At 40.6% G+C, this 57,671-nt stretch carries 52 protein-coding genes (1 of these 52 running past the window's edge); 19 read left to right on the top strand and 33 right to left on the bottom strand.

Annotated features, from left to right (window positions below):
• The 3 genes from G3R48_RS15690 to G3R48_RS15680 form a co-directional block, all read left to right on the top strand.
• Window positions 1-2,122, top strand: partial view of an efflux RND transporter permease subunit gene (locus tag G3R48_RS15690; protein ID WP_153666163.1) — the 3' portion only. Its footprint begins 1,025 nt before the window's first position; only the last 2,122 of its 3,147 coding nucleotides appear in the window; its start codon lies beyond the left edge, outside the window; its stop codon occupies window positions 2,120-2,122.
• A gap of 200 nt (window positions 2,123-2,322) precedes the next feature.
• Window positions 2,323-2,934: a TatD family nuclease-associated radical SAM protein gene (locus tag G3R48_RS15685; protein WP_153666162.1), complete on the top strand. Its 612-nt coding sequence runs from the start codon at window positions 2,323-2,325 to the stop codon at window positions 2,932-2,934.
• A gap of 127 nt (window positions 2,935-3,061) precedes the next feature.
• Complete coding sequence (locus G3R48_RS15680) at window positions 3,062-5,311, top strand: PAS domain-containing protein (RefSeq protein ID WP_153666161.1); 2,250 nt, start codon at window positions 3,062-3,064, stop codon at window positions 5,309-5,311.
• Between the two features lie 20 nt (window positions 5,312-5,331).
• On the opposite strand, the gene G3R48_RS15675 is transcribed toward G3R48_RS15680, so the two are convergent.
• The 8 genes from G3R48_RS15675 to tkt all read right to left on the bottom strand — a co-directional run bounded on the left by G3R48_RS15675 (window position 5,332) and on the right by tkt (window position 15,292).
• A complete protein-coding gene (locus G3R48_RS15675; protein ID WP_212593389.1) occupies window positions 5,332-6,720 on the bottom strand; it encodes a hypothetical protein in 1,389 nt (462 codons plus the stop codon).
• 80 nt (window positions 6,721-6,800) lie between these two features.
• Window positions 6,801-7,352: a hypothetical protein gene (locus G3R48_RS15670; RefSeq protein ID WP_153666160.1), complete on the bottom strand. Its 552-nt coding sequence runs from the start codon at window positions 7,350-7,352 to the stop codon at window positions 6,801-6,803.
• Window positions 7,345-8,082, bottom strand: a complete 738-nt coding sequence (locus G3R48_RS15665) for a hypothetical protein (protein ID WP_153666159.1) — start codon at window positions 8,080-8,082, stop codon at window positions 7,345-7,347. Before G3R48_RS15665 ends, G3R48_RS15670 begins: the two co-directional genes overlap by 8 nt.
• A gap of 478 nt (window positions 8,083-8,560) precedes the next feature.
• Complete coding sequence (locus tag G3R48_RS15660; RefSeq protein WP_153666158.1) at window positions 8,561-9,301, bottom strand: DUF481 domain-containing protein; 741 nt, start codon at window positions 9,299-9,301, stop codon at window positions 8,561-8,563.
• A gap of 232 nt (window positions 9,302-9,533) precedes the next feature.
• The gene (gene fba, locus G3R48_RS15655) at window positions 9,534-10,598 is read right to left on the bottom strand and encodes a class II fructose-bisphosphate aldolase (protein ID WP_153666157.1); all 1,065 of its coding nucleotides are present in this window, start codon (window positions 10,596-10,598) and stop codon (window positions 9,534-9,536) included.
• 200 nt (window positions 10,599-10,798) lie between these two features.
• Window positions 10,799-11,974 (bottom strand): phosphoglycerate kinase, encoded by a 1,176-nt coding sequence (locus G3R48_RS15650; RefSeq protein WP_153666156.1) that lies wholly within the window; start codon window positions 11,972-11,974, stop codon window positions 10,799-10,801.
• 88 nt (window positions 11,975-12,062) lie between these two features.
• Window positions 12,063-13,085 (bottom strand): erythrose-4-phosphate dehydrogenase, encoded by a 1,023-nt coding sequence (gene epd, locus G3R48_RS15645; RefSeq protein WP_153666155.1) that lies wholly within the window; start codon window positions 13,083-13,085, stop codon window positions 12,063-12,065.
• Between the two features lie 212 nt (window positions 13,086-13,297).
• Complete coding sequence (gene tkt / locus G3R48_RS15640) at window positions 13,298-15,292, bottom strand: transketolase (protein WP_153666154.1); 1,995 nt, start codon at window positions 15,290-15,292, stop codon at window positions 13,298-13,300.
• 603 nt (window positions 15,293-15,895) lie between these two features.
• On the opposite strand from tkt, the gene metK reads away from it, so the two are divergent.
• On the top strand, window positions 15,896-17,047 hold the full coding sequence (gene metK / locus G3R48_RS15635) for a methionine adenosyltransferase (RefSeq protein ID WP_153666153.1): 1,152 nt from the start codon (window positions 15,896-15,898) through the stop codon (window positions 17,045-17,047).
• A gap of 76 nt (window positions 17,048-17,123) precedes the next feature.
• Window positions 17,124-17,666 (top strand): GNAT family N-acetyltransferase, encoded by a 543-nt coding sequence (locus G3R48_RS15630; protein ID WP_153666152.1) that lies wholly within the window; start codon window positions 17,124-17,126, stop codon window positions 17,664-17,666.
• An 80-nt stretch (window positions 17,667-17,746) separates the two neighbouring features.
• Here G3R48_RS15630 and G3R48_RS15625 read toward each other — a convergent pair whose 3' ends face one another.
• The 3 genes from G3R48_RS15625 to G3R48_RS15615 are packed head-to-tail and all read right to left on the bottom strand — an operon-like array spanning window position 17,747 to window position 18,840.
• Window positions 17,747-18,079 (bottom strand): hypothetical protein, encoded by a 333-nt coding sequence (locus tag G3R48_RS15625; protein WP_153666151.1) that lies wholly within the window; start codon window positions 18,077-18,079, stop codon window positions 17,747-17,749.
• Between the two features lie 8 nt (window positions 18,080-18,087).
• Window positions 18,088-18,630, bottom strand: a complete 543-nt coding sequence (locus G3R48_RS15620) for a GNAT family N-acetyltransferase (protein ID WP_153666150.1) — start codon at window positions 18,628-18,630, stop codon at window positions 18,088-18,090.
• A 12-nt stretch (window positions 18,631-18,642) separates the two neighbouring features.
• A complete protein-coding gene (locus tag G3R48_RS15615) occupies window positions 18,643-18,840 on the bottom strand; it encodes a hypothetical protein (protein ID WP_153666149.1) in 198 nt (65 codons plus the stop codon).
• 121 nt (window positions 18,841-18,961) lie between these two features.
• Between G3R48_RS15615 and G3R48_RS15610 the strand changes: the two genes are divergently transcribed.
• On the top strand, window positions 18,962-19,372 hold the full coding sequence (locus tag G3R48_RS15610; RefSeq protein WP_153666148.1) for an META domain-containing protein: 411 nt from the start codon (window positions 18,962-18,964) through the stop codon (window positions 19,370-19,372).
• A gap of 229 nt (window positions 19,373-19,601) precedes the next feature.
• On the opposite strand, the gene G3R48_RS15605 is transcribed toward G3R48_RS15610, so the two are convergent.
• The gene (locus G3R48_RS15605) at window positions 19,602-20,882 is read right to left on the bottom strand and encodes a dicarboxylate/amino acid:cation symporter (RefSeq protein ID WP_153666147.1); all 1,281 of its coding nucleotides are present in this window, start codon (window positions 20,880-20,882) and stop codon (window positions 19,602-19,604) included.
• 285 nt (window positions 20,883-21,167) lie between these two features.
• On the opposite strand from G3R48_RS15605, the gene argR reads away from it, so the two are divergent.
• Window positions 21,168-21,638, top strand: a complete 471-nt coding sequence (argR, locus tag G3R48_RS15600; RefSeq protein ID WP_153666146.1) for a transcriptional regulator ArgR — start codon at window positions 21,168-21,170, stop codon at window positions 21,636-21,638.
• Window positions 21,639-21,836: 198 nt separating this feature from the next.
• Here the strand turns inward: argR and G3R48_RS15595 are convergent, their stop codons facing one another.
• From G3R48_RS15595 to G3R48_RS15570, 6 genes are all read right to left on the bottom strand, one after another.
• The gene (locus G3R48_RS15595) at window positions 21,837-22,775 is read right to left on the bottom strand and encodes a Dyp-type peroxidase (protein ID WP_153666145.1); all 939 of its coding nucleotides are present in this window, start codon (window positions 22,773-22,775) and stop codon (window positions 21,837-21,839) included.
• A gap of 139 nt (window positions 22,776-22,914) precedes the next feature.
• Window positions 22,915-23,949, bottom strand: coding sequence for an ABC transporter ATP-binding protein (locus G3R48_RS15590; RefSeq protein WP_153666144.1), 1,035 nt, complete (start codon window positions 23,947-23,949; stop codon window positions 22,915-22,917).
• Window positions 23,949-25,580 carry an ABC transporter permease gene (locus tag G3R48_RS15585; protein WP_153666143.1) on the bottom strand — a complete coding sequence of 544 codons (1,632 nt, stop codon included), beginning with the start codon at window positions 25,578-25,580 and terminating at the stop codon, window positions 23,949-23,951. The genes G3R48_RS15590 and G3R48_RS15585 overlap by 1 nt, the downstream gene beginning before the upstream one ends.
• A 91-nt stretch (window positions 25,581-25,671) precedes the next feature.
• Window positions 25,672-26,679 (bottom strand): Fe(3+) ABC transporter substrate-binding protein, encoded by a 1,008-nt coding sequence (locus G3R48_RS15580; protein ID WP_153666142.1) that lies wholly within the window; start codon window positions 26,677-26,679, stop codon window positions 25,672-25,674.
• 212 nt (window positions 26,680-26,891) lie between these two features.
• The gene (locus G3R48_RS15575; protein WP_153666141.1) at window positions 26,892-27,641 is read right to left on the bottom strand and encodes a ferredoxin--NADP reductase; all 750 of its coding nucleotides are present in this window, start codon (window positions 27,639-27,641) and stop codon (window positions 26,892-26,894) included.
• A gap of 197 nt (window positions 27,642-27,838) precedes the next feature.
• Window positions 27,839-28,474, bottom strand: a complete 636-nt coding sequence (locus G3R48_RS15570; protein WP_153666140.1) for a DUF5610 domain-containing protein — start codon at window positions 28,472-28,474, stop codon at window positions 27,839-27,841.
• Between the two features lie 386 nt (window positions 28,475-28,860).
• Here G3R48_RS15570 and G3R48_RS15565 point away from each other — a divergent pair, with 386 nt between their 5' ends.
• Window positions 28,861-29,025, top strand: coding sequence for a hypothetical protein (locus G3R48_RS15565; RefSeq protein ID WP_194823920.1), 165 nt, complete (start codon window positions 28,861-28,863; stop codon window positions 29,023-29,025).
• Between the two features lie 20 nt (window positions 29,026-29,045).
• Here the strand turns inward: G3R48_RS15565 and G3R48_RS15560 are convergent, their stop codons facing one another.
• Both G3R48_RS15560 and G3R48_RS15555 read right to left on the bottom strand, forming a co-directional pair.
• Window positions 29,046-29,297, bottom strand: a complete 252-nt coding sequence (locus tag G3R48_RS15560; protein WP_153666139.1) for a hypothetical protein — start codon at window positions 29,295-29,297, stop codon at window positions 29,046-29,048.
• Between the two features lie 184 nt (window positions 29,298-29,481).
• Entirely contained in the window at window positions 29,482-31,254 is a 1,773-nt protein-coding gene (locus G3R48_RS15555; RefSeq protein WP_153666138.1) for an ABCB family ABC transporter ATP-binding protein/permease, read from the bottom strand.
• A gap of 370 nt (window positions 31,255-31,624) precedes the next feature.
• On the opposite strand from G3R48_RS15555, the gene G3R48_RS15550 reads away from it, so the two are divergent.
• Window positions 31,625-31,798: a hypothetical protein gene (locus tag G3R48_RS15550; RefSeq protein ID WP_153666137.1), complete on the top strand. Its 174-nt coding sequence runs from the start codon at window positions 31,625-31,627 to the stop codon at window positions 31,796-31,798.
• 32 nt (window positions 31,799-31,830) lie between these two features.
• On the opposite strand, the gene aroG is transcribed toward G3R48_RS15550, so the two are convergent.
• The 6 genes from aroG to nrfA form a co-directional block, all read right to left on the bottom strand.
• A complete protein-coding gene (gene aroG, locus G3R48_RS15545) occupies window positions 31,831-32,889 on the bottom strand; it encodes a 3-deoxy-7-phosphoheptulonate synthase AroG (RefSeq protein ID WP_153666136.1) in 1,059 nt (352 codons plus the stop codon).
• Between the two features lie 392 nt (window positions 32,890-33,281).
• Window positions 33,282-34,439 (bottom strand): tetratricopeptide repeat protein, encoded by a 1,158-nt coding sequence (locus G3R48_RS15540; RefSeq protein ID WP_153666182.1) that lies wholly within the window; start codon window positions 34,437-34,439, stop codon window positions 33,282-33,284.
• Between the two features lie 186 nt (window positions 34,440-34,625).
• Window positions 34,626-34,952 carry a hypothetical protein gene (locus G3R48_RS15535; RefSeq protein WP_228497515.1) on the bottom strand — a complete coding sequence of 109 codons (327 nt, stop codon included), beginning with the start codon at window positions 34,950-34,952 and terminating at the stop codon, window positions 34,626-34,628.
• Window positions 34,953-35,187: 235 nt separating this feature from the next.
• Complete coding sequence (locus G3R48_RS15530; protein WP_153666135.1) at window positions 35,188-36,435, bottom strand: ammonium transporter; 1,248 nt, start codon at window positions 36,433-36,435, stop codon at window positions 35,188-35,190.
• Window positions 36,436-36,444: 9 nt separating this feature from the next.
• Complete coding sequence (locus tag G3R48_RS15525) at window positions 36,445-36,783, bottom strand: P-II family nitrogen regulator (RefSeq protein ID WP_153666134.1); 339 nt, start codon at window positions 36,781-36,783, stop codon at window positions 36,445-36,447.
• 447 nt (window positions 36,784-37,230) lie between these two features.
• Window positions 37,231-38,637: an ammonia-forming nitrite reductase cytochrome c552 subunit gene (nrfA, locus tag G3R48_RS15520; RefSeq protein ID WP_153666133.1), complete on the bottom strand. Its 1,407-nt coding sequence runs from the start codon at window positions 38,635-38,637 to the stop codon at window positions 37,231-37,233.
• A 264-nt stretch (window positions 38,638-38,901) separates the two neighbouring features.
• Here nrfA and narQ point away from each other — a divergent pair, with 264 nt between their 5' ends.
• Both narQ and G3R48_RS15510 read left to right on the top strand, forming a co-directional pair.
• Window positions 38,902-40,635, top strand: a complete 1,734-nt coding sequence (gene narQ / locus G3R48_RS15515; RefSeq protein ID WP_228497514.1) for a nitrate/nitrite two-component system sensor histidine kinase NarQ — start codon at window positions 38,902-38,904, stop codon at window positions 40,633-40,635.
• On the top strand, window positions 40,628-41,257 hold the full coding sequence (locus tag G3R48_RS15510) for a response regulator (RefSeq protein ID WP_153666132.1): 630 nt from the start codon (window positions 40,628-40,630) through the stop codon (window positions 41,255-41,257). The genes narQ and G3R48_RS15510 overlap by 8 nt, the downstream gene beginning before the upstream one ends.
• Before the next feature lie 255 nt (window positions 41,258-41,512).
• On the opposite strand, the gene G3R48_RS15505 is transcribed toward G3R48_RS15510, so the two are convergent.
• A complete protein-coding gene (locus tag G3R48_RS15505; RefSeq protein ID WP_153666131.1) occupies window positions 41,513-41,884 on the bottom strand; it encodes a YacL family protein in 372 nt (123 codons plus the stop codon).
• Between the two features lie 158 nt (window positions 41,885-42,042).
• A complete protein-coding gene (fkpA, locus tag G3R48_RS15500; protein ID WP_153666130.1) occupies window positions 42,043-42,807 on the bottom strand; it encodes an FKBP-type peptidyl-prolyl cis-trans isomerase in 765 nt (254 codons plus the stop codon).
• Window positions 42,808-43,024: 217 nt separating this feature from the next.
• Here fkpA and G3R48_RS15495 point away from each other — a divergent pair, with 217 nt between their 5' ends.
• The 6 genes from G3R48_RS15495 to pepN all read left to right on the top strand — a co-directional run bounded on the left by G3R48_RS15495 (window position 43,025) and on the right by pepN (window position 49,908).
• The gene (locus G3R48_RS15495; RefSeq protein WP_153666129.1) at window positions 43,025-43,984 is read left to right on the top strand and encodes a WD40 repeat domain-containing protein; all 960 of its coding nucleotides are present in this window, start codon (window positions 43,025-43,027) and stop codon (window positions 43,982-43,984) included.
• Window positions 43,985-44,065: 81 nt separating this feature from the next.
• Window positions 44,066-44,278, top strand: coding sequence for a SlyX family protein (locus G3R48_RS15490; RefSeq protein ID WP_153666179.1), 213 nt, complete (start codon window positions 44,066-44,068; stop codon window positions 44,276-44,278).
• A 227-nt stretch (window positions 44,279-44,505) separates the two neighbouring features.
• A complete protein-coding gene (def, locus tag G3R48_RS15485) occupies window positions 44,506-45,024 on the top strand; it encodes a peptide deformylase (RefSeq protein WP_153666128.1) in 519 nt (172 codons plus the stop codon).
• A complete protein-coding gene (locus G3R48_RS15480; protein WP_153666127.1) occupies window positions 45,021-46,379 on the top strand; it encodes a COG3014 family protein in 1,359 nt (452 codons plus the stop codon). The genes def and G3R48_RS15480 overlap by 4 nt, the downstream gene beginning before the upstream one ends.
• Before the next feature lie 39 nt (window positions 46,380-46,418).
• Window positions 46,419-47,012, top strand: a complete 594-nt coding sequence (lpoB, locus tag G3R48_RS15475) for a penicillin-binding protein activator LpoB (RefSeq protein WP_194823919.1) — start codon at window positions 46,419-46,421, stop codon at window positions 47,010-47,012.
• 79 nt (window positions 47,013-47,091) lie between these two features.
• Complete coding sequence (pepN, locus tag G3R48_RS15470) at window positions 47,092-49,908, top strand: aminopeptidase N (protein WP_323741281.1); 2,817 nt, start codon at window positions 47,092-47,094, stop codon at window positions 49,906-49,908.
• Window positions 49,909-50,284: 376 nt separating this feature from the next.
• Here the strand turns inward: pepN and G3R48_RS15465 are convergent, their stop codons facing one another.
• Window positions 50,285-51,313, bottom strand: a complete 1,029-nt coding sequence (locus G3R48_RS15465) for a radical SAM protein (RefSeq protein ID WP_153666125.1) — start codon at window positions 51,311-51,313, stop codon at window positions 50,285-50,287.
• Window positions 51,314-51,419: 106 nt separating this feature from the next.
• On the opposite strand from G3R48_RS15465, the gene G3R48_RS15460 reads away from it, so the two are divergent.
• Window positions 51,420-52,355 carry a LysR family transcriptional regulator gene (locus G3R48_RS15460; protein ID WP_153666124.1) on the top strand — a complete coding sequence of 312 codons (936 nt, stop codon included), beginning with the start codon at window positions 51,420-51,422 and terminating at the stop codon, window positions 52,353-52,355.
• Window positions 52,356-52,360: 5 nt separating this feature from the next.
• Here G3R48_RS15460 and G3R48_RS15455 read toward each other — a convergent pair whose 3' ends face one another.
• Window positions 52,361-53,503, bottom strand: coding sequence for an endonuclease/exonuclease/phosphatase family protein (locus tag G3R48_RS15455; RefSeq protein ID WP_153666123.1), 1,143 nt, complete (start codon window positions 53,501-53,503; stop codon window positions 52,361-52,363).
• A gap of 228 nt (window positions 53,504-53,731) precedes the next feature.
• Between G3R48_RS15455 and G3R48_RS15450 the strand changes: the two genes are divergently transcribed.
• Entirely contained in the window at window positions 53,732-55,102 is a 1,371-nt protein-coding gene (locus G3R48_RS15450; protein WP_153666122.1) for a DUF4397 domain-containing protein, read from the top strand.
• Between the two features lie 620 nt (window positions 55,103-55,722).
• Here the strand turns inward: G3R48_RS15450 and G3R48_RS15445 are convergent.
• From G3R48_RS15445 to G3R48_RS15435, 3 genes are all read right to left on the bottom strand, one after another.
• Window positions 55,723-56,130: a hypothetical protein gene (locus G3R48_RS15445; RefSeq protein ID WP_153666121.1), complete on the bottom strand. Its 408-nt coding sequence runs from the start codon at window positions 56,128-56,130 to the stop codon at window positions 55,723-55,725.
• A gap of 117 nt (window positions 56,131-56,247) precedes the next feature.
• Complete coding sequence (locus tag G3R48_RS15440) at window positions 56,248-56,553, bottom strand: hypothetical protein (RefSeq protein ID WP_153666120.1); 306 nt, start codon at window positions 56,551-56,553, stop codon at window positions 56,248-56,250.
• 85 nt (window positions 56,554-56,638) lie between these two features.
• Complete coding sequence (locus tag G3R48_RS15435; RefSeq protein WP_153666119.1) at window positions 56,639-57,577, bottom strand: DUF4238 domain-containing protein; 939 nt, start codon at window positions 57,575-57,577, stop codon at window positions 56,639-56,641.
• Between the last annotated feature and the right edge of the window lie 94 nt (window positions 57,578-57,671).

Raw genomic sequence — 57,671 nt, 5'->3', positions numbered from 1 at the left:
ATTGTTAGTGTTTATTATTTTGGCGTTATTTCTTGATCTCAAATTAGCGTTTTGGGTGATGATGGGGCTGCCAGTGTGTTTCCTAGGTTCATTGTTATTAATGCCAACAGAACCGATTGGTATGTCGATTAACATGCTGACCTTATTCGCGTTTATTTTGGTCCTCGGGATAGTGGTCGATGACGCCATTGTCATGGGAGAAAGTGCCTACACCGAAGTTGAGAAAAATGGTCATTCGCTTGAAAATGTGGTCATTGGCGTGAAGCGTGTTGCTATGCCCGCCACCTTTGGTGTACTAACCACTATTGCCGCCTTTATCCCAATGTTAATGGTGTCTGGGCCAATGGGCATTATTTGGCAATCGATTGGGATGGTCGTGATTTTATGTTTAGCCTTTTCATTGGTAGAGTCAAAACTGATTTTACCTGCGCATTTAGCACATATGAATATCACCAAGCGCACTCAGCCTTCAAATAACCCTTTTTCACGTTTTAAGCTGGCATTAAATAAGCAATTACAGTTCTTTATCCACCATAAATATCGCCACTTTCTAGAGTTTGCAATCAAAAACCGTTACACCACCGTCGCCACCTTTATTGGCGTGCTTATTCTTGCACTGTCATTAGTGGCCAGTGGTAAAGTCCGCTGGGTCTTCTTCCCAGACATTCCATCTGATTTTATCCAAGTTCAACTTGAAATGGATGAAGGTACGTCAGAGCAAAACACCCTTAAAGCACTGCAAAGTATTGAAGACGCACTGTATGCCATGAATGATAAATTGGCTCAAGAATATGGCACAGATGTGGTGAAACACAGTTTTATTTCACTCAATTCTCGCAGCTCTGCATTTGTGTTTACCGAGCTATCAAAAGGTGAAGACCGAGAAGTCGATGGCGTATCCATTGCTGAGCAATGGCGTAAGCAGTTACCCGAAATGGTCGGCGTTAAACAGCTTAATATTAGTGCCAGTACCAACAACGCTGGGGGCGACTTATCTTTTAGATTAACCTCAAGCAATCTTGAACAATTGGCTGCGGCCGCTGCCGATTTAAAAGCCAAACTCGCCACATATGAAGGTGTTTATGACATCTCAGATAATTTCTCATCGGGTAGCCAAGAGATTCGGTTAAACATTCGTCCAGAGGCACAAGCACAAGGTTTAAGTTTGTCAGATCTCGCTCGCCAAGTACGTTATGGTTTTTATGGCTTTGAAGCGCAGCGAATATTGCGTAATAAAGAAGAAGTGAAAGTCATGGTGCGTTACCCTCTTGAGCAGCGCCGCACTATCGGGCATTTAGAAAACATGATGATCCGCACTTCAAATGGTATTTCAGTGCCATTTTCAACCGTGGCAGAAATTGAACTCGGTGACTCTTACTCTTCAATTACGCGCGTTGACGGTCGCCGTGCCATCACGATTAACGCCAACGTGAATAAGAATAATGTTGAACCGTCAAAAATTGTTGAACAAGTGCAAAGTCAATATCTACCGGAACTGACTAAACAATATCCTGACGTAGAAGCATCGCTCGATGGTGGCAGTTTAGATGAGCAAAATGCCATGGTGGGGTTATTACAAGGCTTCTTTTTTGCCATGTTTACTATTTATGCCCTAATGGCCATTCCATTAAAATCATACAGCCAGCCGATGATTATTATGTCGGTGATTCCATTTGGTATGATTGGCGCATTGTTTGGTCACTTTGTTTTAGGCTTGTCGATGAGCGTATTGAGTTTATGTGGCATTGTCGCCCTTGCAGGTGTGGTCGTGAATGACTCGCTGATTCTGGTTGATTTTGTTAACCGAGCAAGACGAGAAGGTCAAGCAATCAAACAAGCTGCCATAGATGCAGGTTGCTTCCGTTTTAGAGCAATTATTTTAACCTCATTAACCACTTTCGTCGGTTTAGCCCCCATTATTATGGAAAAAAGCTTACAAGCTAAAATTGTCATTCCAATGGCAACGTCACTGGCATTTGGGATTTTATTCTCTACCGTCGTGACCTTGATTTTAGTGCCGGTGTTATACCTTATCCTTGATGATATTAAACGTGCACTGCAACGTTTTTATCAATGGTGGTGGCCGTTCAATAAAGAAGACGTGGTGAATGTAAATAACTAGCTTAACTGACTCACCACATTTCCCACTATAGGGTTTTCAAGTTATTCAGCGACTTGAAAACCCTTTTTGTTAGCCTTTTCAACGTTAACAAGCATGAGCAAGCGCTTAAATTAACGTCATTAATTTGCGAGCCAAGCTGCATAATCATGACTCAAAATACGCTAACCTAAGAAACACTATACAATTATCGAAACTTCCTCATGACTGATTTATCAGACCCAACACTTGTGTACGATATACGTCAAAGTCGCTACCTTAATATTACTGGGCGCTGCACGTTACGTTGCCAATTTTGTCCTAAGCAAAATGGGTCAAAACAAGTCCATGAGTTTGATTTAAATCTAAGAAGTACCGTCACTGCGCAAGAAGTTATTCCAATGCTTGGCGATGTAAGTCAATTCGATGAATACGTGTTTTGTGGCTATGGGGAGCCCACCTTAAACTTAGATTGTTTAATTGGGGTTGCCACTGAAATTAAAGCGCGCGGCGGTAAGGTAAGAGTCAATACTGACGGATTAGGTAATTTATTTCATCGGCGTAATATTTTGCCCGAACTGGTTAAGTGTGTTGATAGCTTATCAGTGTCACTTAACGCTAATACTGAAGCCAGTTATCTTGAGCATTGCCAACCTAAATTGGCCAACTCTTACTCAGCGGTACTGGAGTTTATTCAACTTGCACCTAAATTCATTAATCAAGTGCAAGTGAGCGCAATAGATGGATTAGCTGGGGTCGATATTGAGCAATGTCGTTTAATTGTCGAACAAGCCGGTTGCGAATTTAAGCACCGTCATCTTGATGTTGTCGGTTAATCAATCAAAAAATTGTTGCCATTGTTGTCAAATCAACATTATGTTGATTTTTCAGTTACCGGTAGTTCATCAAATAGAAAGATGCATGTTAGTATGTTGACTTCTAAAATGTGCCGATTAAGAAATTATGTTTAAACGAAAAAAAACCAATAAATCGTCGAAAACATTACTCATTTCCACCCAAAGCATTAGCTGGTCAAGGAAGCAGATTTTATCCTTAGCAAGTGAACTGCTATTACTTAACATTGCCATTGCCATTATCACTTACCTTTTTATTTCAATGGGTGAGCGTAGCTTGCAAGATGACTGGGCAGAGCAACGTTATAGTGAACTGCAAACCGTTGGCACACTTGCAGGTGAACGCACCGACTTTTTAAAGTTTAGAACGATCACTTTCGCTCGTGGTGAACTGCTTCGCCAGTATTTAGAAAACCCAACCCCAGATAGAAAAGCCTCATTGATCAGTCGGTGGGACTCTCTTTCACGCAATATTCCTGAACTGATGGGCTTAGCGCTATTTAGTCCAGAAGGTAAACTCAAATTTGCCAGCTCTGATGAAATCATTGATTTGTCACTACCGCCTTCGGTTTTAGATCCCAACCGCGCCCTTGGCGGCAATGATATCTATTCATCACCAATGGCATTTACGCCGATTAATGGCTCGTTAGAACCTTACGTGTATCAATTAGCGTGGATTGAAAACCCAGATCAAAGTGTTAAAGGTTACTTGGTCACCTACAACTCGGTGATTAAAATTCTACAATCAATTAAACCGGCATTTTTTGATCAAACCTCACCATTATTATTGTTAGACACCAAAGGCTATTTATACGCTGGCGCTAGCCAAGCCAAACCACTAAAGGGAATGCCAGATGCACTGGGTTCAAGTTTAAGTCTGTCTTACCCTGAGTTATGGCAGAACATGGCTAAAAATAATTATGGCCAATACCACAGCGACGACGCTACATTTGTGTTCTTGAAAGTAGAAATGTCACATCAGGTCGAATCCACTAGAGAATACTACGTCATGTCGTATATTCGTCATGATGATATCGCGAAGAAATTCTTCAAATGGAAGTTGGTATTAATTTTTGTCGGCTTAACCATTGGCTTATTGGCGTCATTACTGTTCATCATTAGACAGCTTTACCACTTAGAAAAACGCGCCAAAATAAATAGTATGTCCTTAGCTCATGGGTTATTTAGCAGCGAAAACAGCTGCATGATTATTAATAATCGAGGCCGAATTGTTTGTGCGAATGCGGCTGCTTATAAGCACATTAATTTACCGAGCGAAGAAGTAATCGATCGCACCTTACAGCGAATTTTTGACATAAACGACGATGTCTACAAACAAATAGAGCAAGTATTTGAAAACCGCACCTCTTGGGTTGGTGAACATGGCTTAAATAATGAAGACGATCAACGAGTCTTCCATATTTCAATTAGCTTTGAAGCGAAAAACACCAACCATTGGATAGTGGCATTTTACGACATGACCGTTTTCACCCAAAGTCAGCAGCAAGCAAATCAATATCAAATGATGTCAGAGGCGGCAGTGGCGATTGTGTTAACCGATGCTGAAGGTCAAATTGTTAAAACTAATAAGCATTTTAATCAACTTATGCAATACGATGAAACGGCTGCCACTGCTGAAACCCATATTCATCCACTGCTTGGCCAAGAGTTACACCGCCAATGGGAAAACATTTTAACCTCTATCCCACTACAAGGATCTTGGTCAGCGCAGTTAATGCCATTTAGCAAAGCCCATTTTGATCAAAGTTTAAAGCTGACCATTACTGGCCATTTTACTGTCGACAATGAACTTGAGTATCTCATCATCACCTTAGATGAAAGCAGTGCCCACCCTGGGGTGGTAAAAGGCCAACATGTCATTGGTCAGTCAGGCAATTTTGTGATGCGTATGAGCGACTTTGAAGAGCAGTTTAGAGGCATGTCTGAGTCAACTCGTACCCAGTCGAGCTTAATGGTGATTGATATTAGCCCCGATGGTTTATTTAGTCATTTAGGCGATATTGACCAAATTGAAAAGCGCCAAAAAGACATTGAAATCACCTTATTGGTTGATGTGCCTTCAACGTATAAAATTGTTAGCTGGCAACTAGGTAAAATGCTGATTTTTTTACCTGAAACTACTGCCAGTGACACTCACCAATATGCCATGAAGTGCATTGATTTATTGAAAGATAACGAGTTAGGCGAAGGGATTAACATCGGGATTGCAGGTTACCTTGAACCTCAAAACTTTGAACAATACCTTGCAAAAGCAGAAGTGGCATTAAGGCGAGCAAAGCAATCGGGGGATCAAAGTATCTGCCAAGCTTATACTCGTGCTATCACTTTAGAACGATAAGCTGCGCATTCACTAACCCGTTATGTGAGCGCAGCAATATTATCAGGTAACTTACTTTCGGTTATCTCTACAATGCTTGAACGGTTCATGGTGACTTTAAACCGAGCATACTCAGCTTGATGCTTACCGTCTTTTACTTTCAAGACTAAATTGACTTGATAACGTCGCTCCACTGACTCATTACTGACTTTACCGTCAGTTTCTGAATAGATTTTTGCTTTGCCCCGCTCTAAATGACGTGCAAATGGCACTAAACTAAAATTCACTTGCTCTTGAATTTCACTGTAGCCTGCCGAAAAATCTTTTGGCGTGACCCGAGTATTCACCCGGTAATGCAACACTTCAGACTCCACCTTATTTTGCCGATGTCGGTGTTTCATAATTTCAGTAATCGTTTCAGGGATGTCTTGCTTACGCATAAATTCTAGCCAAACAAGCTGACGAGCAACAATAGTTTGTGTGCTGGTGTCTCGCAAAATGCGGCTCCATCGCGGCCGACCACGTTGAATTTTACGCCATAGGGCATTGCGGATATCTTCTTTAAAAATTTCGCGAAACGCATAGATAACCGATAATGAAATAATTAACGAAATGGTTAAACCATTAAATACCCCGTGGGCTTTAATAATTAACGCTGACACAACTATCATCACTAATCCAGTTGCAAAACCAGTGACCATTTTTTTAAGACCCACGCCCAACACTTTTAACTCTTCTTTTAACACCACACCTTGCTGTATTAATCGGCGCAGTAAGAGCATTTTATTAGATATTCGGTTGGCATCATGATGGGTGCGGCTAGAATTATATTTCCGTTCTTCTTCACGATAGTGATGCTCTGCACGGCATAATTGAATAACCTTATCTTTAATGTCACTAAAGCCGGAGCTGCGCGGACGTTGAGATAAGGTTTTTAATAATTGTTGCTCACAAAACCATGACAAATAATTATCAGCATGAGCAAAATAAGAGCGCCATTTTTCCTCTTTAGGTTCGTTACGTCGAAACTTTTTAAGCAGTTGGATCACCACATCACTGAGATCATTTAAGGCAGGGTAAAACTCTTCTGGCGCGGTAAGCTGGCGCAACTCTTTTGCATCCGTCTCAATTGCCACAGCAAACTGATACGCAAACAAATTAAGGTATAAACGAAACTCTTCAAGGGAGCGGTTTTTTAGACTCACAAAGCGCGATTGCACTAAGGGTAAATGCAGGCCGTGTGAATAATATGAGCGACGCCCAACCACACCAAAATGATAGTACTCTTCTTCATTTAGGGTATTAGACGCAATCCCCATTTCTTTAGGCAAGTAAAAAAATAAATCGATTGTGCGTTGTTCGCCTGCCGACATTTGATGGTTGAACTTAATTGACAGGGACTCTTCTTGCTTTAAATTAACCTTGCTCACACAGCGCCTAATGATTTAATAAGAGAGTTTACTATACCTTAATTAACGCTATTGGATAAACACCTTAAATCAAGGTTTCATTAGCCATTAATTTTCTCACATCCCCATAAACTGTTACTCGGCGTAAATTTAATCAACATGAAGTTAAACATACTATCTACTTTTACTACACTAAAGTTTTGCTCAAAGCGATAGCCATAAGACAAGCGGTTATCACCCATTTCTAACTCAGTTTTTAAGTAAGGATATAACAAACTATAAGGTGTTAGCTCAACATCAGTGGCCTCAAACTCAATGTTGTAGGTCATCGAGCCGACTTCAACCTCTTGTAAGTCCCCTTCAAAGGCAACAAATTCATGCACGTCATCATCAAAAATAGAGTAATAGGTCAACACCAAGTGTTGGCGTTTGACTTTAAGTTCAAGCAATAAGTCACCGTTTACTATTTCACCATTTTCAAGCGACTCGTCAATATTATACGCATCGGCTTTGCATTCAAATTGGTAAATATCTCTATTATGGGCCCAATATTGCAAGCCCATATACACCAATAGCAGTAATGCAATTAACGCCACAACAAACAATAACTTTTCACGGATTTTCTTTTTATATTGGCGTAGCGTTTTAATCACAGATATCAACCTCTTTAAACCAACTTAGGGAAGAAAAATTTTCACCATAATCACTACGCAATACTTTGATGTTATGGAAAGACCATTTTCCTTTGTCGATACGTTTCAATACTAAGTTGATCATGTGTCGATCTTTTGAAAGCGATGCTGAAATCGTATCCCATTGAAAAACGGTGCATTGACTAAGTTTGACAATAAAGTTGCCCTTATGTTGTTGTACAAAGGTGTAGTTCACCGGATCGGTATAAATTTCTAATTCGGCTTTATTGCCACTGCGATCATACACATCGACAGAAAAATCAATATGGTCATAAACTGATGAGGAAATGCCAGAATAAATCATCATCAACGCACAAAGCAAAATTGTAATAATGGCGATAAACTGGCTCATTGACATCACGGCATTGGGCTCATCAAGTACTTTGGTTTTGTGGATCTTTTTACGATGGTGAAGAATAATGCCAACCGAAGGGATCAGTTCAATTAAACAGGCATGTCGACCGAGGAAATGGCGTAATAAATGGATAACTTTGGCGATATCATCTTCATTCATCGCGCAGCTTTTTACATTCGGATAAGAGAAATGATTAAATGGCTTTACCTGTCCTCGGCATAACGATAGCTCGTTAAGTACCCAATAGCTTTGTTCATCTAATTGCCAAGTATGATTATTTTCTTGGTCAATTAAAGTGTGAGTATCGATATTGAACCAGCAACTTCCTATTTGCATGTGATTTTACCTAAACGAATACAATATCTAATTGTGCAAAAGTATATCGAAAAGGTAATAATAGGTTTGTGATCAAAGTTGTGTTAACAATTTCAACTCACCGTTAACACAAGGAAACAATTTGACAACAGATAATATGGGTAATTAATTGATTTAAAATCAAAAGCTTACTATAAATTTTGATTATATTGTCGCTTGTGACATTTTGTAATACAGCTGTATAGTCTGTGCTTTTAATTACTTTTTACAGCTTAAAGCACTTAATTAGCCTGTTTTTTAAGCGAAATGTGTGTCTTTATTCTTTAAGATAGGTTGTAAGCCACATACCGTCAGCAATGATAATGCCTTTACATGTCTTTATCCGTCATATAATTCGTTGTTATATATGGCTAATATACATCATCATATTCACTGACTCGCCCCTCGAAATAAGCAAAAAAATCCGGCATTAGCCGGATTTTTTCATATTCAACAGTGTTTAGAATGAATACAATAACGTCATATTAGTTTCAGTGTCAGTTGATTCTTTCCCCTCAACTGGGTCACTGTTATAACGCACAATGACGGCAAACTTCATTGATAATGCACCAACAATATTCGCTGTAATTGAGCTTTCTGAACGACCGTCTAACTTGTCACCCCAATCAGTAATAAACTCTTGCTTAAATGTAGAAGTATCGCTGATTTTATACGAGAAATTAATCACGGCGTGAGCAACCACACTGTCTCTAGATTCGACACCTTCAGTGATCGCTGATTCATCATCTAAACGTTGATAAATATAACCAGGACCGACTTCAGCTTTAAGTAAGGCCTTACCGTCATCAATAAAACGATGACCATAACCTGCAGAAGATTTAGAAGTGAAATCAAAACCGGTGAATGGATCTTTCTCATAGTTGGTATTAATGAAAATATAGCTAACATCATTAATTTGATAATCACCTTGAATACCACCAAAATAGCGTTCAGCGGTTACCGTATTTTCATCTTCTTTATAAAGTGCTTCAGCAATGTATTGGTTTTCCCAATTACCGAGTTCATGCTTTAAACCGATGCGGCCTTTTACTGATGAAGTGTCAGTATTACCCGTTGTTAACGTGGCACCTAACTCAGCTTCACCAGCCCAAGTGCGATCGCCTTCGACAAAATCAGCTGCAGCATGGGCAGCAAACGGTGTAGCTAGAGAAATAGCCGCAGCAAGTAGCAGTTTATTCATGTCATAAATCCTTTAATTACCAATATGTCAAAACGTCCAAAAATTCGTTCCGAATATTAACACTTTGACTCACAAAATGAAAAACAACTGCTGATATTAAACTTATTTTAACGTTTAAATCATCCTGTCATGCTGTAGCTGATTGAACTAAAAGACCAAACAAAAAGCCCAATGCATTGCATTGGGCTTTTCGACAGCCTGCATAAAGCAAACTCACTACCACGCTTACTGATTAGTTAATTTTTGGATCTAACTCACCAGACTGATACGCTTTATACATTGCTTGAAGTGACTTAGGCTTAATTTTAGAGCCCATGCCAGCACAACCAAATGCTTCATAACGCGTAGTACAAATGTCAGCCATCGCTTCCATTGACGCAGTTAAGAATTTACGAGGGTCAAAGTTGCTTGGGTTTTCTGCCAGGAACTTACGAACCGCACCTGTAGATGCTAAACGTAAATCAGTATCAATGTTCACTTTGCGCACACCGTGCTTAATACCTTCAACAATTTCTTCTAACGGCACGCCGTATGTTTCAGGGATCTCACCGCCGTATTGGTTGATAATTTGCAACCACTCTTGCGGTACTGAAGAAGAACCATGCATAACCAAGTGAGTACCCGGAATGCGTGCATGAATTTCTTTAATGCGATCAATACGTAGTACATCACCGGTAGGTTTACGGCTAAATTTGTAAGCTCCGTGGCTCGTGCCAATAGCAATAGCAAGTGCATCAACATGAGTGTCAGCAACAAAACGCGCGGCTTCTTCAGGAGTAGTAAGCATTTGATCCATGCTTAACTTGCCTGCTGCACCAACACCATCTTCTTCGCCAGCTTCACCTGTTTCTAGGCTACCTAAACAACCAATCTCACCTTCGACTGACACGCCACATGCATGAGCAAATGCAACAGTACGACGAGTGACATCGACATTGTATTCGTAAGATGCAGGTGTTTTACCGTCTGCCATTAACGAGCCATCCATCATGACTGATGACATACCTAACTGGATTGAACGCTGACAAATATCAGGGTCAGTTCCGTGGTCTTGATGAATACACACTGGAATATCCGGGTATTGCTCAAGCGCCGCAGCCATTAAATACTTAAGGAACTGAGGGCGAGCATATTTACGTGCACCTGCAGAAGCCTGAACAATAACAGGGCTATCTGTTGCTTCAGCAGCTTGCATAATTGCACGCATTTGCTCAAGGTTATTCACGTTAAAAGCAGGAACGCCGTAACCATGCTCTGCGGCATGATCAAGCATTTGTCGTAGAGAGATAAGAGCCATTTGGTTCTCCAATAATAGGGTGATTACTCACCTAGGTCGCTATCGCTTGGATTAATTTATGTTACGTTGATAATGGTATAGGGACGGTCTTTGTTTATTTTCTCGTCTACGTTGAAAAGAAGACAACCTCAGACCGATGACCGTATACCGTTTATCACATAACGGTTTTTTAATATTTTTTATTTTTATTAACGATCGATTTATTGACCGCGTTGTTCAAGCATTGCTACAGCCGGTAACTCTTTACCTTCAAGGAATTCTAGGAAAGCGCCACCACCAGTAGAAATATAAGAAACTTTATCAGCAATATTGTACTTATCTACCGCGGCTAACGTATCACCACCACCTGCAATAGAGAAAGCATTTGAATCAGCAATAGCTTGGGCAATACGTTTTGTGCCGTCACCAAATTGATCAAATTCAAACACGCCCACAGGGCCATTCCACACAACAGTGCCGGCAGCGGCAATGATGTCAGCAAGGGCTTGGGCGCTGTCTGGGCCGATATCAAAAATCATGTCTGTTTCAGCAACATCTGCAACATCTTTTAAGGTCGCATCTGCAGTTGGACTAAATTCGCTAGCAACAACCACATCTGTTGGCACAGGAATATCGCCACCGCGGCGTTGCGCATTAGCCACTAAACGCTTAGCTTCTTCAACTAAGTCAGCTTCAAATAATGATTTACCAACGTTATGACCGGCTGCCGCCACAAAAGTATTGGCAATACCCCCACCAACAACAAGTTGGTCAACTTTGGTTGATAGGCTTTCAAGTACGGTTAATTTGGTTGAGACTTTAGAACCACCGACAATGGCAACCATTGGACGCGCAGGGTTGTCTAATGCTTTACCTAACGCGGCTAATTCACCCGCAAGTAACGGGCCAGCACAAGCAACTGGTGCATGTAAGCCAACACCGTGAGTAGAAGCTTGAGCACGATGAGCCGTACCAAACGCATCCATCACAAACACATCGCATAACGCAGCGAGTTTTTTAGCGAGTGTTTCATCGTTTTTCTTTTCGCCTACGTTAAAGCGAACATTTTCAAATACGACAACTTCACCTGCTTTTGCTTCAACACCATCAAGGTATTGAGTAGCAAGCTTAACAGGACATGATAATGCGTTAGCAAGATAATCCACTACCGGCTGTAACGAGTATTCTGGATTAAATTCGCCTTCTGTTGGGCGTCCTAAGTGAGACATCACCATGACAGCGGCCCCTTTTTCAAGGGCTAATTTAATTGTGGGTAACGATGCACGCAAACGAGCATCACTAGTGACAACTCCGTCGCTGACTGGCACATTTAAATCTTCACGAATAAGCACACGCTTATTTTGAAGATCAAGGTCGCTCATATTAATAATCGCCATAATTAGCCTTTCCTTTTTAAGTTAAAAAAATAATCTTTTATATAACAAAGCGCTCGACTTGTCGGAGCGGTTTATCACGAAATGCTGTTTATAGGGCGGCCTTTTTAGCTTGGATCATCGCTAAGCTGGTGTCCAACATACGATTGGCAAAACCCCATTCGTTATCGCACCACAAAAGAAGTTTAACTAAATGCCCGGCACTAACACGCGTTTGGGTACCATCAACAATGCTAGAACGCGGGTCATGGTTAAAGTCACACGACACCAACGGTGCATCGGTATAGCCAAGAATGCCATTAAAACGTCCATATGAGGCAAGCTCTAATACACTATTTATTTTGTCGATATCGACCGTTTTTTCTAACGTCACAGATAAATCAATTGCGGTGACATTAATGGTCGGTACTCTAACTGAAATAGCCTCAAACATGTCTTTCATGTGCGGTAAAATACGCTCAATTCCCCGAGCAAGTTTGGTATCGACAGGAATAATAGACTGCCCAGCAGCGCGAGTGCGGCGTAAATCAGTGTGATAAGCGTCGATCACTTGTTGGTCATTCATGGCAGAATGAATGGTGGTGATGGCACCGCTTTTTACCCCAAAGTGTTCATCTAGCACACTGAGCACAGGCACAATACAGTTAGTGGTGCATGACGCGTTAGAGACGACAGTATGGTCAGCTTGTAATAGCTGATGATTAACACCATAGACAATCGTGCCATCGACATCCGGTGATGACGGGTGGCTAATCAACACTTGTTTTGCGCCTGCGCGGATATGCGCAGCGCAGGCATCACGCTCAATTAAGCTGCCGGAGGCTTCATAAACGATATCAATATCGAGCGCTTTCCAAGGTAATTTATTGGCATCAGCTTGGTGCAACAACACAATCGCGTCGTCGCCAATGTGCAACTCATCATCTTTAAGTTTTACTTGAGATTGAAAACGACCATGAGTGGTGTCGTATTGGGTCAGATGACAAATCGCTTGTGGATCGGCCAATTCATTAATGGCGACAATTTGAATTTGATGGCGCAATCCAGATTCGTATAAAGCACGAAGAATTGAGCGGCCTATACGACCATAACCATTAATAGCGACCCGAATCATTCACATTCCATCATTTAGCAGTATCGATCACATGGCATTAATGCGCAGCTGTATCGATATTAATTATTTCGACATTAGAAATTTAGATAAAAGTTAGAGAATAACTTTATGATACAAAACGACCTGCATGTTCAATGCAGGTCGTTATTATACAGATTAACACTAAAAAAGGTCATTCTTTTGCGTTAAGCCGCAATATCAGTTTTCACCAATTAACCCAATTGTTTTACTGTGTTAACTACGTTTTCAACAGTAAAGCCAAAGTGCTGCAACAATGCGCCGCCAGGCGCTGACTCACCAAAGGTTGTCATGCCAACCACTGCGCCATTGAAACCAACATATTTATGCCAGAAATCAACATGAGCAGCTTCAATTGCAACACGCTTAAGCACACCTGCAGGCAATACAGACTCTTTATAAGCTGCATCTTGCTTATCAAATACGTTCGTTGAAGGCATAGAAACCACACGTACTTTTTGACCTTGTTCAGTTAACGTTGCAGCTGAATCTAACGCAAGTTGAACTTCACTACCGGTCGCAATCAAGATCACTTCTGGTGTGCCTTCACAATCAGATAATACATAGCCACCTTTAGCTACGTTTGCTAATTGCTCAGCGCTGCGCACTTGGGCTTTTAGGCCTTGGCGACTAAAAATAAGCGATGTTGGCGATTGACGACTTTCAATTGCAGACTTCCACGACACCGCTGTTTCAGCAGCATCACATGGACGCCATACCGTCATGTTTGGTGTCATACGTAAGTTAGCTAATTGCTCAACAGGTTGGTGAGTTGGGCCATCTTCGCCTTGGCCAATTGAGTCATGGGTATAAACGAAGATATTTTGAATACCCATCAATGCAGACATGCGTACTGCGTTACGGGCATATTCCATAAACATCATGAACGTTGCGCCGTAGTTGATAAAACCACCGTGTAACGAAATACCATTCATGATGCCGCTCATACCGAACTCACGTACACCGTAGAAAATATAATTACCAGCAGAATCGTCTTGAATACCTTTTGAACCAGACCAAAGGGTCAAGTTAGAACCCGCTAAGTCCGCACTGCCACCTAATAGTTCAGGTAGCATTTCACCAAAGAAACCAATGGCATTTTGTGATGCTTTACGACTTGCAATACCTTCTGCTTTATCTTGGCACTGTTGAATAAACGCATTTGCTTTTGCTTCAAATTCAGCAGGCAATTCACCTGTTAATACGCGGCGTTTGTATTCAGCGGCTTCAGCTGGGAATGCAACTTCATAAGCAGCAAATTTTTGCTCCCAAGCCGATTCATTGTTTGCACCAACTTCTTTTGCATCCCAACCTGCATAAACGGTTTCAGGAATTTCAAATGCGCCGTGTTCCCAACCAAGGAATTCACGTGCAGCTGCAATCTCAGCATCACCAAGTGGAGCACCGTGACAATCATGACTACCTGATTTATTTGGCGAACCAAAACCAATGGTGGTTTTACAACAAATCATGGTTGGCTTGTCTGTGACAGACTTAGCTTCTTCAATTGCTGCTTTAATGGCTGCACTATCATGACCATCAACATTAGCAATTACATGCCAACCGTAAGATTCGAAACGCTTAGGCGTGTCGTCAGTAAACCAACCTTCAACATGGCCATCAATTGAAATGCCGTTGTCATCCCAAAATGCCACTAACTTACCCAGACCTAACGTTCCCGCTAAAGAACAAGCTTCGTGAGAAATGCCTTCCATTAAACAACCATCACCTAAGAAACAATAAGTGAAGTGATCAACGATATCGTGACCTGGCTTATTAAATTGTGCTGCCAAGGTTTTTTCAGCAATCGCCATACCAACAGCATTACTGATACCGGCACCAAGTGGGCCCGTGGTAGTTTCAACACCAGGAGTGTAACCATATTCTGGGTGGCCTGGTGTTTTAGAGTGTAATTGACGGAAGTTTTTAAGTTCTTCAATTGGCAAAGCGTAGCCGGTCAAATGAAGTAAAGAGTAAATCAGCATTGAACCATGGCCGTTTGATAAGATGAAACGGTCGCGATCAACCCAATCAGGGTTATTTGGGTTATGCTTTAAAAAATCATTCCACAGCACTTCGGCAATATCAGCCATCCCCATTGGTGCACCAGGGTGACCAGAATTGGCTTTCTGAACGGCATCCATGGTTAATGCGCGGATAGCGTTTGCGAGTTCTTTACGAGATGACATGCTCTCTCCTACTTGAGTTGAGGTGTTGGAACTGAGAACAGTGAAAGGTAACCCGTTATGTCGGCTGCCCTTTCGCTATAGCAAAATTGGTGGGATATTTTCGCCTACTTACAGGGCTGGAAGCAAATTATAATTAAGCCAAATTGCATTTTTTAACTATTCAATCCGCTGTCAGTTAATTGATCAGTAAAAAATGAACCGTTCTTCCTCTTATTCAGGTTAACTATCATTGCAGATAAGCAATTGAATTTTGGTTAATCGCACGATGATATCGCTTGTCATACAGCTGAATCAGCTTTAAATAGATGATTTTAATTTCCTATTGAAAATTATTTACAGCAATGACCACCTTATTATTTTTTTCGTCTTACACTGTAAGTTCACCTTGTAAAAAATGAAAAATTTTATATTGAATTTCATCAATATTGTTATCTGTATTTTTGAGCAATGCGTTTATTGCCAAGCAATTTTTTGCTCCATTGCACAATTCTTCATTTAAATTTGTAATTAGGGGGTGAGATCATGGCTATTTTAAATTAGAATAGCCGTCTAGATGTAGATACTTCTACACATTCAAATTGTATAAAACGAGAATTTCCGACTATGGCAAAGCACTTGTTCACCTCTGAATCAGTTTCAGAAGGTCATCCAGATAAAATCGCCGATCAGATATCTGATGCGGTATTAGACGCAATCCTTGAGCAAGACCCAAAAGCGCGTGTTGCATGTGAAACGTATGTCAAAACTGGCATGGTATTAGTCGGCGGCGAAGTAACAACCAACGCTTGGGTTGATATCGAAGAGATTACCCGTAAAACAGTACGTGAAATTGGTTACACCAATTCAGACATGGGCTTTGACGCTGATTCATGTGCAATTTTAAACGCCATTGGTAAACAATCGCCGGACATCAACCAAGGTGTTGACCGTAGCGACCCAGCCGAACAAGGCGCGGGTGACCAAGGGCTTATGTTTGGTTACGCAAGTAACGAAACTGACGTATTAATGCCTGCACCGATTACTTACGCGCACAAATTGGTTAAACGCCAATCTGAAGTGCGTAAAGATGGCACATTACCTTGGTTACGCCCAGATGCGAAAAGCCAAGTGACCTTTGCTTATGACGAAGGTAAAATTGTGGGCATCGATGCGGTTGTATTATCAACTCAACACCGCGACGATATTTCACAAGAAGATCTTATTGAAGGCGTAATGGAAACCATCATTAAGCCTGTATTACCATCACAGTGGTTAAATAAAGACACCAAGTACTTTATTAACCCAACAGGCCGTTTTGTTATTGGTGGCCCAGTAGGCGATTGTGGTTTAACGGGTCGTAAAATTATTGTTGATACATACGGCGGTATGGCTCGTCACGGTGGTGGTGCATTCTCTGGTAAAGACCCTTCAAAAGTTGACCGAAGTGCCGCTTACGCTGCACGTTATGTGGCTAAAAACATTGTTGCAGCAGGTCTTGCCGATCGCTGTGAAATCCAAGTGTCTTATGCCATTGGTGTTGCAGAGCCGACTTCAATCAGCGTTGAAACATTCGGCACTAGTAAAGTGAGTGACGATTTACTTATTAAACTTGTACGTGAGCATTTTGAGCTACGCCCATACGGCTTAACAGCCATGTTAGATTTGGCACGTCCTATCTATCAACAAACAGCAGCTTACGGCCACTTTGGTCGCAATGAATTCCCGTGGGAAGCAACAGATAAAGCTGAAATCCTTCGCGCTGCAGCCGGTCTATAATAGGCTCAAGCTCACGCGCAAAAAAACCGCCTTGAGGCGGTTTTTTTATGTCTATATTAAGCTAAAGTAAATCTATATGAGCTTATCAATCATCCATCCAACTTTGACATGGCTAACCATGCCAGCGCGGTTTGAACCTGAGCATGTAACAGAGCGCCTGTTATGGTCACGGCTTAAACAGTTTTATCGAACCCATTTACCTTACTCTCGACCACAACTATCTGATTTAGTGGCCGTCGGTTTAGCGACACCTGAAGATAAGTTTGTTACTGCGGTGCGCATTCGGCTATTTAATTCACCTCAACAGAGCGTACAGTTGCTAACAGGGCTGGTCACTCACAGCCAATACCGCAACCAAGGCATAGCAAGCCAACTTATGCAGTTTATTAAACCTGAGCTTAACCAAAGCAGTTATTTATTTTGCCCGTCTCATTTGTGCTGTTTTTACCAAGAACACGGTTATAAAGTCATTAATCACAAGTTTGCCTCCCAAGATAAAAGCAACCGATTAAGCATTAACCATCATGTTGAAATACCTGCCATTATTAAGCAGAAATATAATGATTATCAACGCTCTCAAACTGACCTTATCATCATGCAATTTACGCACCCCCAGTAAACGGCAACTCTTAAAATATTTACGTGCGGCTTACGGTTACTTGAATAAATGCACACATTAGCAGTGGCTAGATGAGGTCATTAACAATGATCGAAATGCGAGTTCTCCATACACATAAAGCTCACTTGTTGCATATTAAGTACAGGAACAGTTAGTTGTTTTTTCGATGTAATATCAATTGCCTCTGCCAGCTTAATACTTACGTTATAGTCATTTATCTTGCCGCAAATTATCCACTGTTGCTGCCAATTGACCATGTAGTAAGGCGATGAACCCTCAGCGCAATTAACTTCAAACACTTGCCATTGCTCATTGGCATCATTTAGCACTGCCGCGACTAACTTGGCATTTTCAAATGCTGATAACTGTAACGATAAAAACGGCGAAAATAACGCCTCAAATGTCAGTGCCATGGGTACTCCTAACATGCTCTGGCTAATAAATAATAATCACGCTGTTCAAATGTTAAATAATCAATCACTTGCATTTGCCCTTTTTGAGTATGGGCAGCAAATGATCGCTCATTACCTTCTGCAATAATCGCTACCATAAATGGTACGTGCGGTTTCACTTCTTTAACCAAAAATACCATTAACCCCTCAAAAATGCCCTGCCCTCTTAGAGAAGAATGCACCCATACAGGTCCATACTGGCAAGTGTTTTTTGATGTAAGCTTACTCATTCCCACACTTGTTTGCGCTAAGTGTCGCTGCATTGTTGAATATAAGCCTTGATTGCCATAATAAGCCCATTTAGCAGCAATCACATATCCGACAATGACGCTGTTTTGCTCAGCAATCACGACCCAATGCTGGCTTATCAATGTTGCCATGTCACTGACACTCAAAGATTGAGCGGCCATCATGCCACTGTCTTGATTAAGCTCATCGTGACAATGACGCTGTTCTAACAAAGCAATGTGGGCTGCATCATCAAAGTTGGCAACTCGGTATAACACGGACATGGTATTTCCTTTTTACGACTGTTGTTTTTTCGCCCACTCAATAAAAAGTGCCACTGGAAAAGGCGACATACTAATCAACCCGCCACCGATTAAAACCGCGACTAAAATCATACCGTTTATCTGTGATGCTTGCTCAGTTAAAAATAATAAACCACAACCGACCATCACCATGACGAGTCCTAAGCCATGTAGTATTTTAAATATTTTCATCCTGACACCTTAAGCATGCGAATAATTATCTAATATTAATATAATTCTATCCTTTTGCGGTTACGCTTTGTTACTGCAAACGGTAAAATAACCAATTAGTGTGTTGTTGTGGATTTTTTTAATGTTTAAACAGCTTTTCTGTATGGCGACTTTGTTAGTTACCATTAGCGGTTGCCAAAGCCAGCTCCCTGCTCCGTCTCATTTAAACCTCGATGGTAATTGGCAAGTGAGCAAAATTGCAAATCAGGCCGTTAAGCCCTATAGCCCTGTTTTATTTGATTTTGATAATGGCAACTTTAGTGGTTCAAATGGCTGTAACAACTTTAAAGGCCAGTACATGCAATACAACAATGAACTAAGTTTATCTGCTAATAGCACCACCATGAAAGCCTGTGTTGACGGTTTGGTAAAACAAGAACAATCTTTTCTGCAACACCTTGTGCAAGTGACCAGCTTTAAAATAAAAGGCAATAAGCTAAAGTTAATGGGCGTCAAAAACAACGTATTATTTGAACTGACTCACTACGAATAACCAGCCCCAAATAACCCAGCCAATGAATCATGTTTCACGTTCAACTGATAACCAATAGTGCCCCTTTAGTGACATCAAACGACGTAATTAACGCAGATGTTTAATAAAAAAGGCTGTAATCAATGATTACAGCCTTTTTTATTAAGTGACACGCCCCTAAATCTAATGGTTTAGCGAAAAACCTAACGGTTATTCGCTAAAAAATGGGCTAATCACATTTAAATAATGCTTATGCATCCTCATTTTTAGTTTTTACATCAGCATGATATTGGTCAACGTTAAGCTCATTTTCACTTCTTGCAATGATGGTTGTCGCGGCTAAATCGCCACAAACATTCACCGTGGTTCGAGCCATATCGAGTATCCGGTCGATACCGGCAATGATGGCAACCCCTTCTAGCGGCAAACCAACCGTTGTGAGCACTAAAGTTAACATCACTAAACCCGCACCAGGAACACCTGCGGTGCCGATAGATGCTAACGTACCCGTTAGGATAATTGTAATGTAATCAACCCATGTTAGATCGACACCAAAAGCTTGGGCAACAAACAACGCCGTCACACCTTGGTATAACGCGGTACCATCCATGTTGATGGTTGTACCTAACGGTAAGACAAAGCTAGAAATCTTTTTATGTACACCGAGGTCGTTAGCGCACTTCATACTTGCCGGTAGTGAACCTGCGGAGCTTGAAGTGGTATACGCCACAACAATGGCATTGCTAATACCTTTAAAAAAGTGAATCGGATTAAGCTTGCCCAGCAAGGCCAACGTCGCACTGTAAAAACCAACAATATGCAGGAAACACCCCACATAAACTGCAACGATCACTTTCATTAATGGCAATAACATATCTAAGCCATACTCGCCGGCAACCCAAGCCATGAGTCCAAATACCCCGTATGGCGCCAATTTCATTACCATGTCGGTCAATTTGAACATGGCTTCAGCAAGGCTTTCAAACACCGCTATTGCAGGTTTTCCGCGCTCGCCAATCAGCACCAATGCCACCCCTAGCGCAACGGCAAACACAATGACCTGTAATATTTGACCGCTCGCCAGCGCCGCCACAGGGTTGGTTGGCACGATATTAATTAACGTTTCCATAATTGAAGGCGCTTCTTTAACTGCACTTTGAGTGCTCACTGATTCTAAATTTAAACCTGCACCGGGTTGCATGACATAACCAATGATTAGGCCGATTGATATCGCGACAGATGTGGTCGCCATATAAAACGCAAATGATTTGAATCCAATCCGGCCCATTTTTGCGGTGTCTTGCATCGATGTCACACCGACAATCAATGAACAAAAAACCAAAGGCACAATTAACATTTTAATGGTATTCACAAAAATGGTGCCAATAGGCTTCAATATCGTTGCTGACTCACCCAAGCCGACACCGACAACGATGCCTAATGCCATACCGACTAAAATTTGCATCCACAATGGAACTGCCATCCAACGAGACCATCCTCGAGAGAATAGTGAAGGGTTGTGCGTTGACATATTTATAAACCTTGAATAAGTGTTATCGAATAAACGGAGCGCAGTCTAGCAAGTAGATATAAATCACAAGATGATCTAAATCATATCTGGAATATATGATAGGCAATAACACGCGGTTTATGCTTTATTAGAAAACATTAGCACAGTATTTACATAAAACATGTAAATAAGAATGAAAGTCGTGAATTATTATTCACAAAATCTGCCGCTATGTTGACTTTGATTCAACTTCTATTCAAAATATAGCGGTTTTTTGAATAACAATCATAAGAAGAAATCAACATTATGCCGGCAACTAAAAACCAAGATGAATTGGTCAGAACATTTAAATCGATCTTGAAAGAAGAGCGCTTTGGAAGCCAAAGTGAGATTGTCACTGCGCTTCAAGGGGAAGGATTTGGCAATATAAATCAATCTAAAGTCTCGCGGATGCTAAGTAAGTTTGGCGCCGTGCGCACCCGAAATGCAAAACAAGAGATGGTGTACTGCTTACCTGCAGAACTGGGTGTACCAACCGCTGGCAGCCCATTAAAAAACTTAGTCTTAGACGTCGATCATAACCAAGCGATGATTGTAGTTCGAACCAGCCCAGGTGCAGCGCAATTAATTGCACGCTTGCTTGACTCAATAGGGAAACCTGAAGGGATTTTAGGTACCATTGCTGGCGATGACACCATTTTCATTTGCCCTGCTAGTATCAAAACCATTGATGACACGTTAGAAACGGTGAAGTCTTTATTTAACTACAGCGAGTAAACCCATTATATTTTGATAAGCCTTAATGACGACCTAATCGGTAAGGGGTTTCGAAATACATCAACAAAAAAGCAATGCCAAGGCATTGCTTTTTTAGTGGTCAATTAATTAACCGGCAAACAAATAAAATGTATTATTGATGATTGCCCACCAAGCACCCCTTAGCGTACAAGCATTTTTAGGTTAACCATCACCACGTTAGCCTTGTTCAAACTGCAACAAAAAATCCAGTGATGGCGCAAAGAATGATGAACCAGTTAACGCCTTGGTGAAATTCATTAAATGGTCGAAGTTACCATGTCCATCACCGTGAACCATGCTACGCAACATTTTTTCAAAATGCGCTGGCGTGCGACATACCGAAATAAAGATAAGACCTTGCTCTTTAACTGAGCCATAAGGCATGCTTTGACGCAAAATTTCTAGTGATTCACCATCATCCGACTTCAAATTAACCCGCTTTAAGTGGCTAGTTAATGGCTTATCTTCTGAGGCGTATTCAATATTATCTTCTTTGGTGCGACCAACAATGTCTTCTTGTTTCTTAACCGGTAGTCGGTTCCATTTACTTAAGTTATGAGCAAACTTTTGCACATGAACATAGCTGCCTTGAGTAAATTGACTGTCTTCATCACCAACTAATGCAACTTGTTGACGGTTACGCCCCTTTGGGTTTTCTGTGCCATCAACAAAACCGGTTAAATCACGACTATCCATAAATCTAAAGCCGCGTTCTTCATCAATCAACTCAACACTATCTTCTAACATTTGATGAATTTCATTGGCAACTAAATGCAAGATATCGATTCTGTCACAACGCAGTTGGATAAATAAATCAAATTCAATCGCCGGTGCGTCACGGTTATCTTGCTGCATTGATGGGAAGGGTTTGAGTAATGCAGGGCGAGCGTCTGGGTAGTAGCTATCCCAAAAATTAGCACCAATAGCCACAAAACCATTGAAAGCGCTATCAGAAAACTGATCCGTCAGTTCATAGATATATTGGGCAACACTAGCCAATGACGCTCGCATATGCGATTCGGCGCCATCATTGACATTAAACATCAAATAAACGCTATGTAAATTACCTTCTGCGCATATTCCTAATTGTTCACGAGGCATAGCTTGATTATCCATTTTAAAATCTACCACCTTAATCTATGTTGGTATATGAAATTATTGCTGTTATCACTTGGCACTAAACCTAACATTTAAATCTAACTTACCTTATTTGATATTGCTTAGGCGTGACTCACATTTCCAACAAGCTCATTTATTAAAATATCACCATTGGGTCAACTTGGGCAGTAATTTGCACGTTTTGGCCAATGTTTAAATGCAATTGCTGACTGCGGACTTCCACACGTTGCTTGCCGACTTCAACCCAATATTGACAAGCCGTGCCAACATAGTGCCGCTCAACAATCGTGCCGTTACCATCATCTTGCAATGTCAACTGTAATTGCTCAGGCCTAAGTAATAATTCACCAACAACTTGGCCAACTTTATTAAAAGTTAATGGCGTCGTTGAGTTAATCTTACCGAGCACGGAATCAACTGTGAATTCATCGGCTTGCGTCACACTAATATAATTACCCGCCCCAAGAAATTGCGCCACATAACGGTTTTTGGGGTGATGGTAAAGCGTTTCAGCTAAGCCATATTGGGCAATTGAACCATGATGAAATAAAGCCAGTTTATCGGCAAACACAAATGCTTCATCTTTACTGTGAGTAACAAATACTGCACTGACATTATGCTGTTTTAGGATTTGTCGAATTTCCAGCATCATTTCATTGCGTACTTGGCTGTCGATATTAGAAAATGGCTCATCAAGCAATAGAATGTCAGGTTCATATGCGAGTGAGCGAGCAATCGAAACTCGTTGCTGTTGGCCGCCAGAAAGCTCATGTGGATAACGCTTGGCCAAGCCCTCTAATTTCACCAATGTCAACATTTCATCCAAACGAGACTCACGTTCAAGTTTTGATAATCCTCTCACCCCGAACAACACATTTTGAGCAACGGTCATATGAGGAAACAACGCGTAATCTTGAAATATCATCCCTACATCACGCTGTTCACTGGGTACAAATACGCCGTCACCATTAAGCAGGTTGCCATTAATACTAATGCGTCCTTCAGTGACAGGTTGCAAGCCTGCAATCGCTCTTAATAAGGTCGTTTTACCGCAACCACTTGGTCCTAACAAGGCCACTATTTCACCTTGATTTAATGCCAAATTAAGCTGCTTAAGAATAACTGTCCCGTCATAAGCGCTTGAGACATTTTCAATAGATAAGGTCGACATTAGTTTTTTTGCTCCAGTGAGCGATTTAAGTAAATCAACGGAATAAGCCCGACTAATACAATCACAATCGCTGATAATGCCCCTAGCTCTAACTGTTCATCAGACACATATTGGTATACATGAGTGGCAAGATTTTCAAAGCCAATGGGACGTAATAACAAGGCCGCTGGTAATTCTTTCATACTCTCAATAAACACCAATAACGCTCCAGCAAATATCCCTTTATTTAACAAGGGTAAATGTACCCGCCAAAGTAAGTTTGTTGGGGTTTGTTTCATGGTGATACTGGCCATATCCAGCGAAGGGGAAATTTGTTTATAGCTGTTCTCAATACTGCCAATGGTAATAGCAATAAAGCGCACACAAAAAGCAAACACTAACGCACAAACACTGCCAGTAAGCACTAATCCTGGGCCTTTTTGATCAAAATAGGCATAAATATCATTAATGCCGAAATCTAAATACGTTAATGGCACTAACACGCCAATGGCTAACACGGTACCGGGAATCGCATACCCTGTACTAGCCAGCCTTGATGGAACGGTATCCATGCGCCTTGGGCTAACACGGCGAACAAACACCAATCCTAATGATATCGTGACACACAATGCACTCACCAATGCAGAAATATATAAACTGTTAAGACTATATTCAAAAAACTTAGCACTCCAACTTTGGGCAAAGTAATCAACGGCGTACTGACAGAGAATGACAAAGGGCAACACAAAGGCAAGCAGTAACAACACACTACAGTAGGCCGTCGCGACTAGCATTTTGCTACCATTAAGCACATGCCTATCAGACTCATCTATTCCAGTCTGCTTTTGAAATAACTTTTGTTTACGTCTAGCAAATCGTTCAAAGCCAACAATGGCAAAAATCACCAATAACATAATCGTAGATAATTTCGCTGCCGCGGCTAAACTGCCGTAGCCCAGCCATGTATCATAAACAGCAGTCGTTAGCGTCGGCACAGCAAAGTAATCCACTGTTGCAAAGTCTGCTGCGGTTTCCATTGCCACTAAAGCAACCCCAACAGCAAGTGCAGGCCTTGCCATTGGCAGTGAGAGTCGCCAAAAACTGCGCCAAGAACCGCACCCCATCACTCTTGATGCATGTAATAAACTAGATGATTGCTCCATAAAAGCAGTTCGAGCTAATAAATAAATATAGGGGAAAAGCACTAAAGACAGCATGATAGCGGCGCCGCCCAAACTACGTACTTGCGGAAAGTAATAGTCATGCGGGCCTTGCCACTCAAACAACATCCTCAGTGTTCGTTGCACAATACCGGCATAATCAAATAAGTCGGTATAAACGTAAGCAACGATATAAGCAGGCATTGCCAAGGGTAATAACAATAACCATTGGAAATACTTGCGACCGGGAAAATCACAACGGGCAATTAGCCAAGCGGCAGGAATGGCAATTAAAAGCGAACCGACACAAACCAACAACATTAGTATCAAACTATTGTAGATATAGGTTGGTAAAACAGTGTCGTAGAGATGAGAGAACACCGCTTCGTCAGGCATAGTAGCCTGTACTAAAAGCGCTAGTAGCGGCAATATTAATATTGCCGCTACTATATAACCAGCCAGCGTCCAGCTTCTGGTTAAGCCTAAAATCATATTGTTATCCAGTTAATCTAGCCAAAGCAATGACGTATAAGGGATAGATTATATAAACGATTTGTTAATACAACTTTAAATAACAATATGATTAAAGGTCAAATTTAACTTCATCGAGTAATTTCATTGCTGCTTGATGATACTCAGCCAACTTATAAATTGGTAACGCATCTGCTTTATACTCCCCCCAAGATGCCACCAATGATGATGGCTTAACTTGCGGATTAACTGGATATTCAAAGTTAACTTCTGCATATGCTTGCTGGGCAATAGGCGACGTTAAGTACTCCATCAACTTAACAGCATTGTCTTTATTTGGTGAATACTTGGTCAGAGCCATGCCGGATACGTTAACGTGTGACCCACGGTTAGCTTGATTTGGGAAGTTAAGATAAACAGAATCGGCCCAACTTTTTTGTTTTGGATCCGCAAGCATTTTACCTAAGTAGTAGCTATTGCCGATAGCGATATCACATAAACCTTCTTTTACCGCTTTAACTTGAGCACGGTCATTGCCCTGAGGTTTACGTGCAAGATTGGCTTTAAATCCACTCAGCCATTGCTTAGCTTCAACTTCACCATGATGTGCAATCATCGACGCAACAAGAGCGACATTGTATGGATGCTTACCACTGCGAGTACAAACTTTACCTTTGTATTGTGCAGAAGCTAAATCTTCATAATTAATATCAAGCTTACCTAAACGTTCTTTTGAAGAATAGATATTACGCACACGCTTCGTGAGTGCATACCATGTGTGATCAGGTGCACGGTATTGCGATGGGATATTGTGGTTAATAACGTCGCTTTCTATCGGAGCGACTAAGTCTTTTTTAACCAATTCAATTAAACGAGAGAAATCTGAAGTCAGTACGATATCAGCTGGAGACAGCTTACCTTCGCGCTGAATACGTTCAGCAATACCATTTTTCGAAAAAACCACATCAACTTTAATACCAGTATCTTGAGTAAATTTTTCTAAAATAGGGTCAATTAAAAAAGCTTGGCGATATGAGTACACGGTTAAGTTATCCGCCGCATTCACCCCCCCCGCAATACTAGCTAGGCCTAAAATTGCAATACTTTTCAATAGTTTCATTCTCGATGACTCCCAAATTCTGGCTATTATGATTTAATCGGCTGACAGTAAAAATTATCATTTCGCGTTAACAAAATGATAATAATTATCAATACGGGCAGAATAAATGATTACAGAAGTGTGGGCAACATCAAAACAACAAAATAAGTACAAAAAACAGCATAAACAACAACAAAATGAAAATTTGGCTTATGGTTAATGAGTAAGTCTGCTTACCAATATTTTTCTACGGTAATTTGACCTGGTGCGCGCCTTAGGTTTTTAGCCAGCCCTCTTTCACGTAACAACCCTTGTACTTCAGTTATCATTGCAGGATTGCCACAAATCATGACTTGTGAATCATCAGCAGTAATAGTGGCGTCACAAAATTGCTCAATCGCGCCATTGATTAACCCTTGTGGGATACGACAATTTAATCCGTCAGGATTAGCTTCTCGAGTGATACAGGTAACAATAGTAAATTGTTGTGGGTACTTTTGAGTTAGCATGTTTAATTGTTCAAGGTAAGCCAAATCATGTCGTTTTCTTGCGCCATACACTAAAAAAACACGCTTAAACCTTTGCCACGGTTCGCTGGTACCTAGCATTGAAATAAAAGGTCCAACGGCAGTCCCGGTGGCTAACAACCACAAGTTTTCACCTTGAATAACGCCCGACGGAATTTCTTCAAGCGTCATAAAACCGGTTGCTTTAGTCGACACGTCAATATCATCACCGATTTGTAATTGTTGCAAATTGGGCGATAAAGCCCCATCTTCAACCGCAACAGCTAAGACTTCGAGATAGGGAGAATCAGGAGAGTTAACAAGGGAATAGGCTCTGGCGATGCGTTTATCATCTTTTACTTGGCTTAATTTAATAAACTGCCCCGCTAAGTAAGGTGCAATATCGGCACGAATACCTAACGAGAACAATTTATCGTTCCATTGTGTTTTGGAAACTACTTTGCCAGTCGTCCACATATTTGCCTCTTTCACAAACTACTACCAAAAACATTAGTATAGTGTATTTCAAATATGCTGTTGCTTAACATAGTAAAAATGACTTTTTGAAATCTATCGCACTCAACAATAGTGTGTGACATCAGTTTGTCATATTACCTTTAAGCATCGCGTTGACTTCATTGTTAATCCGTCAAAAACATTGAGCATCCAAATACCTATTGAGCATCACCGTTTACAGATACGGTTTGACTACTAGTGGATGTATGCGCACTTAAGGTATTCTCTTTAAACTTAGACAAACCTTGTTGTACTAGGTCATAAGTTTGATCAACACCCGTTGCAATATCACCATTAAGCACTTTTAATCCATCTAAAATGCCTTTTGCATCGTTAAAACCTGTATCAATTGCACCCGAAATTTTATCCATAAAGCCATTAAGCTGGTCATTAAAACCTTGGGTATGGTTTTGATTCTGGTGCATTTGAAAAAAGTTAGTCGCAAATGAAACAATTCTATCCGCCGTTGCTTCAGGGCTGTAATCAACCCCTGCATCCATACCTTTTTGAATAGCATCCGTACCCATTGATGGCTCTAATTCAGTATTAATCGAATCAACTGCAGCGCGATAAAGCAACGCCATCGATTGGTCGCCAGAAGCAATGCTGACTTTTTCTTGCGCCGCTAAAATACTGCTATTTTGATAGTCTTTACTTATCCTAAAAGCCGTTTTATGCGTAGCATTAGTTTGTGAGACATTTACCTTGTCGGTCGAGTCTGCACTCGCTTTTGACGTGGCATCGTTAGCCACTGATGAAGCGTGACTTAAATTGCCCGCTGATTTAATTTCCATGCTGTTTTACCTTAGTTCATGTTACATTCATGCGTAACCTTATTATCGGCCAATTAATGAACAACTTGAGGCTAATACTGCTTTTTTTATTTCTCTTTCAAAATCAGAAACTTTCCACCAAATGAAGGGAAGTTATTGTTTGATTCTAATTTGCACAAACCATCAGTGCAAATCCAAAAAAGACTGAATCATCAATAAGCCATTTGTTAATTAGTTGTATAAAATGTAACCACACCATGTATTCCAATGTTGTTTATTGACGATTACCGCAACATGATTGTGAGAATATATTGCTCTAAAGCAGAACTAATGTACTATCAACTTGAACTAGATCACTTTTTTTAGACTAAGGAAATGCATTGAAAGAAAAATCTGAGGGGTTGTACATGAATCAAAAATTGATGGGGCTAACTTGTCAGAGCTGCGTTCGCCTGTCTGAAATTGAAGGTGAGGTGATATGCTTTGAAAAAGGGCGAATTACCCGATTAACACCGGATAATAACCACATAAATAAGCAAAAAATGGTTTGCGCTAGTTGGCAAAAAAAATAGTAGTAAGTTGCGTTACAACTTTACTTTATGAGTAAATCATCGGTATCACCAGCGTCTTTAATGGCATCAATACCATTATCATCATCGCTAATTTTAGATAATGTTAACCCTCTCGTGGTGACAATTAAGCCAGCGCACAGATCGTTATAAACATTCTGCACATCTAATCCAGACATTTCGCGGGTTTCAAGCATCGCTTTAATCGCAAACCAATCTGTTTTGACTTCATGCTGGGTACCTTCCAAGGCAGCTTTTAATGCAATGTTTTGCACCGATTCCTCCAATCAACGTCACTTAATATGACTTAGCTAAGTATGACTTTATTATTTTGCATAATTATACTCATTCTGATAAAAGAAGCGAGATTAGGATGTTAAATATCGCTACATATCTTTGAATAACCTCTTAAACTCCTGTTTAAAAATGCTTAATGCATACACTGAGACACAATTCGCTTTAACTCTCATTTTGAATAGACCATAAACGCGCGTAAAGTCCAGCTTGCGAAAGCAGCGCATCATGTGTGCCTTGTTCAACGACTTTACCTGCACTTAATACAACAATCATGTCAGCATCTACAATCGTTGATAATCGATGTGCGACCACTAAACTCGTATGACCTTGTTCTGCAACTTTAATCGCACTCAAAATAGCTTTTTCAGAGCGGCTATCAAGTGATGAAGTTGCTTCATCAAACACCAAAATAGGTGCTTGTTTAAGTATGGCTCGGGCAATCGAAACGCGTTGCTTTTCTCCACCAGACAACTTAAGCCCGCGCTCTCCAACCATGGTTTGCCATTTATCGGGAAGTGACTCAATAAAACCAGTCAAATGAGCAAGCTCCGCAGCCTCTTTTACCTCTTGCTCACTTGCCCCTGGTTGGCCGTATAAAATGTTGTCATAAATAGAACGATTAAATAACACCGTATCTTGAGGAACAATCGCAATAGCCCGTCTTAATGCATCTAAACTTAACTCATTTATGTTGACACCATCAATAGTAATTGTGCCATTATCTACATCATAAAAACGATACAACAGCTTGATAAGCGTAGACTTACCTGCCCCGCTATCGCCAACTACAGCCACTTTACTACCTGCTGGCACTGATAAAGAGACCTGATTTAAAATAGCACGGCTATCATATTGAAAATCAACATTTTTAAAGCTAATTTCGCCCTTTGAAATGAGTGTAGATAGTGGTTTTTCCTGCTCGACAACTGCAGGTTGTCGGCGTAAAATTTCAAACATTCTTTCAATATTTGCCAATGCCCCACGGATCTCTCTATAAACAAAGCCAAGAAAGTTTAATGGCATAAATAGTTGCATCATAAATGCATTAATTAATACAAAGTCACCAACGGTCATGGTCTTATCAACCACCTCATGCATCGCCAGTCCCATCATCGCTGTCATTGCTGTAGCAATAATCAAGGCTTGGCCACTGTTAAGTATTAATAACGATAAACGGTTTTTGCGTTTTGCAGCCTCCCACTGAGCTAACGCGTCGTCATAGGCATTGGTTTCATATTGTTCATTATTAAAATATTTTACCGTTTCATAGTTAAGCAAGCTGTCAACAACACGCGTATTTGATAACGAATCTGCCTTTGCTGACTCTCTGACAAAACCAGTACGCCACTCAGTGGCCTTTATTGAAAATAAAATATAAGCAACAACAGCACTGAGTGTAATAAGGGCATATATCCAACCATATTGAACGAAGAAAATACCAATGACTAAGGCGATCTCTAATAAGGTCGGGACAATATTGAACACCATAAAGCGCATCAAAAAACTGATACCACTAGTGCCACGTTCAATATCTCTAGATAATCCTCCGGTGCGGCGTTCTAGATGAAAGTCTAAATCTAATCGATGTAAATGCTCAAATACGGCCAATCCTAAACGCCGCATTGCACGCTCAGTCACTCGGCCAAATAAGGTATCTCTAATCTCACCAATAATTACATTTAAAAAACGCAAACCACCATAAGCCATCACTAACGCAATGGGGGCTATAATAAATTGCGAGTCAGCACCGCCTAAGGTATCAACAAGGTCTTTTAAAATAAACGGCAATCCAATACTGGCAAGCTTGGCAATAACCAAACAAAATAACGCCAATGAAATACGCGCTTTAAACTCGGTCAGGTATGGCCATAACATCTGCACAACTTGCCAATTTAACTTACCAATTGGTCCATCAAAATAAGCTGATGGTCTCATTAACTGCCCCTTTTCGCTTTAAAAAGCCTCAAAAATAATTGCTGACACTTGTCTTGCGCTAACCTCATTATTTAATCACATCTATTGGCCAGTTAACTTATCACTCATCGCTTTTTGGAAGAGAATGTCATTAAAGATTAACCCTCAATCATGATTCTCCAAGAGAAAATAACTGCAGCATACAGCTTTAGACTTACATTTAAAAAATTCGTATAATACCAAGGAGCTAATTTAATAAAATATTTTACCTAGAAACCTTTTTTATGATGTTTTACAGTTATCTCGAATAAAAGAATTTGATATTCTGCTCTGAACTTAGTAGTAGCTTTTAGCAACAGAAAGCTAACCAATTGAATTGCTAGGAAATTTTATGTTGGACACAACCAAAGTGCAATACCCACCAAAACAATTAATTCAAACTTGGGTATGGATGATGATTGAATCGGGTAACTCTGAACTAGAAGATAAAGGCAGAAAAAACTTGATTTCAGCCTTTGGAAGTCTCGCTAAAGCCAATGAATATCTAGTACATCTAGCTAAATAACTAAGGCGCATAATGCGCCTTAGTTTTACTATTTATTGACTTTGTCGTTTATCTAACACAGCTTGGTTTAATCTCTCTATTAATTCTTCTGTATCACCCCAACCAATACAGCCATCAGTAACACTTTGGCCATAGGTCAGTTCTTTTCCTGCGGCAATATCTTGTCTACCTTCAACAAGGTTACTTTCGACCATTGCACCAAATATGGCTGTACTACCTTGACTAATTTGCTTAGCCACATCTTTGGCGACTAACATCTGACGACGATAATCTTTTTCACTATTGGCATGACTAAAGTCAATCATAATGTTGGCTTCAAGTTTAGAGCTCACTAATTGTTGAGTAATTTGCTCAACATGCTCAGCGCTATAATTAGGAGCTTTACCACCACGTAAAATAATATGGCAATCAGGGTTTCCTTTTGTTGATACTATCGCAGAATGACCAAGCTTGGTCACGGAAAGAAAATGATGCGGTGCATTTGACGCGCCAATGGCATCAATAGCGACCTTAATGGTGCCATCAGTGCCATTTTTAAATCCTACTGGGCATGATAAACCAGAAGCTAATTCTCGGTGAACTTGCGACTCAGTTGTTCGTGCCCCAATGGCACCCCAGCACATAAGGTCTGCCATATACTGAGGGGTGATCATGTCTAAAAACTCACCAGCTGTTGGCATACCGCTATTATTGAGTTCAACCAACAGTTTACGTGCTGTTCTTAATCCATCGTTTAATTTATAGCTGTTATCCATATAAGGGTCATTAATTAATCCTTTCCAACCCACTGTGGTGCGTGGTTTTTCAAAATAGACTCGCATCACTATTTCAAGTTGGTCTTGATATTGTTCTCTTAACTCAACTAGGCGACGACCATAATCAAGTGCAGCAACCGGGTCATGTATAGAACATGGGCCAATCACAACTAATAAACGATCATCTTTTTTATTCAAAATACGATGAATGCTATCTCGAGCTTTAAATACAGTTTCAGAGGCATTTTCTGAGGCTGGAAATCGTTCAAGAATTGCAATTGGCGGCAATAACTCTTTTACAGCATTAATTCTTACATCATCATTTTGATAAAACATACAACCCTGACTCCAACTAAAATCAAACCTCATCAAATAACACACTAAAACAAACAAAAAGCATTGAATTAAATGACATAACAATTCAATTTAACCAGTAATCAACCGCTTTGCAACAAAAGATTATTCACAACAACAATCAAAAGTTAAGCGACTGTTTTTTATATAACTTTAAACAACAACCTTTAATTTTTTCTGATAAATAATGAATAAAAAAACCATATAAATATAATTTTAAGCGATATATATGACCAATAATAAGTCAGTGACTACTTTTATCATAATTAGCTTAAAAAAGTGAGCGTGAAGTAAATACAGCGCACCATTAATGAGTCACACTAGGGTATTAGAAACTGCACTTTTTGTGGGTTATCGAAGCATTAATTGTCCGACTAATGCGCTTGCATGGCCTTTAACTTCAATTGATAACGTTGCTTGTTATTTGAATCAGTACTTAATGCTAATGCTTTTTGTAAGTGTTTTTTCGCTAACTGCTCATCACCCGTCGCCCAATAGGCTCTAGACAAACCAAAGTAAAACTCATGCCGATAATCCGCTTTTGCTACCGCTCGTTTATACCACATAAGTGCTTCTTGAAATTGCTTCTCAAGATAGGCCTGCTGGGCCATATCATAATAATAAAATGGGTTATTAATACGGGCTAATTCCAATATTTTATGTACCTCATGCCATTCATCTAAACGCCCTTGTTCACCTAAAATAAGTGATAAATTAAATAAAGTGGTTAACTCCTGAGGTTGTCGCTGTAACACGATGCGATAAACTAACTCAGCTTGCTCAGTCAACGCTTTGTGACGATAAATAACGGCAAGAGTATTCATGGCAGGTAAATAATTGACGTCGTATTGAATACCTTTTTTTATCAGAGCATAAGCTAAGTCCAGATCTCCTTTCACTAACGATTCTGCCGCGACATTATTATAAAACATCGCGACGAGCGTTTTACGCGAAACGGTGTTGGCTTTATAGGCTCTAATGGTACGCTCTGGTAAAAAATCTACTGTCACTTTTTTTTCAAACATGGAGTATGTATTTAAGCGTTCACTCGGTAAAAGCTTAAGATTAACGTGCCCGTTTACAAGATAAAAACCACCTCGTTTATCCCATACCGGTTGCACTTCAATATCTTGAAACTCAACATCAATATCAAATTCATCCGCAATTGCTGCAGACAACACCACTAACGACATGCAATTGCCCAAACGATTTAATGCTGTCACTGACGCCGAGCGAGTATAGTGATCTTGATATTGAAACAATCCATCTTGTGCGCCGACATAATTTGCCAACCAAATATTAGGATAAAATCGACTTCCTTTAGTACGAGATGCCGCTAAATAGTCATGCCTGACTTGGTTTTTAAACTCATCCGGTAATGCAAAGATATCTTTAACGGCCAAAACATCTTGTTGGATAAAGTGTTCATCGAGAAATAAAGATTGCGTATCAACATCTAAACGTGAGTGATAATTTGACTGGCAAGCGCTTAGCAGCACCATTAATAATGAGCTAAACAGCCATGATGTCATTGGTATCGAACGGCGACTAAACTTATGAACACATGCGATTAATGGCATTGTTGTGATTGGTTTTAAAAGACTAAACATACTCCCTCCTGAGTGAGAAAGTCTGCATACAGTCTAGTCAACAACGGCTCTTTTTGCCAAAACTGGTCTGTTGTAATACCGCAGTCAAAGCCAGTTTAACGCATAATGTTATCGTTTCTTTGGCGGGTCAATTTGAATAAATAATTGCTGGTTATTATGCGCATAAGGTCGATAAAACTGATGACCACATCGGTAGTGTCGATACGGGCTAGGGGTGACAATACATCCTGAGGGCAATGATTGAATAATCGTCAGACTTCTTTGTAATCGCAAAGCTTCTTTCCAATCATGCTCAGCTAATACCTGATCTCTTACAGCAAAGGCATCAAAAGGTTCCGAAGAATTCCTAACGACTACTTTTCCCGCATAAGTCATCAAAGGATAACTGAGCGTCATTGCTGTCATTAATAAAATAACAAACGAGTTTAACCGCATATCGACCACCTAAATGTCATTACATTAGAAACGTTAGATAAACCCGCAACAACCTGCATTTATCAAACTACACGCCTAAATCAATACCAACTTAGCTTCAACATAGCATATTTTTTAGCCGCTAAATAACACCACTTGCTTAATCGCACTCACTCAAGCAAGCCCTATAGACAATGCAACATACAAAAACAGAGCCTGTTGGCTCTGTTATTCGTTTCAATACGGTTATATGCCGTTATGCACTTTTCACGCTAACAAACTCAGGATAAGCATCAATTCCACAGTCCGAGGCATCCATACCGGTATATTCTTCCTCTTCGCTTACTCGAATACCCACGGTGTATTTAAGCACCGCCCAAACGGCAAGTGAAGCAGCAAATACCCAACCAAAGATAACTGCAGCGCCAAACAACTGGCTAGCAAAACTTGCATCAGCATTTGATAAAGGCACTAACATCAACCCTAAAAAGCCTGCTACGCCATGCACCGAAATAGCACCTACGGGATCATCAATTTTAATTCGGTCAAAAGCGATAATCGATACAATCACCACAACACCTGCAATCACACCAATCATGCCAGCCATCAAAAATGAAGGAGACAGAGGGTCGGCAGTAATTGCAACAAGCCCTGCCAATGCACCATTTAAAATCATGGTTAGATCAGCTTTGCCCCAAACAAATCGACATACTAACAAAGCCGACACTGCACCAAACGCAGCGGCAGAGTTTGTATTGACAAAGATCTTGGCTACTGCACTGGCATTTTCTGCATCTGACACTAATAATTGAGAACCACCATTAAATCCGAACCAGCCCATCCATAAGATAAACATACCCAGTGTCGCCATAGGTAAGTTAGACCCAGGGATTGGATTCACCTGACCGTTTGCACCATACTTACCTTTACGCGCACCCAGTAATAATACTCCTGAGATTGCTGCTGCAGCACCCGCCATGTGCACAATTCCGCTACCTGCAAAGTCAACAAAACCTGCTTGAGCAACAAAACCGCCACCCCAAGTCCAATAGCCTTCAATAGGATAAATGACGCCTGTCATCACAACCGAGAAAGCAAGGAAAGCCCATAGTTTCATCCGCTCAGCAACGGCACCAGACACAATCGACATTGCTGTTGCAACAAACACAACTTGGAAGAAAAAGTCAGATTCTAGTGCATGATCAGCACCTTCACTTTGGCTGCCAATTAACGCGCCAAAAGAAGGTAAAATGCCACCGTCAACATTATCTACATACATAATGTTGTACCCTAAAATGAGGTACATCACACAAGCAATAGAATATAAACACACGTTTTTTGTTAAAATTTCAGTGGTATTTTTCGAACGCACAAGTCCAGCTTCTAACATGGCAAAACCTGCTGCCATCCACATCACTAACGCACCGGAAATTAAAAAGTAAAAAGTATCCAGTGCAAATCGTAACTCTGTGACGGTTAAACCTAATTTGGTTAACTCTTCCATGACTTCCCCCTAAAGCGCTTCGTTATCAAGCTCGCCCGTACGGATACGGATTGCTTGTTCTAATTCAGTGACAAAAATTTTACCGTCGCCAATCTTGCCGGTATGTGCCGCTGAACTAATGGCTTCAACTAGCATGTCTAAATTTTCAGATTTTGTCGCAATTTCGAGTTTAACCTTTGGTAGAAAATCCACTTGATACTCAGCGCCTCGATAAAGCTCAGTATGTCCTTTTTGACGACCAAAACCTTTTACTTCGGTAACGGTCATGCCTTCAATACCCATGCCTGCAATTGCTTCACGGACATCATCTAACTTAAATGGTTTGATGATTGCGCTGACGAGTTTCATCTCGACCTCCAATTAATTCAATTTGTTGTTATTTGCTGAATACAACAATTCAATCATTAGGCCAATTATTTAACTAATTGAAAATATTGAATAATAAAATAAAAATACACATATGCACATCTTTTTAGGCACCATAAAAGTGCAACATAAAAAATACATTGCCTATTTTTGGTGCGTTTTCATTGATAATTAATAAACAATATTTACATTCATTGCGCATGCACAATTGTTGGGCAACGACGGTAATCAACGTTGATTAATGGGGAGGTTTCAGGAGGATAAATTTAACTGCGCAAGCTATTTGTGGATCGGTTTTAGTCAGGCTAAGTAACACTCAAAAACGAACATGAGTTAGGTATTTCAACGTGATAGATTTTCACATCAAATTCGATGCAGTAAAAAGCCCTCATAAAGAGGGCTTTTTAATGTTAGCTGTCGCTATAAAAGTTATTTATAGGTCGCTTCACGTTTTTTAGCTTCTGCTTCCCACTTCGGTACAACTGTTTTCTTGAAGTGTTCTTTTTCAGCATTTAATTTCTTCATATCCATACCTAAAGCAGCTTGCGCTTTCGCTTTAGTTGAAATATCTGGATAAGAGATAGGTTGTTTAACACCTTTAGCGGTAAGTAAACGAGCAAGTTTAATACGTGCTTGGCCAACTTTATCTACTGCAGTGCCTAATACACGTAATGCTTCTTCAGGAGCATGAGCGGCAACACCATGAGAGGCAGTTGCATAATCCCAGCGCCATTGAGAATGACGGATATCAGTTAAGATAGCTTTCATTTCTTCTTTAGATGCACCAGCATCCCATGCAGCTTTAGCTTCAAAGTGAGCTTTAACCAATTGGTTTTCAACACGATCATTTAGATCAGCTACTTTTTGCTTACGTTCATTAGTTAAATTAACCATGAACTCTTTGCTTTGAGTATGACAAGTACCACAGGTTTCTTTAAAGCGATCAAATGGGTTACCCACTTTGTGATCGGTAAATTTACCTTTGCCGTTTGCTTTCGCTACGCGAGGCATATGACAATCTGTACATGAGACGTTATTTTTACCGTGAACGCCTAGTTTCCAAGTTTCATAACCAGGATGCTGAGCTTTTAGCATTGGCGCTTTAGATAACGCATTAGTCCAATCAGAAAACTCTAGGTTGTCATAGTAAACTTCCATTTGGTCGGCTGTAGTGCCCATATCCCAAGGGAAGCGAACAAAACCTTTTTTGTCTTTTGTTTTCTCAAAGTAGTATTCAACGTGACATTGACCACAAACCATTGACTGCTTGTCTTTACGAGAAGCTTTATCAAACGGTGTGCCTAATGTTTCCATTGCACGCAAAGCAAAAGGACGAGAAACGCGCAAGCGTGGCGAGCCTTTAACGTGACAATCAGAACAACCAATTACGTTGACAATTTCAGCGCCAGATTTCGCCCACTTACCTGAGAAATAGCCATCCTCACCTTGTTCCTCAATAACACGCGGTACGTCAGGGCTTTTACAACTCCAACATGCCATTGGCATAGGGCCATCAGTATCGCTTTTTGGCGCACCGGTACGTAGTGTATTTCGTATGTCAGTTATCGCATACATATGCCCACGAGGCGCATTGTAATCTTTCGCAAAACCGTAACCGGCCCACAAAATAACTAAACGAGGATCTTCTTTAAGTAGATCCGTATTTTCAGTACTTTCGTCAGTAGCATGCCACGACTCAAACTGAGCAGAATATCTATCTTTATACACTTCATTTCTAGGTTCTGTTTTATCGCTTGCAAAAGCGCCAGAAACAATAAATGAACTTGCAAGGATAGCGCTTATTGCCGCTTTTTTTGCATTCATCTTCATCACCATTCTCCGTGTTACGTTTTATTATTTATACATAGTACTTCCATTCATTTTCAAACTTATCGCTTTTAATAAGCTTTAAAAATACCTCTTAATAAGTATTGCCATAGAACTTTGCGCAAGATCAAAAATGTCACCGTGTTATAACTCACATTTTTTCCATGTCGCCATCATAAAGTAGTAATAACTAATGTATTCAACACAATAAACAACTGCTATTCCTATGCTAAATTTAGTATTATTAGTAACAGTTTGTAATGGTCAATTTTAATGTTAAAGGCACTCATGATTAAGCGTGGCAGTCTTACTTCAACAATTTTAGGTTTAATGTTAGCCTTCATTTTGCTTTCTTCAAGTTTGGCTCTGTATGCAATTTTCAATTTATCCATCAGTATCGGCGATGCAAAAGCAATCAACGCCTCTGGGTCACTGCGGATGCAAAGCTATCGCTTATTGCTTTATGCCCAAAATGAACCAGAACAAACCAACGAAAAAATCATTCAGTTTGAAAAAACCCTCGATTCTCCGGCATTGCAACGGTCATTAAATTGGTATTCCCCAACTCAATTGTCAGATCAATATTTACAGGTCATCAATCGCTGGCAATTAATGCGTACCTATATAGAGCAAGGCAAATTAACGCAGTATAAAAATGGCTTAAAAAACTTTGTCGACACCATTGACACTTTAGTGTTCAAAATGGAGCAGTTTGCTGCGCTGAAATTAAGATGGCTGGTAATTAGTCAAATTAGCGGGTTAATATTAATGCTGTTTATTGCCGTGATCGCGGTGTCGTATACGCGAAAACGCGTCGTAAAACCGTTACATCAATTGATGGATAGTGCAGAAACGATTTCCCGAGGGGTGTTTGATGTAGAAATGCCTAAAACGGAATACATTGAATTAACCGCGTTAAGTAATGCACTAAAGAAAATTACCACCGAACTATCGACCTTATATCGTGATCTCGAAGGTCAAGTTAATGAAAAAACCGTGGCGCTCACCCGTGCCAATAACGAACTTAACTTTCTTTACGATAACTTAATAAAACTGCAAGCTGATAAACTTGAATACAAAACTCTGCAAGGCGCCTTAAATCAACTAAAACACTTTGAACGCATATCCTATTTGCGGTTAGTCATTGAACATCAGGATGAAACTCAAGATGTTATTGAAGCATTAGATGGTTGGCCTGATGCAGACTCCGAGCTCAAATCAGTGTCATTTCCACTGATACATAACAATAAGCACTTAGGGCATTTAGACGTTATTTCACAAAAAGCGGTTAATACTCAATTACTGGCAAACTTCGCCATGATGTTAACTCGCTCAATCACCATTCATAATGCAACGGAGCAACGTCAACAGCTCGCATTAATGGAAGAACGAGCGGTCATCGCTCGTGAACTTCACGACTCTTTAGGCCAACTATTATCTTTCTTAAAAATTCAAGTTAACCTGCTTACCAAAAGCCTTAAACGCGACCAAGGCAAAGAAGAGGCAGAAAAACAGTTACATCAAATTAATGCTGGTGTCACCACAGCCTATAGTCAATTGCGAGAATTATTATCTACTTTCAGATTGACACTAAAAGAGCCAGACTTACATCAAGGCATTGAAATGATGCTCGATCAATTACGCGGACAATCTGACGCCCAGTTACTTCTTGAGTATCATTTGCCTGCACATTTAATGGAAGCCAAACAGCATATCCACATATTACAAATCACCCGTGAAGCTACGTTAAACTCTATAAAACACGCTAATGCGACTAAAATTTGTATTAAATGCAACGTTAATGATAAAGGCCACCCGAGCATTTCAATTTGCGATAACGGCTTAGGAATTGAACACATTAAAGAACGAGATCAGCACTTTGGCATTGGCATCATGCATGAAAGAGCAAACAAACTTAACGGTACTATTAACTTTCGTAGTAACATAGATGGTGGTTCAACCGTTATCCTTAGCTTTCCACCTCAGCAGGAGCCTTTAAATGGGTAAACCTTATTCAGTACTTGTCGTCGATGATCATCCATTGCTTCGTCGGGGAATTTGTGAACTTGTTTCATCTGATGAAGACTTCACCTTATTTGGTGAGGCCGGCAATGGGCTTGATGCTTTAACCACGCTTCAAAAAGATGAACCAGATATCGTATTGCTTGATCTTAATATGAAAGGCATGTCTGGGCTTGATACCCTTAATGCGTTACGTCAAGAAGGGATCACCGCTCGTATTGTTATCTTAACGGTATCGGATGCCAAACAAGATGTCATCCGCTTACTTAGAGCTGGCGCTGATGGTTATTTACTCAAAGACACAGAGCCAGACTTATTACTTGAACAACTTAAAAATGCCATGTTAGGCCACCGCGTTGTTAGCGATGAAGTAGAAGCCTATATGTATGAGCTAAAAAATGCATCCGCTGATGACGAATGGATTACGAGTTTAACACCAAGAGAGTTGCAAATTTTACAAGAACTAGCTGAAGGTAAAAGTAATCGAGTCATTTCTGAAGACCTGCACATTAGTGAAGGAACAGTGAAAGTACACGTGAAAAATTTATTGCGTAAAGCTAACGCTAAATCACGTACTGAAATGGCCGTACGTTATTTGAATCACTGATGCGCAATGGTAATAACAATACTTAAAATAAAAAACCGCCAGTTGGCGGTTTTTTGATTGTGAAGCGCTGGGCAAACGTCATCAATAATGATTTAGCTAGAATAAAAAACGGCAAATTAAATTTAAACAAATCAATTCCTTAAGTGTGAATATTAACCTTTTCTATTTGTCCCATTAACCGCTTCATCATTTGCTCATCTAATCTAAAGCGTTAAATTCAAACCTTTGAATCTCACTGAACCAGCCTAAGCAAGGTTATTTTTGCTTGATAAAGACTAACCAGCTCTTCAATACACTTTCAAAGTCTTCTAAGCCACAAAATGACTCTGACTCCGCATCATAAAGTGACATAGACTCTTGAAGCTCATGCTCTTCTTCTGACGCTATGACACTGGCAAATACTCGTACTTGCTCGGTATCCATGTCAATGGTGAGCTCATCACCAATGTGACGCCAATGCATGTTAGTGCCCGCTTGTAATGACACTATTTGAGTCAATATATGGTTTATCTGAGTTTCATCACTGCCTAACTCTTCAGTAAACCAACGCCCTAAAACGGCGTGTTCCATGCTAAATTGTGCAAAGACAGTCCCTTCAAACCGATTTCGACGAAAATCATATTCCATAATACTTCCAAGCCAATTAACCTTGGCTAATTTTAACGTAAATTGTTTTATCTTGTTAGTGCGCTTATGCCCAAAGCTCAGCCATTTACACTTTATGATATTTACCATAGAGACAAAAAAGGACGCCTAAGCGTCCTTTTTGATTAACTCAAAAACGGTTATTTTTTTGCCGCTTCTGAATGATCAGCAGAATGTGCTTTTTCAATAGAAAGTAGTTCTACTTCAAACACAAGTGTTGAGTTGGCAGGAATAGTACCAGTATCACGTTCGCCATAAGCAAGGTTTGCAGGGATAACAAATTTATACTTAGCACCAACAGACATTAATTGAACACCTTCAGTCCAACCAGGAATAACACGGTTTAGTGGGAATTTAGCTGGCTCACCACGTTTGTAAGAACTATCGAACTCAGTACCGTCAATTAATGTACCGCGATATTGTACTTCAACAGTATCTTCAGCAGCAGGTTTCTCACCTTCACCCGCTTTAAGTACTTCATATTGAAGACCAGAATCCGTTGTTGTTACACCCGCTTTGGCTTTGTTATCTTCTAAGAACTTCTTACCGTCAGCAATAGCTTTAGATGCAGCTTCTTTCGCTTTTGCAGCGCGTTTGTCATTTAGCTTTTTATCTAAGTCTTTTAGTACGGTTTGCATTTCTTCTTCGCTTAGCTTCATAGACTCTGCTAAACCATCACTAAACCCTTGAATAATTAGACTGCGATCAACAGTAAAGCCAAGCTCTTCTTGCTCTTTAATGTGACCAGCCATGTAAGCACCAATAGAGCCACCAACGCTATACGCTTCTTTTTGAGCCGCTGTTGATAAGTCAACTTTAGTTTCAACAGGCTTTTGCTCTTGATTACAAGCAGATAAACCAAAAACGGTTAATGCTACTAGCGATAGTTTATAAAAAGGTTTCATTAAAGCTTCCTCAGGAGTATTTATAATTACAATTTGTGCATACTTCAAACAAATGAAGTGCTTAAGTCAAATGTTAACTTGTCACTTTATACTAACTGTAATGGTTATACCAATACGCAATTATCATTTAAATGAGGTAACATACTCAAATAGTGACAACCACTAACGGTAATATCGATTAATGTGTGTCTGAGACAACTTAAATAGGAACAAGTTCATGATCCGATTTCTTTTGCTTGTTTGTTACACTGTTTTACTTAGTGGTTGCCAACCTGCCCCCAGCGAATTTCAAACGATAACGACTGATGCCGTCTATAACGCCGAATTATCTCGCGACGGAAAATACCTTATAATCAGCACCGCCAACAATGGGGTTCAATTGTGGGACACCAACAAAAAAGTCAAAAAATATCAGTGGGTTCATGGTAAATCAGGCCAAGCTAATGATGTTATCGATGCGGCAATCTCCCCCAACGCTCAATATGCTGCAACACTCAATAAAGACTCTCTTGTTGTATGGGATATTCAAACGGGTAAATCGGTTGGTTGGTGGAGCTTACCGGCCACGGCACGCAGTGTTGCCATTTCAAATAATGGTCATGTTTTAGTCGGATTAGTCGATGCCTCAGTCATGTCATTATCAATAGTACAAAACAAACTCATTCAATTTCTTGGTCATCAAGAAAAAATTAACAGCGTCTCAATTTCTGCTAACGGTACGCTTGCATTAAGTGGGGGCAATGGCGGCAAAGTTATTTTGTGGGAAACCCAAACAGGTCAGCCTTTACATCAATGGCAACTCAGTTCTCGCATCACAAAAGTATTATTAAGCGACGATGGAAAACTCAGCTTTGCCGCAGACATAACAGGTGATGCCAACATTTGGCACTCTGGCAATGCTGGCGTAGTTGGTAAATTAAACATCAAGCGTCGACAAATAAGTTTTAGCGCGGCTAAATTTGTGAATAATGACACCCAAATTCTCACCGGCACACCGGCTAGAGAAGTCATGTTATGGCAAATAGATTCAGGTAAACTTGATAAAAAGTGGCATGTACAGCTGACTAAAAACACGAAAAACAAAGGCGCTGTAGTATACTCTGTTGCAATGAGACAACCTGACAAAGTCATGAGTATCAGCAGTAAGGGCTTATTGGAGATATTTTCCACTCAATAAATGCCTTACACCAAGTTGAAAATGAAACTTGATCGCAGCCATGATTTTATACACGACCCATTTGAATATTTAGAGGTACACATGCAACAAGTGTGGGATAAATTAGATGATCTTGAAACCAAGCTCAGCTTCCAAGAATTAACCATTGAAGAACTCAACCAAGAAGTTATTAAACTCAATGATTTAGTAGCTACGCAACAACGACAAATGATGCTAATGATAAGCAAATTACAAGCCATTGAACCAAGCAACATGGCAACGGCATCAGAAGAAACGCCGCCGCCACATTATTAAACCAATAATAATTAAAACGGCTTAACAACCTATAGCAGGCTAAACCACTTAATTATCATGCAATGTTATCTACCCGATAAATGCAATAAAGCAATATCATCACTGCCAATAATCATATATTTATATGACAACTGCATTATATTGAATACATAACCACGATAAATAGACTCAATCCAGCAGTCATTGAGCCTCAATAACCAATTCATATCACAATAAACGGTGAAACAATGGCGCTAGCACTCACATTACCGATAGCCACCACGGGCGAACCGATATTGACTCGTGTAGCAAAGCCTGTGACCGAATTTAATCAGCAACTTGTTCAATTAACCCAACAAATGCTATCCACCCTGTTAGCAGCTAAAGGCGTCGGCATTGCTGCGCCGCAAGTACACAGCAATATGGCCGTATTTATTATGGCATCGCACCCCAATGAGCGTTACCCAGATGCCCCCAAAATGGACCCCATAGTGGTGATTAACCCCAGTATTATTGAGCAGTCATCACAACAAGTCATTGGTGAAGAAGGTTGTTTATCCATCCCAAATACACGCATTAATATTGCCCGTGCAGACCAAATAACGGTAAAGTATCAAACACGTTACGGCCAATGGCAGCAACAAACATTACGTGGATTTGTTGCGCGTATTTTTCTTCATGAATATGATCACCTACAAGGGATAACCTTGTTAGAACGAGAGCAAATTAATGCTCTAACTCAAGCGACTATAAAGGACCGAAAATGAAGCGCCTGCTGCAAGTTTACATCGTTTGCATGACACTCACAGGGTGTGCTTTCAATAGTATTTTCATTAATTATCCATCACAAATTGCGCCCTATAAAAGCCAACTTGCCACCAGCACTAGCAATGCCTCATTAACTAAACTGGCAGATAATATCAGCGGTAATGATGGCCTATTATATGCTCAAGAAGCTGGACGTATCGCCCAAATAGAGGGTGACTTTGCCAACAGTAAAGCTTATTACCAACAAGCCATTGCAGCCTATAAAGATTTTGATGACCGCGCCATCGTCAGTGTCAGTGACATTGGTGCCACCTCAAGCAGCTTTTTACTTAATGACAACGCCATTCCTTATCGAGGCCCAGGGTATGAACGCATTATGTTGCATCAATACCAAGCCTTAAATTATCTCCTGATGGGCGATGTCCAAGGTGCGTTAGTTGAAGTGCGTCGCAGCAATCAATTACAAAGTAGTGAACAAGCCCACTATGAAAAATCACAAGACAGCATCAAAGAGATGGCAAACGGCACCATTAACAGCGAAATCAATAAATTAAATAAAGCCTCAGGCACAGTAACAAGCTCATTTTTAAATGCTTATAGCTATTACACTACCGGTTTATTGCATGAACTGCTCGGTGAACCAAACGATGCCTATATTGATTATCGAAAAGCAGCCCAAATTACTCCAGACAACCATTTTTTACAGCAAGATTTAGTGCGCTTAGCCAAGCAATTATCTATGCCGCAATATGATGAATTTAAAAAACGCTGGGGAGATGCACCTCTTCCGAAAAAAGGCCAAGGTCAAGTCGTATTTATGGTTGAGCGCGGTTTCGCACCCGAAAAGCAAAGTTTTACCGTGCCTTTTACCATTGACGGTAACTTTCAAACGGCCGCACTTGCAACCTACTATCCGCGTACAACTCCCCTTAATACAACCCCAATTACAGGGCTAAATAACGTGTTAAAAGCGCAGAGTATCGCTAATATCGACGCACTTGCTTATAACGCGTTAAAAGAAGCGTTGCCAGGCGCCTTATTTCGCCAAGCGGCAAGAGTGGTCACAAAATCAGAGCTCAACAAAAGCGTTAAAGGTGACAACAAACATGACAACGATGTCGGTTCAGTTGCGATGCAAATCTTCAATGTTGTTACTGAGCAACCTGACCGACGCAGTTGGTTAACCTTGCCTCAGCAGGCACAAATTGCCAGGGAGTTTATTAAACCTGGGCAATACAATATTAGCATTGCAGGCTCAAGCGCGACTAAAATAGAAGTAAAACCGAATAGAGCAACATTAATTTGGGTGATTGAGACTGGTAATCGCACCCGATTTTATTCAATAATTATATAACGTTTATCAATTTCATCAGAATCATCAATGGGAACTACTATGAAACATATTAAAGTCATCTTTGTCTTGGCCGCAGTTTTAGGACTGAGCGCTTGTCAATCTAAAGTGCAATACGGTGATGCCACTGAAGTTGAAACCGTCAATGAAAACTTCGGCTCTACTGATCTACAAGCCATTTCAGCCAAAATGGTCGACAGCATGCTTACTTTCCCACCAATTGTGGTCATGACGCAAAAAGAACGTCCAATTATGTTTGTCGACAAAATTAAAAACAAAACCTCAGAACACATTGATACTGAATCAATCACTGACACCATCAGCACCAAATTACTGCGTTCAGGTAAATTCCGTTTTATCGACATGACTAAAGTTGACGCAGTGCGCAAGCAACTTGATTATCAAAACAATGCTGGCATGGTTGACCCATCAACCGCTATTCGTTTTGGTCGCCAAATTGGTGCCCAATACATGCTTTACGGCAACCTTTCTAGCATTGTAAAAGAAGCAGGTAGCGACAAAGACGTATACTACAAAATGACCATGCGCTTAATGGATCTTGAAACAGGCTTAATTGAATGGTCTGACGAAAAAGAAATTCGTAAAGCAAAATCTAAGTCTTTTCTAGGCTTATAACACTCGCTTTCTCGACAACAAAAAGCCGGCTTGCGCCGGCTTTTTAATGCTTAATCCATTGGTTATCAGGATGATAATTGTGAACCGCTCAAATAAAAATAATTATAATCGCTTCTTCACATCACCCTCTTTTGGCGCTGGCTTATTACTGCTTAGCACGTTAACAATATCAGGTTGTCAGTCGTCCAATTCATCGCTACATATCCCACGTGATGGCAGTAACAATATCACTCAAGCACAAGCTATGGCGCGCTCGGCGGTAGTATCAAATGTTGAATACCAACTCAGCTTTGATCTAACTGACGGCAATAATAATGTAACCAATAATATCTCCAGTAAAAATACGCCGTTAAACGCGGATGCTAACTCAAGCACAAACACCGATAAACGCAATAAGACTCAGCTAACCAACACCACCTTAAATGGTAAAGCTAATTTAGCGCTCAACAACCAATTTAAAGCCACAACAAAGTTGACCTTTAATCTTGCTAGCACAAAATCACCGCTAACATTAGACCTCAACAAAGCCCAAGTTGAACGGTTTATCATTAATGGCAAATCAATTTACCCTAACTACAATGGTGCGTATTTTACACTCAGCCCAACATTATTAGTGAGTGGCAAAAACACCATTGAAGTGAGTTTCAAACGCCAATACAGCAGCAATGGCGAAGGGCTACATCGTTTTATCGACCCTGTCGATCAACGTATTTATTTATATTCACACTTTGAGCCCGCTGGGGCGCAGAAAATGTTTGCGCTATTTGATCAACCCGATTTAAAAGCCAACTTTACCCTTACGGTTACGGCCCCAAAAGACTGGAGCGTGATATCGACCACAAACGAGACACGCATTGCACCACATGGCACGGCCAATACTTGGTATTTCCCTACTACACCTAAAATCAGTCCGTATAATTTTTCAATGCACGCTGGGCCATATCATGTTTGGCAAGACAATTCCGGCCCTTATCCTATGCGTCTATTTGCCCGTCAGTCTGTCGCCAAACATGTCAGCGCCGCAGACTGGTTCACCTATACCAAACAAGGCTTACGCTTTTTTGATAACTACTTTGGCATTGCGTACCCGTTTAAAAAATATGACCAATTATTAGTGCCAAACGTCATCTACGGAGCTATGGCAAATGCCGCTGCAATCACCTTTTCTGAAGACTATTTTTTACATCAAACCAGCATGACTCAAGCGCAAAAACAAAGTCTTGCAAGTGTTATCATGCATGAAATGGCGCAGCAATGGATTGGTAATTTAGTCACCATGAGATGGTGGAATGGCTTATGGTTAAATGAGTCCTTTGCTTCTTTTATGGGTGCCTTAGCCACTAGTGAAGTAACTGAGTTTAACCACGCTTGGCAAGATTTTGACGCCAAAAGCAAACAACAGGCTTATCAAAAAGACCGTTTAATCACCGCCCATCCTATTGACGTCCCCGTTACCAGTAGCCATAACGCCTTTGATAACATTGACGCCATCACTTATCAAAAAGGCGCGTCAGTCCTAAAGCAATTACGCCACCTTATTGGTCACGACACCTTCCGCCAAGGTGTACGTAAATATCTGCAGCAATACCGTTTCGAAAATGCCACCTTAATCCATTTTATTCACAGCTTAGAAACCGCATCAGGCCGAGATTTAAGTCAATGGACACAGCAATGGTTAAATCAAGCAGGTGTGAATACCATTAAAGCGCAATATGTTTGTGGCAACGGTAAAATTAGCGAGTTTAACCTTATTCAAAGTGCCAATAGTGACTTCCCTGCACTGCGTGAACAGCGAGTACAAATTGCTTTATTTAATCAGCATCGCCACGGTATTGATAAAGACAAGCAACTTGCCGTGACATATCAAGGCCGAAAAACGGCAGTACCAGCTTTAATTGGCAGTCAATGTCCTGATTTGGTTTATCCCAATATTGACAATTGGGGCTATGTAAAAGTCGAGCTTGATCAACGTTCATTAAATACTGCAACGCGGCGCTTAAATCACATTAATGATCCATTGTTACGCTCAATGCTATGGCAAAGTTTGTGGAACAGTGCAGTAGACGGCCATGTGGGGGTAGAGCAATTTATCAATGCGGCTTTGGTGAATATCCCCAAAGAGCACGATGACACAATTTTATCGCAAGTCATAAGCCATCTGCATCAGGCTCAAGCCACACTCATGTTAATGTCACCCAACCATAAAACCTACGCGAACACGGTTACCCGTGCATTAGCACAAATGAGTTTGCGCTTAGCCATGCAAAACACCCATAACAGCGACTTACAGCGACGCTGGTTTGAGGCTTATGTGACTTTTTCCCAAACACCAACATCATTATCACATTTACACGAACTGTTACTCGGCACGGCCACGATGACAGGGATGACCTTAGATCAAAACCTACGCTGGGCGATCATTAAGCAACTCAGCCGTTTTGACTATAAAAATACTCAACAGCTAATTGCTAATGAGTTAACGACCGACAACAGCAATAATGGCCAAAAACAAGCCTTGGCAGCGCGAGTACTGCGCCCAAACGCGGCCAATAAACGTCAATGGTTAACAGCGCTTACTGCCGACAATACATTAACGGTTGCGAAAAAACGCATTGTGATGCAATCACTGTATCCAACTGAGCAAAAATATTTTAGCCAAGCCACGGCGCAGCAACGCTTAGATGAGATGGCGCGCTATGATCAACAAGGCGTCGTATTTATGCGCGCATTCAATCAATATTTAATACCCACACTATGCAGTGCCGACAATATTGATGCGCTCACTAAGGTGATTAGCACATCATCACACTTATCAGCCATGACCCAAGGTGCTTTACTCGAAGCGCGCCAAGCTGATTATCAATGTGTACAGATGAAAAATACCCTCAAGCCCTAAACGGGTAGTGCCTGAGTTTAACAACGCTTGTCAGTGAGCTTAAGCTCAAGAGAGGCTATATAAAGTAACTGGAGCAATGTGCCTATGCACATCTCAATCGAGACTTGATTGCTTTGTAGGACAACGCTAACAACACGCTGCATAGCCGTCATAGCCTCATCAGTTATACGGTCATGCAACTAAGCAGCTAAGCAGCTAAGCAGCTAAGCAGCTAAGCAGCTAAGCAGCTAAGCAGCTAAGCAAGCCTAAAATAAGTCAGTTACCCCATCACAATCATTTTATGGGTTGCTGTTGATTTTTTTGAATAACCTAAGTGTTATAGCATATGGCTAGTGAATAACTTCTGGTGCGTTGTAACCTACCCTAAGGCAACGGGTTAAATCATTCGTTGTCTAAGTTGATAAAAAATATCTTCAAGCTCGCCCATTTTATCTTGTTCAATCCGAGCTAATTCACGCGTTACCGTGTCGAACACTAACTGGTTTTTCATACTGTCTAAACTGGCGTAATAATGTAACCGCCGCCCGAGAATAAAGTTATTCTGTTCCTGCTCACTCAGGGCAAAAAACCGTTGGAATATCGCGCTAAAATGAGCCTTATTTTCAGGTAACTTACCATTAATTTCAGTAAGTAAGTTAATCCCATGATAATGACCGTAACGGCCGTCTACCTTATCTAACAATGACAATAATTGCTGTTGTTCTCGCACCATTTCAATTTCAGTTAATGGCTCAAACTCACCTTGTAGCCTTAATTTATCTAATTCACTGCCCGCTTTTACCGCTAATGACAGCACCCGAATTTCATCAGGGTTAATTTGATTTAAAATTGCCGCAGTTTGTCTAACATGTACCGCAGACAATGCTTTTCCACCTAAGCCTGCAATCACAAATGCCATCATTTTCATCCCGGCTTGTTTTGCCTGTGCCGCTGACTTTACAATCGATTTTGGAGTAATGCCTTTTTGACTTTGTTTAAGTACCTCAATTGAGCCCGACTCTAAGCCGCAATACAGCATATTCAAACCGGCATCACAAATGGCTTTCATCTCAGTCGATGATTTCTTCGTCATGGTTTGCGCGCGTCCGTAAGAACTAATTTGAGTGAGCTCAGGAAATGCTTGTTTTAACGTGGTTAACACCTCAATAAGATCCTCGGTGTCCATCGAAAAAGAGTCGCCATCTTGTAAAAAACACTGCTTAAATTTACGGTTTTTATAAAACTGTTTCGCAGCCCAAATGTCTTTTTTAATGGCTTCTACTGACCTAACTGATGCCTGCATGCCTTTAAACAAGGTGCAAAAATTGCACTTATTCCAAGGGCAACCCACTGTGGTTCTAATGAGTAAGCTATCCGCTTCTGATGGCGGGCGAATGGGACCTTGTTGAAATTCAAATGATGACATTGGCTAACCTAAATTGTGCCTAAAAATAGGATGAACATGTTATGCTCAATTTTCATTGCCAAGAACCGCCTAATATTTGAATTATTATCAAATAGGATTAGACAATATGCTATTAGAAGATTTAATCGTTATCCTTAAAGTGGCTGAATTTAGAAGTATTACCAAGGCAGCCACTCACCTTGATATGCGCACAGCAACAGCAAGCGCAGCAGTTAAACGCGTCGAAGCCTCATTAGGTTCTGAGCTATTTGTGCGCACCACACGCCAGCTTAGATTATCCATTGCTGGCGAACGTTATTTACCTCAATGCGAACAAGCGCTCTTAATGCTCGAACAAGCCAAACAAAATATGCGTGAAGACGAAGGAATTATTGACGGTGAAATCCGCATTGCTTTATCGTCCGATCTCGGCCGTAACTTAGTCACACCATGGATAGATGACTTTATGGAGCAACACCCTAAAGTGACACTGCGCTCTCACATGAGTGACAGCAATGTAGACTTTTATCGAGACGGTGTTGATATGGCGCTGCGATACGGTTCACCCACTGACTCTAACGCCTACGGTTTTAAAATCTGTAATGTCCCGCGGCTGCTATTTGCTAGTCCACAATATTTACAAACTCATCCTGAGCCACAAACACCGCAACAACTACTCGACCATAACTGCTTATTTTATCAACTCAATGATATTCGCCAAGATGAGTGGCACTTCCAGCACCCAGGCGGTGAACAAAAAATTAAATTAAAAGGAAATCGCTCTGCCAATGATGGTGAACTCGTAAAACGATGGTGTATTGCCGGTAAAGGCATTGCGATAAAGTCGTGTTTAGATATGGCAGAAGAAATTTTAGCAGGCCGAGCGGTGCGGGTAATGCCACAATATACGCCTGTGATGTCAGAGCTATGGCTTATTTGCCCAAGCCGCCAATCAATTACACCTATTGTCAGGCAGCTTAGGGACATCTTTCGTAAACAAACTCACCAAGTGTTAAGTCGGTTGGTTGAACGCGGCGTACTCGAAAAACACGTTTTAAAATAAAGCACTTATACTTGCCCACGCAGTTCAAACGTCATCATTACCGGTGCATGGTCAGTGCTGTTTTTATCACGCTCGTAGTCTGGGCGCACTAAATGACGGTCAAAGGTTTGGTAGTGAGTGATATGCGCTAAGTTTTGCATCGCCGCGTGATTAAACTCGCTCGACACTAAAATATAATCCAATACTGACCCGGTATTACCAAAATAATGGCTGGCTGGTCGCATTAATTGCGACGCTTGCGAGTGAGTTTCATATTCATCATGAGCTAAGGTCCTATTGGCCTTTTGATGGGCAACAAATAACTCATAACTGTCAAACAAACCAAATTGTTGCAATTGCGCTTGTAGCTCAGTGTCGCTAACTTGGCTAAGCGCAACATCATTAATATCGCTACGAAAAATTCGGCTTGATTGCCTAAATGCTGAAAATAAATCGCTTTGAATACTGTCGTTAAAATCCCCCATTAATACAAACGGATGACCACAGCTAAAGCGCCGTGTGAGCATGGCATGATAGAGCAAGGTTGCTTCGCTGCCACGCTGTAAACTCGCCCCCCAACGCCCTAACACTTGTTGGGCAACAAACTCAGCTGCACCCGACAATGTTTGGTCTGTGGCAACGGTGGTGTCTAATTGATTACGCTTTGATTTAAAATGAATCACATAGCAATCACACTCACCAAAATGAGGTAAGTTAACCGTTGCACGCAATGGCGCACGGCTAAAGGAAAACGTACTAGGCAATCCCAGTTGCTGGCAACTGTGCGCCTGCGGCACAACCGCACTCACTTGCGTTATCGGGTATTTCGAAGCCAAAGCAACGACAGGACTTTTATAGACATAGTCACTCACCAACTCTGGCTCACCTACCACCGCAAAATAGGGATAACCCTGTTTATTCGCCCACTCTTTTAACGCATCAGGACTAAACACCTCTTGAAAGCCAATAATGTCTGGCTTGGCCTTAGCGACAAAGTCACTAAACCAAGTTAATTTACCTAACCATTGTTCGGTTGAGTAAATATTTTCAAATTCATAATAGGCATCTGGCGGCGCAATAAAATTGAACAGATTAATGCTGGCAATACGAAATGACGTCGCTGCTAATGCTGAGTTTGATACAGCGCCATCATCGCAATTATCTGTCATAAGCGGTCTCTCTATTTCAGTGAAAGTAAAATAAGTCGAATGGATTATCTCGCTAAATGTAGAGGTAAGCGATTAATTTAAAAACATTTAATCTAACTAAAAATGAATATCATCAATAAAGTGCAGATAATTTGTTGTTTTTTCGAACCAATATTGAACCAATAAAAAATACCTGCCGTATACACCCCTCGCAGATTAACAACACTTAAAGACGACGAGGAACCAACCATGAAAAGGATTTACCCTTTAGCATTTTGCGCATCACTAGTCACGCTTGGAGCCTGTTCAGATGACGACGATGACACCGTTGTTGTTGAAGACCCCGCTCCCGTTGAGCTGTCTTACATTCGCGTAATCCATGCAAGCAGTGATGCACCTTTGGTGAACGTTAACGCCAACGGCGCGCAGCTTTTAGCTGATGTTGATTACGCCATGTCCAGCGGGCTCATTGAAGTCAACGCTGCCAGCTACGACATTAGTGTGGATGCTATTTTAGCAGATGGTAGCACCACAATGGTGTTAGATGCAGCCCTGACAACCGAAGACCAAATGGAATACACCGCTGTGGCATTAGGTAATGTCGGTGACCAAACATTGTCGCTGAAATTAATAACCAATCCGATGGACGACATTGCCGCCGGTTATGCTCGGGTGCAAGTATTACATGCCACACCAAGTGTGGGGTTAGTAGATGTGTATGTAACCGCCCCCAATGATGACATTAGCAGCATGAGCCCGACATTATCGGCCAACTATATGGACAACAGCGACCAATTATCTGTTGCTGCAGGTGACTACCAAATTCGCATTACTGCCGCCGGCATGAAAGATGTCGTATATGACTCTGGCACCGTAGCACTTGCTGACATGGGTGACTATTTAATTAGCGCGATCCCAAATACGGGAGCAGGCATGGCACCTGTGATGTTACATGTTGCATTACCCGATGACCAAGTGATGTTATATGACGTGAATTCAGGCGCGGATATTCGCGTAGTGCATGCCGTTGCCGACGCACCAGAAGTTGATGTATTTCTTGATGGTGGCGCAGTACCAGCCGTTAACATGTTAGCGTTTAGTGGATTCACCGGTTACGTTAATATTCCCGCAGGAGCTCATACCGTCACAGTCGCTGCCGATGCCGATAACAGTGTTGTGGTAATCGATAACGCGGCTTTTGAATTGGAAACTAGCATGAGCTACAGCGCCTTTGCTGTCGGGTCGTTAACCGACACGATGATTGAGCCATTAATCTTAATGGAGCAAACCAGACGCGTTGCCACCGAAGCCAAATTAACGGTACTGCACAGTGCGTATTCTGCGCCAGAAGTGGATATTTACCTGACTGAAAGCTCAGATATATCAGCTGCGACACCCGCTTTAACCGCGGTGCCATTTAAAGCCTCATCTGGCAGCTTATCGATTGCACCGGGTAATTACACCATTTCAGTAACTGTGGCAGGGACTAAAACCGTGGCAATTGGCCCGCTTGATGTCACCTTAGAAGCAAATGGCTTATACAGCGTTGCTGCCGTTGATAACATGGGCGGTGGGGCTCCATTTGGCGTGATATTAATGGATGACTTTGTTGCCATGTAACTCATTGCTCTAACAAGGTGGTGATGTAAAGCAAGCGCAGCCGCTAACCCTGCGCTTGTTTTTATTGTTTAATCACGCTTACTTATTTAACGACTCTGAGCAATTAACGCATTATGTCACCAAAACCACACAGTTTGAGACTGTTAAACTAACTCGGGGTTTCTAACGTTCTAGCAACTATAAGCCAATGCTAAAGCGTATAACATCACTGTATTGAGTTCGAATCAGACGTTATTGATTACCCAAATGTCTGACCTTTGCGGCTTATTACCTCCCCGGTGTAAGTCGCTTTTTTATGCCCAAGATGTAAAGTAAAAACTCAACGCACTTGTACGATCATAATAAAGATTGATAAAAAATTAGCATTTTCTTGAAAGGTGATTAGGCAATAGTTTGATAATTTATCTGAGCATGAAAGTTATTTTTTAATAATAAAGTTTGATCACTTCTGGACAAAAACGTTTTAAAGCTAAATTCTAAAAGTGACTTTTGGTATTAGGGTAGATATGGCAATTGGATATACGGTAAGGCTTTGCTTAGCGGCTAAAAATGGCAGGCTATAATAACGAGGCACGAGCATAGCCAACTGTTTGACGCCATAATCTCTTGTTAGCAGTAGGCTACTCTATTTTGTAGATTTCAACACTACCTACTTTTTTACCCTCCGTGCTCCCTCCATGGTGGTGATATGGACGCCGAAAGAAAAACTCTACTTCTGTATTTTTTGTAACGTAAGCACAGTCAATTTTTGCTCGTTTAAAAGTAGTTATTGCATTTTTTATTGCCGCTTCATGAGAATTAAAAACTTGATCATCTTTTTGAAGATTACCACTTTGCCTTAAAACTCGTAAAAGGTATTTACCATTAGGTTGCAGACAAGATTTTTCTATTAGCTGATCTAAATAGATAACGCTATCATCGTCGGGATCATCAAGTTGCTGTTCTCTTTTAGAAATAGTTGCCCAAGTAACTATTCCCATAATTACAGCAAGGATTAACCCTAAAATAGTGTTGGTTTGTTCATCCATACTCGACCTACTGCCTAACGCCTTAATAATGGGCAAAAAATTGTTGGCTAAAATGTTGAGGAACGAAAACAGCCAACTGTTTTTTGTCCTTATTAATTAGCTTGTTATATAGCAATATTACTGTTGACACTCTAAGTTATTTATAGAAATCTCAGTTGTTTGTCCAGATGGAAGACGGATAAGAATTTGGTTACTTTTTGCTGATACTACTGTTATTCCACGTGGCTCTATATATTTGTATAGTTCTTCGCAACTCTTTATAAACATGATATCAATATATTTTGTAAATTCTGCCTTAGGAGCAACTCTCAACATCATTTTCTTCTGCTGCTTTTCTAGTTGAGTTAACTTAGGTTTATATGTTGACTGGCATCCAGCTATTAAAAGAATAATGATTATGAAAATAGATACTTGAGTTTTCACTTGTGCTCCATGCTATATAACGTCATGTTAACGGGCTAAAACGATTTGCATTAAAATTAGCTTCAAGCTAATAATGCCAAACGTTTTAGTCCCTGTTTAACATTTTGTTATATTTTTGAACATACATTTCTAACTGTTCTTTTTGAAACGAGTAGATTTGTTCATGGGACATATTAATCATAATGTCATTGTAACCGCTTGCCTCCAATTCATTTAAAAATTTAGATGGCATATCTTTATATTCAGCTTTCTTTGTAAGTAACAGTGCTTTTTCAGGTGACAATGGATAGTAGAACTCCAATTCATCGTGATCTTTGACTTGCTTTCCAAAAGCTGCGTAAGTGTTAATAATCGGTTGATCACTAGTAAGAAAAGGGAAAGATGTATGGTTTTCTAAAATAACCGAACTCCACTGCGATCGCTCAGCATATATACTCCAAGCCAAAGCGGTAGAAAATGTATGACTTAGGATATTCCATGCTTTATCCACATCCAACAAGTCTAACTCAGATACTGAAGATGCCGCACTTTCTTTTATATTCTTAGTTCGGAAATACTGAACACAAAGATAATAAATAAACTCGATAGCATTATCTTCATCAGCAAGAAAGTTAGTCCCATTGTCTAGCAAACCATCCAAAAACTTTATTGCGCCTTCTTCTATTTTACAATGAAAATCTTCACCTAAGTTAATTATTTGTTTCTCAATCTCAGCTTCGAACGCACCATCGCTTAACTCATGCTTATTGACTTGTTCACGAATTTGAAATACTGCGGTAAATAGTTCCATCCACCCATGATTCAATTTTTGTATTGCCTCAGAGGAATGCTGATTGAGCAATAATGTTAAAAACGAGACTTCTTTTTTTGTTAACTCATTTAGGCGATAGAAGTCTCGCTCTTGCCCTATATTCATTAAGTTAGTGGGAAAAACCTTCTTGTTTCTTACACACCATATTTGCTCATTATCCGACCAAGAACGCAGATAATTACGCCAAACATAATGATGTCTTCTTTTTTTCATACTTCAAAACTCAAATAAAAATATAACGCCCTGTTAATGGCAAAATATAGTTGGCTAGAATAAGCGACGAAGGAGCAAAGCCAACTGTATTTTG

The organism is Shewanella intestini, from assembly GCF_018221465.1.
Lineage (GTDB): Bacteria > Pseudomonadota > Gammaproteobacteria > Enterobacterales > Shewanellaceae > Shewanella > Shewanella intestini.
Note: the sequence above shows the minus strand (reverse complement) of the source record. Positions and strands in the feature narration are given on the sequence as shown.

What these genes read in the sequence shown, in the direction of transcription:
- G3R48_RS15685 (WP_153666162.1), top strand. Translation starts at nt 2,323, where the DNA reads ATGACTGATTTATCAGACCCAACACTTGTGTACGATATACGTCAAAGT.
- G3R48_RS15680 (WP_153666161.1), top strand. Translation starts at nt 3,062, where the DNA reads ATGTTTAAACGAAAAAAAACCAATAAATCGTCGAAAACATTACTCATT.
- G3R48_RS15665 (WP_153666159.1), bottom strand. Translation starts at nt 8,082, where the DNA reads ATGCAAATAGGAAGTTGCTGGTTCAATATCGATACTCACACTTTAATT.
- G3R48_RS15660 (WP_153666158.1), bottom strand. Translation starts at nt 9,301, where the DNA reads ATGAATAAACTGCTACTTGCTGCGGCTATTTCTCTAGCTACACCGTTT.
- fba (WP_153666157.1), bottom strand. Translation starts at nt 10,598, where the DNA reads ATGGCTCTTATCTCTCTACGACAAATGCTTGATCATGCCGCAGAGCAT.
- G3R48_RS15650 (WP_153666156.1), bottom strand. Translation starts at nt 11,974, where the DNA reads ATGGCGATTATTAATATGAGCGACCTTGATCTTCAAAATAAGCGTGTG.
- epd (WP_153666155.1), bottom strand. Translation starts at nt 13,085, where the DNA reads ATGATTCGGGTCGCTATTAATGGTTATGGTCGTATAGGCCGCTCAATT.
- tkt (WP_153666154.1), bottom strand. Translation starts at nt 15,292, where the DNA reads ATGTCATCTCGTAAAGAACTCGCAAACGCTATCCGCGCATTAACCATG.
- metK (WP_153666153.1), top strand. Translation starts at nt 15,896, where the DNA reads ATGGCAAAGCACTTGTTCACCTCTGAATCAGTTTCAGAAGGTCATCCA.
- G3R48_RS15630 (WP_153666152.1), top strand. Translation starts at nt 17,124, where the DNA reads ATGAGCTTATCAATCATCCATCCAACTTTGACATGGCTAACCATGCCA.
- G3R48_RS15625 (WP_153666151.1), bottom strand. Translation starts at nt 18,079, where the DNA reads ATGGCACTGACATTTGAGGCGTTATTTTCGCCGTTTTTATCGTTACAG.
- G3R48_RS15620 (WP_153666150.1), bottom strand. Translation starts at nt 18,630, where the DNA reads ATGTCCGTGTTATACCGAGTTGCCAACTTTGATGATGCAGCCCACATT.
- G3R48_RS15615 (WP_153666149.1), bottom strand. Translation starts at nt 18,840, where the DNA reads ATGAAAATATTTAAAATACTACATGGCTTAGGACTCGTCATGGTGATG.
- G3R48_RS15610 (WP_153666148.1), top strand. Translation starts at nt 18,962, where the DNA reads ATGTTTAAACAGCTTTTCTGTATGGCGACTTTGTTAGTTACCATTAGC.
- G3R48_RS15605 (WP_153666147.1), bottom strand. Translation starts at nt 20,882, where the DNA reads ATGTCAACGCACAACCCTTCACTATTCTCTCGAGGATGGTCTCGTTGG.
- argR (WP_153666146.1), top strand. Translation starts at nt 21,168, where the DNA reads ATGCCGGCAACTAAAAACCAAGATGAATTGGTCAGAACATTTAAATCG.
- G3R48_RS15595 (WP_153666145.1), bottom strand. Translation starts at nt 22,775, where the DNA reads ATGGATAATCAAGCTATGCCTCGTGAACAATTAGGAATATGCGCAGAA.
- G3R48_RS15590 (WP_153666144.1), bottom strand. Translation starts at nt 23,949, where the DNA reads ATGTCGACCTTATCTATTGAAAATGTCTCAAGCGCTTATGACGGGACA.
- G3R48_RS15585 (WP_153666143.1), bottom strand. Translation starts at nt 25,580, where the DNA reads ATGATTTTAGGCTTAACCAGAAGCTGGACGCTGGCTGGTTATATAGTA.
- G3R48_RS15580 (WP_153666142.1), bottom strand. Translation starts at nt 26,679, where the DNA reads ATGAAACTATTGAAAAGTATTGCAATTTTAGGCCTAGCTAGTATTGCG.
- G3R48_RS15575 (WP_153666141.1), bottom strand. Translation starts at nt 27,641, where the DNA reads ATGTGGACGACTGGCAAAGTAGTTTCCAAAACACAATGGAACGATAAA.
- G3R48_RS15570 (WP_153666140.1), bottom strand. Translation starts at nt 28,474, where the DNA reads ATGGAAATTAAATCAGCGGGCAATTTAAGTCACGCTTCATCAGTGGCT.
- G3R48_RS15565 (WP_194823920.1), top strand. Translation starts at nt 28,861, where the DNA reads ATGAATCAAAAATTGATGGGGCTAACTTGTCAGAGCTGCGTTCGCCTG.
- G3R48_RS15555 (WP_153666138.1), bottom strand. Translation starts at nt 31,254, where the DNA reads ATGAGACCATCAGCTTATTTTGATGGACCAATTGGTAAGTTAAATTGG.
- G3R48_RS15550 (WP_153666137.1), top strand. Translation starts at nt 31,625, where the DNA reads ATGTTGGACACAACCAAAGTGCAATACCCACCAAAACAATTAATTCAA.
- aroG (WP_153666136.1), bottom strand. Translation starts at nt 32,889, where the DNA reads ATGTTTTATCAAAATGATGATGTAAGAATTAATGCTGTAAAAGAGTTA.
- G3R48_RS15540 (WP_153666182.1), bottom strand. Translation starts at nt 34,439, where the DNA reads ATGACATCATGGCTGTTTAGCTCATTATTAATGGTGCTGCTAAGCGCT.
- G3R48_RS15535 (WP_228497515.1), bottom strand. Translation starts at nt 34,952, where the DNA reads ATGCGGTTAAACTCGTTTGTTATTTTATTAATGACAGCAATGACGCTC.
- G3R48_RS15530 (WP_153666135.1), bottom strand. Translation starts at nt 36,435, where the DNA reads ATGGAAGAGTTAACCAAATTAGGTTTAACCGTCACAGAGTTACGATTT.
- G3R48_RS15525 (WP_153666134.1), bottom strand. Translation starts at nt 36,783, where the DNA reads ATGAAACTCGTCAGCGCAATCATCAAACCATTTAAGTTAGATGATGTC.
- nrfA (WP_153666133.1), bottom strand. Translation starts at nt 38,637, where the DNA reads ATGGTGATGAAGATGAATGCAAAAAAAGCGGCAATAAGCGCTATCCTT.
- narQ (WP_228497514.1), top strand. Translation starts at nt 38,902, where the DNA reads ATGTTAAAGGCACTCATGATTAAGCGTGGCAGTCTTACTTCAACAATT.
- G3R48_RS15510 (WP_153666132.1), top strand. Translation starts at nt 40,628, where the DNA reads ATGGGTAAACCTTATTCAGTACTTGTCGTCGATGATCATCCATTGCTT.
- G3R48_RS15505 (WP_153666131.1), bottom strand. Translation starts at nt 41,884, where the DNA reads ATGGAATATGATTTTCGTCGAAATCGGTTTGAAGGGACTGTCTTTGCA.
- fkpA (WP_153666130.1), bottom strand. Translation starts at nt 42,807, where the DNA reads ATGAAACCTTTTTATAAACTATCGCTAGTAGCATTAACCGTTTTTGGT.
- G3R48_RS15495 (WP_153666129.1), top strand. Translation starts at nt 43,025, where the DNA reads ATGATCCGATTTCTTTTGCTTGTTTGTTACACTGTTTTACTTAGTGGT.
- G3R48_RS15490 (WP_153666179.1), top strand. Translation starts at nt 44,066, where the DNA reads ATGCAACAAGTGTGGGATAAATTAGATGATCTTGAAACCAAGCTCAGC.
- def (WP_153666128.1), top strand. Translation starts at nt 44,506, where the DNA reads ATGGCGCTAGCACTCACATTACCGATAGCCACCACGGGCGAACCGATA.
- G3R48_RS15480 (WP_153666127.1), top strand. Translation starts at nt 45,021, where the DNA reads ATGAAGCGCCTGCTGCAAGTTTACATCGTTTGCATGACACTCACAGGG.
- lpoB (WP_194823919.1), top strand. Translation starts at nt 46,419, where the DNA reads ATGAAACATATTAAAGTCATCTTTGTCTTGGCCGCAGTTTTAGGACTG.
- G3R48_RS15465 (WP_153666125.1), bottom strand. Translation starts at nt 51,313, where the DNA reads ATGTCATCATTTGAATTTCAACAAGGTCCCATTCGCCCGCCATCAGAA.
- G3R48_RS15460 (WP_153666124.1), top strand. Translation starts at nt 51,420, where the DNA reads ATGCTATTAGAAGATTTAATCGTTATCCTTAAAGTGGCTGAATTTAGA.
- G3R48_RS15455 (WP_153666123.1), bottom strand. Translation starts at nt 53,503, where the DNA reads ATGACAGATAATTGCGATGATGGCGCTGTATCAAACTCAGCATTAGCA.
- G3R48_RS15450 (WP_153666122.1), top strand. Translation starts at nt 53,732, where the DNA reads ATGAAAAGGATTTACCCTTTAGCATTTTGCGCATCACTAGTCACGCTT.
- G3R48_RS15445 (WP_153666121.1), bottom strand. Translation starts at nt 56,130, where the DNA reads ATGGATGAACAAACCAACACTATTTTAGGGTTAATCCTTGCTGTAATT.
- G3R48_RS15435 (WP_153666119.1), bottom strand. Translation starts at nt 57,577, where the DNA reads ATGAAAAAAAGAAGACATCATTATGTTTGGCGTAATTATCTGCGTTCT.